The organism is Acinetobacter sp. SwsAc6, from assembly GCF_013391565.1.
Taxonomy (GTDB): domain Bacteria; phylum Pseudomonadota; class Gammaproteobacteria; order Pseudomonadales; family Moraxellaceae; genus Acinetobacter; species Acinetobacter cumulans.
Genome location: NZ_JACAXE010000025.1, coordinates 1 through 53074, shown reverse-complemented (window position 1 = coordinate 53074; position 53074 = coordinate 1). Strand labels below are relative to the sequence as shown.

Annotated in this window: 48 protein-coding genes and 1 pseudogene; 13 read left to right on the top strand and 36 right to left on the bottom strand. The window is 40.4% G+C overall.

Annotated features, from left to right (window positions below):
- Nucleotides 1-434: 434 nt before the first annotated feature.
- A complete protein-coding gene (locus tag HYG93_RS14710; RefSeq protein ID WP_372659091.1) occupies nucleotides 435-1496 on the top strand; it encodes an SDR family oxidoreductase in 1062 nt (353 codons plus the stop codon).
- 47 nt (nucleotides 1497-1543) lie between these two features.
- Here the strand turns inward: HYG93_RS14710 and ligA are convergent, their stop codons facing one another.
- The 5 genes from ligA to HYG93_RS14685 form a co-directional block, all read right to left on the bottom strand.
- On the bottom strand, nucleotides 1544-3580 hold the full coding sequence (gene ligA / locus HYG93_RS14705) for an NAD-dependent DNA ligase LigA (RefSeq protein ID WP_106985977.1): 2037 nt from the start codon (nucleotides 3578-3580) through the stop codon (nucleotides 1544-1546).
- Nucleotides 3581-3672: 92 nt separating this feature from the next.
- Nucleotides 3673-4599 carry a cell division protein ZipA C-terminal FtsZ-binding domain-containing protein gene (locus tag HYG93_RS14700; protein ID WP_106985978.1) on the bottom strand — a complete coding sequence of 309 codons (927 nt, stop codon included), beginning with the start codon at nucleotides 4597-4599 and terminating at the stop codon, nucleotides 3673-3675.
- Nucleotide 4600: 1 nt separating this feature from the next.
- Nucleotides 4601-8053 carry a chromosome segregation protein SMC gene (gene smc / locus HYG93_RS14695; protein ID WP_178962584.1) on the bottom strand — a complete coding sequence of 1151 codons (3453 nt, stop codon included), beginning with the start codon at nucleotides 8051-8053 and terminating at the stop codon, nucleotides 4601-4603.
- Nucleotides 8054-8063: 10 nt separating this feature from the next.
- Complete coding sequence (locus HYG93_RS14690) at nucleotides 8064-8759, bottom strand: GntR family transcriptional regulator (RefSeq protein ID WP_106985980.1); 696 nt, start codon at nucleotides 8757-8759, stop codon at nucleotides 8064-8066.
- Nucleotides 8760-8942: 183 nt separating this feature from the next.
- Nucleotides 8943-9749 carry a sulfite exporter TauE/SafE family protein gene (locus HYG93_RS14685; protein ID WP_106985981.1) on the bottom strand — a complete coding sequence of 269 codons (807 nt, stop codon included), beginning with the start codon at nucleotides 9747-9749 and terminating at the stop codon, nucleotides 8943-8945.
- Between the two features lie 29 nt (nucleotides 9750-9778).
- On the opposite strand from HYG93_RS14685, the gene HYG93_RS14680 reads away from it, so the two are divergent.
- Both HYG93_RS14680 and HYG93_RS14675 read left to right on the top strand, forming a co-directional pair.
- Nucleotides 9779-10534 carry a biotin--[acetyl-CoA-carboxylase] ligase gene (locus HYG93_RS14680; protein WP_106985982.1) on the top strand — a complete coding sequence of 252 codons (756 nt, stop codon included), beginning with the start codon at nucleotides 9779-9781 and terminating at the stop codon, nucleotides 10532-10534.
- A gap of 12 nt (nucleotides 10535-10546) precedes the next feature.
- Nucleotides 10547-11281, top strand: a complete 735-nt coding sequence (locus tag HYG93_RS14675; protein ID WP_106986022.1) for a type III pantothenate kinase — start codon at nucleotides 10547-10549, stop codon at nucleotides 11279-11281.
- Nucleotides 11282-11383: 102 nt separating this feature from the next.
- On the opposite strand, the gene HYG93_RS14670 is transcribed toward HYG93_RS14675, so the two are convergent.
- Together HYG93_RS14670 and ffh are read right to left on the bottom strand one after the other, a co-directional pair.
- Nucleotides 11384-11965, bottom strand: coding sequence for an alpha/beta hydrolase (locus HYG93_RS14670; RefSeq protein ID WP_218646836.1), 582 nt, complete (start codon nucleotides 11963-11965; stop codon nucleotides 11384-11386).
- 199 nt (nucleotides 11966-12164) lie between these two features.
- Nucleotides 12165-13568, bottom strand: coding sequence for a signal recognition particle protein (ffh, locus tag HYG93_RS14665; RefSeq protein ID WP_106985983.1), 1404 nt, complete (start codon nucleotides 13566-13568; stop codon nucleotides 12165-12167).
- A 138-nt stretch (nucleotides 13569-13706) separates the two neighbouring features.
- Between ffh and HYG93_RS14660 the strand changes: the two genes are divergently transcribed.
- From HYG93_RS14660 to HYG93_RS14630, 7 genes are all read left to right on the top strand, one after another.
- Nucleotides 13707-14516 carry an inner membrane protein YpjD gene (locus HYG93_RS14660; protein WP_106985984.1) on the top strand — a complete coding sequence of 270 codons (810 nt, stop codon included), beginning with the start codon at nucleotides 13707-13709 and terminating at the stop codon, nucleotides 14514-14516.
- Between the two features lie 647 nt (nucleotides 14517-15163).
- Nucleotides 15164-15580: a type IV pilin protein gene (locus HYG93_RS14655; RefSeq protein ID WP_106985985.1), complete on the top strand. Its 417-nt coding sequence runs from the start codon at nucleotides 15164-15166 to the stop codon at nucleotides 15578-15580.
- A gap of 1 nt (nucleotide 15581) precedes the next feature.
- Nucleotides 15582-16103, top strand: coding sequence for a Tfp pilus assembly protein FimT/FimU (locus tag HYG93_RS14650; protein WP_106985986.1), 522 nt, complete (start codon nucleotides 15582-15584; stop codon nucleotides 16101-16103).
- Nucleotides 16072-16485, top strand: coding sequence for a type II secretion system protein J (locus tag HYG93_RS14645; protein ID WP_106985987.1), 414 nt, complete (start codon nucleotides 16072-16074; stop codon nucleotides 16483-16485). Before HYG93_RS14650 ends, HYG93_RS14645 begins: the two co-directional genes overlap by 32 nt.
- Nucleotides 16486-16488: 3 nt before the next feature.
- Nucleotides 16489-17121 carry a PilW family protein gene (locus HYG93_RS14640; RefSeq protein WP_120364823.1) on the top strand — a complete coding sequence of 211 codons (633 nt, stop codon included), beginning with the start codon at nucleotides 16489-16491 and terminating at the stop codon, nucleotides 17119-17121.
- 17 nt (nucleotides 17122-17138) lie between these two features.
- On the top strand, nucleotides 17139-19637 hold the full coding sequence (locus HYG93_RS14635; RefSeq protein WP_106985989.1) for a hypothetical protein: 2499 nt from the start codon (nucleotides 17139-17141) through the stop codon (nucleotides 19635-19637).
- Nucleotides 19638-19838: 201 nt separating this feature from the next.
- The gene (locus HYG93_RS14630; protein ID WP_178962583.1) at nucleotides 19839-20771 is read left to right on the top strand and encodes a tRNA-dihydrouridine synthase; all 933 of its coding nucleotides are present in this window, start codon (nucleotides 19839-19841) and stop codon (nucleotides 20769-20771) included.
- A gap of 50 nt (nucleotides 20772-20821) precedes the next feature.
- Here HYG93_RS14630 and HYG93_RS14625 read toward each other — a convergent pair whose 3' ends face one another.
- The 9 genes and pseudogenes from HYG93_RS14625 to rpe all read right to left on the bottom strand — a co-directional run bounded on the left by HYG93_RS14625 (nucleotide 20822) and on the right by rpe (nucleotide 28046).
- Nucleotides 20822-21187 carry an SseB family protein gene (locus HYG93_RS14625; RefSeq protein ID WP_120364824.1) on the bottom strand — a complete coding sequence of 122 codons (366 nt, stop codon included), beginning with the start codon at nucleotides 21185-21187 and terminating at the stop codon, nucleotides 20822-20824.
- Between the two features lie 69 nt (nucleotides 21188-21256).
- Nucleotides 21257-21964 (bottom strand): nuclease-related domain-containing protein, encoded by a 708-nt coding sequence (locus HYG93_RS14620; protein ID WP_178962582.1) that lies wholly within the window; start codon nucleotides 21962-21964, stop codon nucleotides 21257-21259.
- A gap of 137 nt (nucleotides 21965-22101) precedes the next feature.
- Nucleotides 22102-22419, bottom strand: coding sequence for a quaternary ammonium compound efflux SMR transporter SugE (sugE, locus tag HYG93_RS14615; RefSeq protein WP_120366055.1), 318 nt, complete (start codon nucleotides 22417-22419; stop codon nucleotides 22102-22104).
- Nucleotides 22420-22506: 87 nt separating this feature from the next.
- Nucleotides 22507-22832 (bottom strand): annotated as a pseudogene (locus HYG93_RS14610) (multidrug efflux SMR transporter).
- Between the two features lie 236 nt (nucleotides 22833-23068).
- A complete protein-coding gene (locus HYG93_RS14605) occupies nucleotides 23069-24058 on the bottom strand; it encodes a copper resistance protein B (RefSeq protein WP_120366054.1) in 990 nt (329 codons plus the stop codon).
- Entirely contained in the window at nucleotides 24045-24389 is a 345-nt protein-coding gene (locus tag HYG93_RS14600) for a hypothetical protein (RefSeq protein ID WP_106985995.1), read from the bottom strand. Before HYG93_RS14600 ends, HYG93_RS14605 begins: the two co-directional genes overlap by 14 nt.
- A complete protein-coding gene (locus tag HYG93_RS14595; protein WP_178962581.1) occupies nucleotides 24376-26343 on the bottom strand; it encodes a multicopper oxidase domain-containing protein in 1968 nt (655 codons plus the stop codon). The genes HYG93_RS14600 and HYG93_RS14595 overlap by 14 nt, the downstream gene beginning before the upstream one ends.
- Nucleotides 26344-26388: 45 nt before the next feature.
- The gene (locus HYG93_RS14590) at nucleotides 26389-26952 is read right to left on the bottom strand and encodes a hypothetical protein (protein WP_178962580.1); all 564 of its coding nucleotides are present in this window, start codon (nucleotides 26950-26952) and stop codon (nucleotides 26389-26391) included.
- A 407-nt stretch (nucleotides 26953-27359) separates the two neighbouring features.
- Nucleotides 27360-28046, bottom strand: coding sequence for a ribulose-phosphate 3-epimerase (gene rpe / locus HYG93_RS14585; protein WP_106985998.1), 687 nt, complete (start codon nucleotides 28044-28046; stop codon nucleotides 27360-27362).
- A gap of 189 nt (nucleotides 28047-28235) precedes the next feature.
- Between rpe and HYG93_RS14580 the strand changes: the two genes are divergently transcribed.
- Nucleotides 28236-28556: a DUF2218 domain-containing protein gene (locus tag HYG93_RS14580; protein WP_178962579.1), complete on the top strand. Its 321-nt coding sequence runs from the start codon at nucleotides 28236-28238 to the stop codon at nucleotides 28554-28556.
- Between the two features lie 93 nt (nucleotides 28557-28649).
- Here the strand turns inward: HYG93_RS14580 and fghA are convergent, their stop codons facing one another.
- From fghA to HYG93_RS14545, 7 genes are all read right to left on the bottom strand, one after another.
- On the bottom strand, nucleotides 28650-29486 hold the full coding sequence (gene fghA, locus HYG93_RS14575; RefSeq protein ID WP_106986000.1) for an S-formylglutathione hydrolase: 837 nt from the start codon (nucleotides 29484-29486) through the stop codon (nucleotides 28650-28652).
- 30 nt (nucleotides 29487-29516) lie between these two features.
- Nucleotides 29517-30920 (bottom strand): C13 family peptidase, encoded by a 1404-nt coding sequence (locus HYG93_RS14570; protein WP_106986001.1) that lies wholly within the window; start codon nucleotides 30918-30920, stop codon nucleotides 29517-29519.
- A gap of 116 nt (nucleotides 30921-31036) precedes the next feature.
- The gene (locus HYG93_RS14565; protein ID WP_106986002.1) at nucleotides 31037-31864 is read right to left on the bottom strand and encodes a class I SAM-dependent methyltransferase; all 828 of its coding nucleotides are present in this window, start codon (nucleotides 31862-31864) and stop codon (nucleotides 31037-31039) included.
- Entirely contained in the window at nucleotides 31858-32682 is an 825-nt protein-coding gene (locus HYG93_RS14560) for an undecaprenyl-diphosphate phosphatase (RefSeq protein ID WP_106986003.1), read from the bottom strand. Before HYG93_RS14560 ends, HYG93_RS14565 begins: the two co-directional genes overlap by 7 nt.
- A gap of 12 nt (nucleotides 32683-32694) precedes the next feature.
- Complete coding sequence (gene tsaB, locus HYG93_RS14555; RefSeq protein WP_120366053.1) at nucleotides 32695-33360, bottom strand: tRNA (adenosine(37)-N6)-threonylcarbamoyltransferase complex dimerization subunit type 1 TsaB; 666 nt, start codon at nucleotides 33358-33360, stop codon at nucleotides 32695-32697.
- A 144-nt stretch (nucleotides 33361-33504) separates the two neighbouring features.
- Nucleotides 33505-34038, bottom strand: coding sequence for a gamma carbonic anhydrase family protein (locus HYG93_RS14550; protein WP_120366052.1), 534 nt, complete (start codon nucleotides 34036-34038; stop codon nucleotides 33505-33507).
- A gap of 12 nt (nucleotides 34039-34050) precedes the next feature.
- Complete coding sequence (locus HYG93_RS14545; RefSeq protein ID WP_106986006.1) at nucleotides 34051-34650, bottom strand: CoA pyrophosphatase; 600 nt, start codon at nucleotides 34648-34650, stop codon at nucleotides 34051-34053.
- 125 nt (nucleotides 34651-34775) lie between these two features.
- Here HYG93_RS14545 and HYG93_RS14540 point away from each other — a divergent pair, with 125 nt between their 5' ends.
- Nucleotides 34776-35324, top strand: a complete 549-nt coding sequence (locus tag HYG93_RS14540) for an NUDIX hydrolase (protein WP_120366050.1) — start codon at nucleotides 34776-34778, stop codon at nucleotides 35322-35324.
- 105 nt (nucleotides 35325-35429) lie between these two features.
- Here HYG93_RS14540 and HYG93_RS14535 read toward each other — a convergent pair whose 3' ends face one another.
- From HYG93_RS14535 to HYG93_RS14510, 6 genes are all read right to left on the bottom strand, one after another.
- Nucleotides 35430-37445 carry a hypothetical protein gene (locus HYG93_RS14535; RefSeq protein WP_117008062.1) on the bottom strand — a complete coding sequence of 672 codons (2016 nt, stop codon included), beginning with the start codon at nucleotides 37443-37445 and terminating at the stop codon, nucleotides 35430-35432.
- Nucleotides 37446-37466: 21 nt separating this feature from the next.
- Nucleotides 37467-38837: a putative pilus assembly protein FilE gene (gene filE / locus HYG93_RS14530; protein WP_178962578.1), complete on the bottom strand. Its 1371-nt coding sequence runs from the start codon at nucleotides 38835-38837 to the stop codon at nucleotides 37467-37469.
- Nucleotides 38838-38851: 14 nt separating this feature from the next.
- A complete protein-coding gene (locus HYG93_RS14525) occupies nucleotides 38852-40516 on the bottom strand; it encodes an OmpP1/FadL family transporter (protein ID WP_106986010.1) in 1665 nt (554 codons plus the stop codon).
- 12 nt (nucleotides 40517-40528) lie between these two features.
- Entirely contained in the window at nucleotides 40529-41716 is a 1188-nt protein-coding gene (locus HYG93_RS14520; protein WP_117008064.1) for a hypothetical protein, read from the bottom strand.
- Nucleotides 41717-41771: 55 nt separating this feature from the next.
- Complete coding sequence (locus HYG93_RS14515; RefSeq protein ID WP_106986012.1) at nucleotides 41772-42605, bottom strand: C39 family peptidase; 834 nt, start codon at nucleotides 42603-42605, stop codon at nucleotides 41772-41774.
- Between the two features lie 200 nt (nucleotides 42606-42805).
- Complete coding sequence (locus HYG93_RS14510) at nucleotides 42806-43855, bottom strand: DUF6160 family protein (RefSeq protein ID WP_117008065.1); 1050 nt, start codon at nucleotides 43853-43855, stop codon at nucleotides 42806-42808.
- A 252-nt stretch (nucleotides 43856-44107) separates the two neighbouring features.
- Here HYG93_RS14510 and HYG93_RS14505 point away from each other — a divergent pair, with 252 nt between their 5' ends.
- Nucleotides 44108-45448, top strand: a complete 1341-nt coding sequence (locus tag HYG93_RS14505) for an anthranilate synthase component I family protein (RefSeq protein WP_178962577.1) — start codon at nucleotides 44108-44110, stop codon at nucleotides 45446-45448.
- Between the two features lie 80 nt (nucleotides 45449-45528).
- On the opposite strand, the gene hisC is transcribed toward HYG93_RS14505, so the two are convergent.
- The 7 genes from hisC to HYG93_RS14470 form a co-directional block, all read right to left on the bottom strand.
- On the bottom strand, nucleotides 45529-46626 hold the full coding sequence (gene hisC, locus HYG93_RS14500; RefSeq protein WP_178962576.1) for a histidinol-phosphate transaminase: 1098 nt from the start codon (nucleotides 46624-46626) through the stop codon (nucleotides 45529-45531).
- 143 nt (nucleotides 46627-46769) lie between these two features.
- The gene (gene hisD, locus HYG93_RS14495; protein WP_178962575.1) at nucleotides 46770-48071 is read right to left on the bottom strand and encodes a histidinol dehydrogenase; all 1302 of its coding nucleotides are present in this window, start codon (nucleotides 48069-48071) and stop codon (nucleotides 46770-46772) included.
- Nucleotides 48072-48265: 194 nt separating this feature from the next.
- Nucleotides 48266-48967, bottom strand: coding sequence for an ATP phosphoribosyltransferase (hisG, locus tag HYG93_RS14490; RefSeq protein WP_106986017.1), 702 nt, complete (start codon nucleotides 48965-48967; stop codon nucleotides 48266-48268).
- The gene (gene murA / locus HYG93_RS14485) at nucleotides 48967-50223 is read right to left on the bottom strand and encodes a UDP-N-acetylglucosamine 1-carboxyvinyltransferase (protein WP_178962574.1); all 1257 of its coding nucleotides are present in this window, start codon (nucleotides 50221-50223) and stop codon (nucleotides 48967-48969) included. The genes hisG and murA overlap by 1 nt, the downstream gene beginning before the upstream one ends.
- Nucleotides 50224-50230: 7 nt before the next feature.
- Nucleotides 50231-50482: a BolA family iron metabolism protein IbaG gene (gene ibaG, locus HYG93_RS14480; RefSeq protein WP_106986019.1), complete on the bottom strand. Its 252-nt coding sequence runs from the start codon at nucleotides 50480-50482 to the stop codon at nucleotides 50231-50233.
- 135 nt (nucleotides 50483-50617) lie between these two features.
- Complete coding sequence (hpf, locus tag HYG93_RS14475; protein ID WP_106986020.1) at nucleotides 50618-50950, bottom strand: ribosome hibernation-promoting factor, HPF/YfiA family; 333 nt, start codon at nucleotides 50948-50950, stop codon at nucleotides 50618-50620.
- Nucleotides 50951-51116: 166 nt separating this feature from the next.
- Complete coding sequence (locus HYG93_RS14470; protein WP_106986021.1) at nucleotides 51117-52571, bottom strand: RNA polymerase factor sigma-54; 1455 nt, start codon at nucleotides 52569-52571, stop codon at nucleotides 51117-51119.
- Nucleotides 52572-53074 lie beyond the last annotated feature (503 nt).

Sequence of the window (53074 nt, the reverse complement as noted above, 5' to 3'; positions counted from 1 at the left end):
TATGCCGAGTCGTAAAGCTCAGAAAGCTGTTATTGAACAAAGATATTTAAATCCTGTTCTTGACTCTTGCAGTTAAAAACAGGACATTTTAAATGGTTTATCGCATAGACATTTTAATTGGTGAATAGCAGAAGAAGCCCAGACCTAAGATCTAGGCTTTAAGTTAAAGCTCACAAGTTAGATATGACTCTTTGTCCATTTATTTATGAGATTTTGCGCCCACGATACTAAGAATTTGCATCTATCCAACACTCACCCCATTTTCGTGTTTTTAAAATCGATTAATAATCACTTTTACAGCATACACATGCATTTTCCGCTGAATTTAGTGCGCATTAAACCCAATCATCAACATATATTTTTTCAAATCAATCAAAGACAAAACTAAATATTCTCAATATGATAAAAAAATAAGCCCATGAAAGTTGAAGAATGTGAATACCAATACAACATCGATACTCGTTACAGGCGCCACTGGCTATATTGCCAGCTGGGTCATTAAAAATCTGCTTGAACAAGGACATACAGTTCACGCCACCGTACGTGATCTGAATAAGAAAAAAAGCTTTGCTCACTTAGAAAATATCGCAAACCAAAGCGCTGGCACACTCAAACTGTTTCAAGCCAATTTACTTACACCGCATGCCTTTGATGAAGCCATGCAAGGCTGTGAAATTGTGTTGCACATGGCCTCACCTTTTGTGGTGACCAATTATAAAGATGCGGTAAAAGACATTATTGAGCCTGCGGTAATAGGCACAGAAAATGTCCTAAACAGCGTAAACCAAACAGAATCTGTAAAACGTGTGGTGGTAACCTCCAGTATTGCCTCTACTTATGGCGATGCGATCGACATTAAGCAAACGGCAAATAATCAATTTGATGAGTCTCACTGGAATACCACCAGCTCCGAAACCCATCAACCCTATCCATACTCAAAAGTCATGGCGGAGCGCAAAGCGTGGGATATGCAAAAAGCGCAAAACCGCTGGGAACTGGTTTGTGTCAACCCAGCGCTTGTGCTCGGCCCTTCACTGACAGCAATGACCAAGTCTGGCAGCGTTGAAGTGCTAGAGCAATTTGCCAACGGCATGACCCTCGCCGGTGTACCGCCGATGTGGAATGGCATTGTCGATGTTCGTGATGTTGCCGATGCTCACTTGCAGGCAGCTTTTAACCCAAATGCAAAAGGCCGTTATATCATCAGTGGTGGCTCACTCAGCCTGCTGGAAATGGGTAAAATTCTGCGCCAAAACTTCGGCCCTAAATTCCCCTTCCCGCGCAATCAGTTGCCTAAAGCTGCATTTAAATTGTTTGGCCCATTGGCTGGTTTTTCCAAATCTTTTGTTGAACTCAATATGGGTTATCCTATCTACTTTAATGCGTCTAAGAGCCAAGCCGAATTGGGCATTCAATATCGCAATATTGAAAACAGCTTAGTTGAGCATTTCCAGCAGCTGCTGGATGACGGTGTTGTGAAAAAATACATCCCTTAACAGATCATAAAAAAACCGCCCTAGGGCGGTTTTTTCAGCTTTGCAAATTATTCTATTTGCCCATGGCTTTTCATCAACTCAATAAATTCAGCTTCATTGATGACTGGAATACCTAATTTTTCAGCTTTTTCCAGTTTAGAACCAGCTTTTTCACCAGCAACCACACATTTGGTTTTACTCGAAACACTGCCGCTGACACGAGCGCCGAGTGTTTGCAGCAACTGCGTCGCTTCATCACGACCCATCGTGCTCAATGTACCCGTTACTACCCAACTCTCGCCATTTAAAGGTTGACGACTTGGTGCAACTGGCGCATCCCAATGAATGCCTGCAGCCAGCAAACGCTCAACTACTTCAAGGTTATGCGGTGCTTGGAAAAAGTCGACAATCCATTCAGCAGTGATATCACCTACATCCGGTGTTTTTTTCAAAGCATCTAAATCAGCAACTCGAATCGCATCAAAAGTTTGGAAAGTATTCGCCAACATGCGTGCCGTGGTTTCACCTACCCCGCGGATACCCAAGGCATAGATGAATGAACCTAAAGTAGTTTTCTTGCTGTTTTCAATCGAATCAATCAGGTTTTGTACTGACTTCTCACCCATTTTTTCAATGGTCAGCAGCTTGTCACGGTGTTCATGCAGGCTGTAAATATCAGCCACATCTTTCAGTAAATCCAAATGCAGCAATGATTCCGCCCAACGATCGCCTAGGCCTTCAATATCCATGGCTTTACGTGAAACGAAATGACGGATCGCTTCGATACGCTGCGCCGCGCAATATAGACCGCCTGAACAGCGCGCCAAAGCTTCACCTTCAGGCATCACCACTGGCGATGCACACACAGGACAGCTTTCAGGCAGATGCACTTCAACAGCATCCACAGGACGAAACTCAGGCCAAACCTTTTCGACTTTTGGAATCACGTCACCGCTGCGGTAAACACTCACGGTATCACCAATGCGCACATCCAAACGGTGAATTTCACCAATATTATGCAAGGTTACATTTGAAACCGTTACACCGCCAACTGCCACAGGGTTCAACCGTGCCACAGGCGTTAAAGCACCTGTACGCCCCACTTGCCAGTCAATATTATCCACGGTAGTTAACGCTGCAACAGCAGGAAATTTATAGGCTGTTGCCCAGCGCGGTTCACGGCTTAAGAAGCCCAAAGTCTGCTGCTGTTTCAGATCATTGACTTTAATCACCATACCGTCAATTTCAACAGTCAGCTCAGGACGCTCTGCATTAATCTGTTCATAAGCCTGCTGCACAGCCTGTATGCTGTCGCAAACAAAATGACGCTCGCCCACCGCAAAGCCAAACTGTGTCAGCCATTCAAGACTGGCTGACATGGTGCTTTGCCCATGATTCGGCTCGCACTGCGCAATCCCGTAAGCATAGAACGCCAATGGACGTGAAGCTGCAATACTTGGATCAAGCTGACGTAAACTGCCTGCTGCTGCATTACGCGGATTGGCAAAGGTTTTTTCACCCTTGGCTTCATTTTCCGCATTCAGCTTTTCAAAGCCGGCTTTCGGCATCAGCACCTCACCGCGTACTTCTAATAAAGCTGGAATTTCTGCAGAAGCTGATGTCAGCACTTTAGGCAGGTTGCGAATGGTTTTAACATTTTGGGTAATGTCTTCGCCTGTTTCACCGTCACCGCGCGTCACACCACGTACCAGCACGCCATGTTCATACCAAAGCGAAATCGCTAAGCCATCAAATTTCAGCTCGACATCATATTCAATTTTTTGATTCGGCAGACGCTCTTCAATACGGCGCGCAAAAGCAAATAAGTCTTCTTGATTAAACACGTTACCCAGTGACAGCATAGGCACTGCATGGGTCACGCTTTCAAATTTAGACAGCGCTTTGCCACCGACTTTATTGGTTGGCGTGTCTGCTTGAATATATTCAGGGTGCTGGGTTTCTAATGCTTTTAACTGGTGAAAAAGCTGATCGTATTCACTGTCTTCAATGGTCGGCTGATCCATTACATAATAGGCATGATTGTGCTGCGCCAAAATTTGAATCAACTGGCGCATTTGCGCGATGACCGGTTGCGGTTGTGTCATATCTTCACCATAAAAAAGGGCGGTAAATTTCCGCCCTCAAAAAATTCTATCACTGATCTATATTATAAAAATCAGCGTGACCCGTTGCAATCCTAAGCTTCTACCGCTTGCCCTAAGCGATAATCAATGGCTTGATGACGCCAATGTTCACGTAGCTGCGGTGTAAATTCCTGATTGTTTTGATCATAAACCGTACCTGCAATTTCACGTGCAATCAGACGCGAAATACTGTCCATGGTATCAAAGGCGTTTTGCACATCGCTATGTGGTAATGCTAAGAAGAAGGCCAAACCTTTCACTTGCTCAGTCGATAATGTTTCTAAATCAAAACCTGCCGCCGCACCATCATTACCAATTTGCAATACTGAGAACAATAACTTGCTATCGTCTTCACTATAACGATGGAAACATGCCATTTCACCAAAACGTAAACCATATTTCATCAGCACTTTCAGGGTTTTTTCACCTGATAATGCACGACTATCTGAATAGACATTCAAAGCAATATACGTTTCTGCTGTAGCCAAAGCACTTTCTTCATCCACCAACTTTTGCTCATGCAAATGTGCATCAAGAATATTACTTTCATCTTCAAATTCAGAAATTTCAGCTTTTTCAATGTGATTCAAGCTCAGCTCTGAAGGTTTTTCCTCGGCCTTCACCGCTTCAGCAATTACCGCCGTACTCACCGTCACTTCACGTACCGTTTGAACGTCGGCATTTTCAGCTTTTTCAACATTCGCATCATTTGTAGCGCTTTCTGTAACAGGTTCTGGCTGTGCTTCTTTGGCTTCAGTAGGTTCAGCTTCAGCTAAAACTGGCTCTTTACGCACTTCTGCTTCCGTTTGCAATTGCTCACGAACATGACGTGGAATCACAGGTTGCTGCGAGTCAGGATGAATATGTAAATCCGTTTCCAACGAAGGTGATACTTCTGCTGGCTTTTTCAGCAATAATCGAATGCCCAGTAGCATAATAACCACTGCAACAACAATCCCAAGGATTGTGGTAATTTCCATACTATGACTCCGCAACTAAACCGTATTCTTTTGCTTGTTCTAAATCGACAGTGACCAATTTAGACGTTCCCGGTTCTGGCATGGTCACACCGAGCAAATCAGTTGCCATGGTCATCGCCAGTTTATTATGTGTAATGTAAATGAATTGCACTTGTTCAGAAAGTTCTTTTACTAAATTACAAAATCTTCCTACATTGGCATCGTCCAAAGGCGCATCAACTTCATCCAATACGCAAAATGGTGCGGGATTCAAACGGAAGATCGCAAAGACCAGTGCCAAAGCAGTTAACGCCTTTTCACCACCTGAAAGCAAGGCCAATGAACTGTTGCGCTTACCTGGTGGACGAGCCATCAGCTTCACCCCAGATTGCCAACCATCTTCTAAACTTAAGCTAGCTTCACCACCATTAAATACTTTTGGAAATAATTCCTGTAATTCAGCATTTACCCGATCAAAGGTATTCATAAAGAGCTTGCGGGTTTCTTGGTCAATGCTCTTCATGGCCACTTGTAATTGCTCAACGGTTTTTTCCAAGTCTTCAATTTGATGACTCAGTTCTTCATAGCGTTTTGAGACTTCTTCATATTCTTCTGAAGCAGCCAAATTCACTGCACCGAGTTTTTCAAATTGCTTTTGTGCTTTTTCCAACTGCTGTTGATGACTGACAATATCAATATTTAAGCCAGTCAGCATCTCACTGTTCATTTCTTTTAATTGTTCAGTGTAATGTTGCAGATCTGACTGCGCCGATTGCCATGCTAAACGCTTTTGTTCGAGCTCTGTTCTGAGCTTTTCATCTTGCTGTTGATGACTATGACGTTGCTCAGTCAATTCACGTTGTTTATTCTGCACATTATTCAGTTCAAGTTGCCACTCCGTCCAAGTTTTTTGCAGTTTGGCAGTCAATTCAGACTGTTCACTGTATTGCGATTGCAAAGTTGGTAACTCGAGCTGTATTGGATCAACAAATTGTTGTGCATGCTCCATCTGCGTATGAATTTGTAAGCGTTGCGCCTTTAAAAATACGCTGTCTTTTTCCAACAATTCAATTTGCTGTGTGGCCTGTAATACTTGCCGACGAATCAGCTCTAATTCTTGTTGTGCTTGCTGTGTTGACTGCTGACGCGCGTCTAAATTCTGGTTCAACTCGTCCAGCTGGTATTGCAATGTTTTATATTGAGGTAAAGCCTGTTCTAGCTTCATATTCAAGGCATGCAAGTCGATGTCTAAATCATCTTTTTGCATTGCGTCTTCTTCCAGCTGTGCCTCAACCTGAATCAACTGATCAGACAATTGCTGCTTTTGAACTGCAAAAGCTTGTGCTGTACTTTGTACTTTTACAATGGCAACATCGGCTTGTTGCAATGCCTGTTGCAGTTGTTTGAGCTCTGTTTGCGCAGCCTGTAATTGTTGCTGTGCGTGTTGAACTTGCGCTAAAGACTGTGGAAGTGCCTCTTCTGCTTGTGTCAACAATGCGTGTTGCTGTACCAATTGCGCGTCAATTTCTTCCAAACGAATACGATGACTGAGCGCACCTTGGCCTGCTTGACTGTCTTCATCATAGTCCAAGCCAATCACCCAGTCGGGCCCAACATGATAACCATCCAAACTTAGGATGGACTGACCTGTCGTTAATTGGCTTTGATAGCGCAGTGCTGTGTTTAGGTCATCCGCCACCGCCACCTGTTGCCAAAGTGAATAGTGTGGCGTATCAATCCATGTGGCTAAACAAGCCAAATTGTCTAATTGAATCTGCGACAGATCAGCCGTCGCTTTTAACTGACGTGCATGGCCATCTTGAAAAGCGTCAGTTGCTGTTAAAACCTGCGCATGGAGCCATTTGGCCAAAAACTTTTCAATCAAAGCTGCATGTGTTTTACCTAAGGCAGACAATTGCAGTGACTGCATCAATTGCACCGTATCCGCTTGCTGTTTAGGCGTAGCTTTGGTGAGCAACTGATTTAAGTTTTTTTGCTCAGATAACAAAATCTGTATGTCTGACTTTAACTGTTGCACCTGTGCTTTTTGCTGTTGTTGCTGTGTATTGAGCTGTTCTAACTCGTTGCTAAACACCATCACCTGTTGCTCGGTGAGTTGATATTTCTCACGAATATCTTGCTTATTCTGCTCAAGCTGTTCGAGCTCATCTTGCTGTGCTTGATTTAAAATTTGCGATGCTTGATGTTGCAAGGTTGCTTTTTGTTGCTCTAAACGACTGATATTTTTACCTAGTTGTTCTAGCTGTGCCAGCATTTGGAGCTTATTTTGTTGTTGCTTTTCAACTTGCGTTTTAACTTGCTCAAACTGCTGCTGCACCATACTGTGCTGCGCTTTTAAATCACTCAAGCCTTGTGTTCTTTCTTGCCCCTGACTTTCTTGCACTGCGAGCTGAGCATTTAAATCATCTTGTTGCTCATGCAAAGTGTCCAATTGCAGTTCTAACAATTGTAGACGTTCTTTAGTTTGTGCCTTTTGCTGTTCGAGTTGCACCAAGTTGGCAGAGTTTTGTGAGAATAAACTTTGCTTTTGCTCCAAAGTCATTTTCAATTCAGCAGATTTTTTTTCAGCCTGTTGCCACTCTGTTTGTAAAGGCGTGGACTGCTGAATTAATCGCTGGAACAATTCACTGGTCGAACTTAAATCATGCTCAAGGGTGTTCAATTCAGAACGTACCAACTTAAAGTGTTCGCCCAAATCATTCATTTGAACAGTATATTCTTGTTGTAAACGACTGCTTTGCTCACACTGAAAAGACAGTACTTCTATTTTAATGGTACGAATTTGCTTTTCGAGGGTTTTATATTGCACTGCCGTTTCGGACTGGCGTTGCAATGTTTTGAGCTGTGATTTGAGCTCGGTCGCAATATCTTCTAAACGCGATAAATTTTGTGTGGTGTGCTCTAAATGCACATTGGTTTCACGACGGCGTGCTTGGTAACGCGAAACGCCTGCTGCCTCTTCCAAAAACACTCGCATTTCTTCAGGCTTGGCATCGACCATACGGTTAATCATGCCTTGTTCAATAATTGCGTATGAACGTGGCCCTAGACCTGTGCCCAAAAAGATATCGGTAATATCTCGACGGCGACATTTGGTTCCATTGAGGAAGTATTCAGATTTACCATCACGGTTTACCTGACGACGCACAGCCAATTCATTATAGGCATTATACGCACCACCTAATTTGCCATAGGTATTTTCAAAACGTAACTCAACACTGGCCACACCTACAGGTTTGCGCTTAGCTGTACCTGTAAAGATAACATCTTGCATGCTACCGCCACGTAACTGGCGCGCGCTCGACTCCCCCATCACCCAACGAATGGCATCAATCACATTGGATTTACCACAACCGTTTGGCCCAACTACAGCGGTGCGACTATCTTTAAAATGTAAAGTCGTATTATCGGCAAAAGATTTGAAGCCAGAAAGTTTTAAACTGCTTAAACGCATAATGTCCTGATTAACGCCGTGAACGTCTAGCCCACGCGAGTTCGATTTGTTTCATCCGTGTCAGTGATTCCAACACAAGGTTCCGTAAGTGTCGACAAAAATCTTCCATAAATAAAGTGGCTTGTTGTGCCTTTCGAATCAAAATTGCATCCGAAACCATCTTAAACAGCTCAAAAGATTCTTGTAGTTCTCTGCGAGAAATATTCAGGGTTAAAAAATAGCTCCGTCGCAATGATGGGAGCAGTTCCTGATAATAACGCATCAGATATGCATTCCCGACCATTTCATGCTGGCGTGCCATTGCCTGAAAGATCAGATCATAAAACTTTTCTGCATTGCCTTGTCGAGTTTCAATGCTCAATTGCTCTAATAATAGCTGAATGCGCTCTGCTTCGTAACTCCGCCATGTTTCAGAAACACGTTGAACAATCTGCCCGAGCAGGAGTGAAGCCATATCAAATAACGCCCGCACCTGTAAGGCCGACATTTCTGACACAATCGCACCGCGTCTGGGAAAAATTTCAATCAGCTGCGTACGTTCTAAAATAAGCAAAGCTTCGCGTACAGAGCCACGGCTCACATCAAGTTCTGCAGAGATGCGTAATTCTTGGATCCGCTCTCCTTCTACCAACTCACCGCGAATGATCTGCTCACTGATATGCTTGGCAATTTGCTCCGACAAGCTCTCCGCTTCTTGTTGCTGCATACTATTCCTATCTTGTTTTTATTGATGCATGAGATGCGATTTTTTATTGCAATCTGGTCTGATTTAACTGCTTTTTACACGACATTACCATAACATTGTAGGACAATATTTTGTCTATACAGTCAATTGCAGTCTATAACGCCATCCTTGGCGCTTTCAAGCCACTTTGTCTTAGGATTCAGCTTAAAAATGTAAAATTCCCTGGCAAATAAAATAAATGCCTACTGTACTGAGCAGGCTTGCAAAACATTTTTTTAACATGGCTGGAGACAAGCGATGTGCGACTTTTGCCCCGAGCTTTGCGGTCATAAAACTCATCACACTAATGCCAATAAAGGCATAAATATGCACATAGCCAATGGTATGTGGTAAATCTACTTGGGCTTGCTGACCAAACCACATAAACCCGAGCGCACCTGCAATTGCAATCGGCAAGCCACAAGCGGCAGACGTCGCTACAGCTTTTTGCATCACCACGCCACAACGGTTCAAATACGGCACCGTTAAGCTACCACCACCAATACCAAAGATTGCAGAAGCAATACCAATCCCGCCACCTGCAAGCATTTGCATAGGCGTAGACGGTAAATGTTGCGCTGGGTCAATTTTGGCATGTGCACCACGAAACATTTTAAAAGCTACCCAAAGCGCGAAGCCACCAATGAACAATTGCAGGCCTTGACCCGATAAATAATGCGCAATACCCGCCCCCAAAAATGAGCCCAACACCAAACCTGGAGCCAAATTGGCAAATACCTTCCATAACACGGCACCCTTTTTATGATGTGCAGACACCGAGCTCATAGAGGTGACAATGATTGTGGCTAAAGATGTACCGACAGCCATGTGCATTAAAACGGCTGGATCGTAGTTCATTTGACTAAAAACTATGTACAAAATAGGCACAATAATTAAACCGCCACCCACACCAAAAAGCCCTGCAGCAAAACCAGCGATTGCACCAATCAGCAAATATATGATTAACTCCATGAACACTATTCCACATTTCTCAGATTCAAATGGATTTAGAGACGCGACAACTGCAACACATATTGACTGAAGCCAATCAACTGCCAGAAGTCTTATTACTCAAACCCGTGACAACATCAACCAATGATGATGTACGCGAAATTGCCCTCAAAGGCATTCAGCAAGTCTTGGTGACCAGTATTCGGCAAACCCAAGGTCGAGGCCAACGTCAAAACCAATGGGTTTCACCTGAAGGAAATATCTATTTAAGCACATTGCTCAATACGCAAACACCTATTGATGGACGTTTGGCTTTGGAAATTGCCTTAAATATCCTACAAATGCCGAGCCTCGAGCATCTGAATTTACAGATAAAATGGCCCAATGACCTATATAGCACGCAAGGTAAATGGGGCGGCATTTTGGTTGAACCTCTCAATGCACATCAAGCTGTGGTCGGTGTTGGCCTGAATGTTCTACCTCTACCCAAACAAGGCATTGATCAAGCCACCAGTTCACTCACCGAATTAGGCCTAAGCGAATTTAACCGCATCCAACTCACAGCAGAATTATATCTGGCAATTCAGCAAGCTGGTGAATGGTTCAGTCATGGTTGTACCAATTTGGCAGCCCGCTTTAATCATTATGCGGCTTTCAAAAATCAAATGGTTGAATTTGAACACCTACAAGGCCTAACTACTGGTACTTTTTTGGGTATTCGAAATGATGGTGCCATCGAAATCCAACAGCAAGGCGAAGTACAGCACTTTTTCCAAGGCCGTTTGCGCTTAAAGTCTAAAGCCTAAGAGATGTCAAATATGAAAAGTTTATGGCTCGACATTGGTAACACACGCCTAAAATACTGGATCACGCAGAATGATCAAATTATAGAGCATGCAGCAGAGCTCCACCTGCAATCACCAGCAGAGCTCTTACTGGGCTTGATTCAACATTTTAAAAACTTAAACTTGCAACAAGTCGGTATTTCCTCGGTACAGGACAAAAAAAATAATGACCGTATTCAAAAAATTCTGAAGTTTTTAAATGTGCCCGTAACCTTTGCCAAGGTACATGCGGAATTTCAGGGCTTACGCTGTGCTTATGAAGACACCAGCAAATTAGGCATCGACCGCTGGTTGCAAATGCTGGCCGTGATTGACAACCCAGAACAACAGTATTGTGTTATTAGTTGTGGTACTGCGCTCACCATTGATTTATCTCAGGGTTATCAACACTTAGGTGGCTACATTTTACCGAATCTGTATTTACAACGTGATTCACTGATTCAAAATACCAAAGGGATTAAGATTCCAGATGCCTCTTTTGATGAACTTTCCCCAGGTAAAAACACCATTGATGCTGTTCATCATGGCATTTTACTTAGCCTACTCAGCACCATTGAAAAAGTCTTAGAAAAATATCCAAGCCAGCTCATTTTAACGGGTGGCGATGCAGCATTATTTGCCAAATATCTAAGCCCCTATGCCCCACGTATTGAAAATGATTTGCTCCTGAAAGGCCTGCAACACTATTTGCAACACAGCACACCGTAAAACAACTCACTGATCAAAATAAAAGGCGAACAGAAAATAGTTTTCTGTTCGCCTTTTATGTTCAGAGCCATAAAGAAAATACAAAGCAAAACATGGAAAACCTTAAGCTAATAAGGGTTGCAGTGTTTCCCACAATTGCTCGAACTTGATATAGCCATCTTGTGCCATAAAGTGTCCTGCATTTTTGACTTCAATATTCTGAGCTTGAATTAAATTCGACAGTTGTAAGGTTAAAGGCGGTGGCACATAAGGATCATTACTTGAAAGTAAACATACCGATAAAGGCATGCCTTTAACCAGCACCAACCGATTCAGTTTGGCTTTTTGAATAAAATCGTTTAGTTCAGGAATAGCCTTTAAAGGTGACATAAAACCTGCCACAAAAATACCGGCTTTAATCTTGGATTTATGCACTTCAAAATAAGTACTTAAATAATGTAACGTCGTTAAGCACCCAAGGCTATGTGCCACAATAATCGTATTTTCATCTAGCCGCGACATCTGTAAGGACAAAAATTTTTGCCAATACTCAAAATTGGGCTGTTCAGATTCTGCCAACACAACACGTTTTGAGATATGACCTGCGTCATTCAAGCGCTTACTCAACCAAGGAAACCAATGATCATTGGGTGAGGCTTGGTAGCCATGCACAATATAAATATTTTTTTTGGTTGTTTTAATCATCGCTTTTAATTCTTATGTTGAATGAATGATCATCCTGAATATTTCAGACTTTTGTTTATTTCTTAAACACCATTGTGGCGTGATTCCAATCACTTTGACAAGTGTAAACACGCCATTTAGCACAATTATTTTTCAGATCAATAGCATTAAAAAAATCATAAAAAAAAGGCGCATAAAGCGCCTTTTTAAAATTCCAAATTTATTTTGGATCTTTATTACCAAAGAGTGGACCCATACCGCCGCCACCAAATTGTTTTTGCATACCGCTCAATGATTTCAACATTTTTGCCATACCCGATGGATTAGCAAATTTCTTCATCATTTTCGCCATCTGTGCATGTTGTTTAATAAGCTTATTCACTTCAACAACATCCATACCACAACCTGCTGCAATACGCTTTTTACGGCTTGGATTCATCAAGTCAGGATTACGGCGCTCTTTAATCGTCATCGATTGAATAATCGATTCCATTTTTTTCACTTGCTTTTCTGGGTTTGCTTGCGCAATTGCATCTTGAATACCAGCATTACTCATGCCTGGTAATTTATCCAAGAAGCCCATCATGCCGCCCATTTTATTCATTTGCTCAAACTGCATCAGCATATCTTCAAAGTTGAAGCTACCGCCCTTTTGCAATTTTTTCGCCATTTTTTCGGCTTTTTCTTTGTCGATTTTACGTTCAACTTCTTCGACCAAAGAAAGTACGTCACCCATGCCCAAAATACGCTGTGCGATACGTTCAGGATGGAATGGCTCTAAGGCATCAAGTTTTTCACCCATGCCCAAGAATTTAATTGGCTTACCCGTAATTGCACGAACTGAAAGTGCTGCACCACCGCGCGCATCACCGTCAGTTTTGGTTAAGATCACACCTGTTAAAGGCAAAGCATCATTAAAAGCTTTGGCCGTGTTGGCAGCATCTTGACCCGTCATTGCATCGACAACGAATAAAGTTTCAGTTGGCTTAATGGCCGCATGAAGCTCTTTAATTTCGTCCATCATTTCGTTATCTACATGAAGACGACCTGCTGTATCGACAATTAATACATCCGCAAATTGAATTTTCGCTTGTTCAATGGCACGGTTGGCAATAGTAATCGGTTTTTCGTCTGCGCTCGATTCGAAGAAAATCGCGCCAACTTCGCCTGCAACAGTCTGAAGCTGTTTAATCGCAGCTGGACGGTAAACGTCGGCAGACACCATCGCAACTTTTTTCTTTTGGCGTTCTTGTAAAAAGCGCGCTAATTTTGCAGCCGTTGTAGTTTTACCCGCACCTTGTAAACCTGCAAGCAGGACAACAACTGGAGGCTTAGCTGCAAGGTCAAGGCTTTCATTCGCCTCGCCCATCATTTTTGTTAATTCGTCATGTACGATTTTGACGAAAGCTTGGCCTGGCGATAACTGAGTCATCACTTCTTGGCCCAATGCTTCTTCCTTAACTTTCGCGATAAACTCACGAGTTACAGGTAACGCCACATCGGCTTCAAGAAGTGCCATACGCACTTCACGTAACGTATCTTTAATATTGTCTTCGGTTAGCTGCCCAGAGCCAGTAACATTTCTTAAACTCTGCGTGAGTCGTTCTGTTAAGGTATCAAACATTGCAAATTCCGCTTAAAATAGCCATGAGCAAAAAATTGTTTCTTAAAATAGAAAATTTATGCATAGAATGCTATAGGATACTTTAGTTCTTGCAGAATTTATATAAATGAATATTAATCATCCTGAAAAAGGTTTGACATGATCAGTCTCCCCTTGGTTTATACGATCTTAGCATTAATCGCCTATACCACCTCTTTTTGGTATTTGTTCATACACTTAATGTCTAAACGTAGCCCAAACCATTGGTTTATTGGCCTTATTTTAGGTTTAGGTCTTCTTTTACATGCAGGTGTTCTATTCAATGACATGCTGACCCCGGCTGGTATTAACTATAATGTTTTCAACATTTTGTCTTTTACCTCTGGGTTAATGTTACTACTGAGTCTTTTATTTAGTACCTACCGCCCAGTTCTTGCGCTCAGCCTCATTGGAATACCTGTAGCAGCAACAGGACTTATTTTCGGTTTTGCCTTTAGTAAACATGATCTGCTCATTAATCAAAACTCCCTAGGCTTAGACATTCATATCATTTTGTCACTTTCAGCCTATGCAATTTTATTAATGGCAACTATTCATGCCGTATTGCTTTGGTTTCAAGACCGCGAACTCAAAAACAAACAAAAACGCCGTGTATGGGTCAGTCTATTACCGTCATTTCAAGCCATGGAATCTCTGCTTTTTGACATGCTTATTGCTGGCTTTATATTGCTAACCCTCGCTCTTGGTTTTGGCTTTTTTACGATTGATAATTTCTTTGGCCAGCATCTTGCCCATAAAACTGCCTTTAGTATCGTTTCATGGTTTGTCTATGGTTCACTTTTAATTGGCCATTATCAATTTGGCTGGCGTGGACAAAAAGCCATTCGCTTTACAATCATCGGCTTTTTTCTACTTGCTATCGGCTTCATTGGATCTAAAATCGTTTTAGAAATGATTTTAGGCCGTTAATGCGTTACAAACTGTAAAAGATAATTTTCCAGTATTTTAATTGCTGATCTGAGTCTATATTTAATCTATTTAAAAAAGAGTATATGCAAATATGCTCTTTTTTTATCGTTTATAAATTATAATCACACCCTGTAAAATGATAAATAAATCAACAAAAACCCACAAACCGAGACTTACACAATAAATTAATCCCGAAGCCTATTTCTCAGTGAAAAAATTAATCTCAAATTGATTGGCATAATCAACCAAAAAGTAAATTATATTGTTTAATTAAATTTAAAAATAAAATCTATTTAAAATTAAAAGTAAAATATTTATACCCGCACACACAAATACACAGAAAAAATCTATAAATCTAAATATTTAACGACAATATTCACATTCTATGGATTTTAAAAACAATATTTATTGTTATATTTCAAATACAAATAAAATTTAAACCAATACAAATACAACAAAATAAACTTGAATATTACACTAAAATACAAAAACATAGTTACAAATACTTACATAACTTTAAATTACTTTACTTTATCGTTGCATTTTTGAGATGTATTTCTCACTATTGTGCAAATAGTGTTTCATGATTAAACTAAAAACATTCTCAATATAGACAAGTAAAAATTAATTACCGTGATGAGGTAAATATGAATAAGAACGGATTTACTTTAATAGAATTAATTATTGCGGTGGTAATTATTGCAATATTGGCATCCATTGCTATTCCAAGCTATCAAAACTACATCACTCGTTCAAAAATTAAAGAAGCGCAATCAAATCTCATCGCATTATCACTTTCTGCAGAGAATAATTATCAACGTACACTTAATTATCCTACGGCTTCACTAACAACCAGCAGTGCTTTAGTAGCAAACACAGTATTTAAAAGTTGGGCACCATCTTCAAATGCATTTGAATATAAATATGTATCTACAGATGGTTCAACATACACACTCACTGCAACGGGCAATGAAACGAAAGTTTCTGGCTGTACTCTCACTCTAAATAACCAGAGTGTAAAAACAATCTCTGGTTGCGGCTCAGTCACTGAATGGATGAAATGATATGAAAATACAACATCCGACTGCACAAACAGGTTTCACGCTCATTGAGCTGATGATCACAATTGGACTTTTTTCCATTTTGTTAATGCTTGGTTCTTCACTTACGCGTACTTGGGTTGACCGTAGCCAAGTCAATAGTGCACTCACAACCTTTAAAACTGCTGTGACGCAAGCAAAAGCCTCTGCACTACGCAATAGCAATAATCAATTAATGAGTAATTCATCCGTCAGTGTTTGCTTAGATAGCACAACCAATACATTAAATATTATACGTACCGCGTTCAACTCGACTGATGTATGTGATGTTCCTTCCAGCCCATCAGCAAGCAGTAATACCCTTTTACGTACATTTCCACTTTCTAAAGATATTTTTATTAAACAGGGTACATATAACTTTCAGTGTATGTCTTTTAATTCGGCTGGTGTACTCATACTTGTTTCAGGTAGTGGGTGCTCAAGTGACCTAGCAACAGCATTTAAGGTAGGAAAAAATGATGAAACAGCTGACATCTATATCTTATAAAGAGCAAGGCTTTACCTTACTCGAAGCCTTAGTTGGTCTTATGCTTTTTTCTATCGTCATTCTTGGTAGTGGCGCTGCAATCAGCAAAATGCTCACTACTCAAAAAGACCTAAATACTAATTTTATTATTATTAATATGATGCAATCTAAATTGCAAAATGCACTAAACAATACAGACACAGGTAGCGTTTGCAATGCTGTAAACAAAGACAGTTTTGTTTTAGCCAGCAAAACCTACTATACAGCATGTGCAATTGAAAAAATAAATATGGGTACAACAGAGACACAGTGGCCTGTACTTGCTGTAAGCACAACTCTTGCTGAAGCTCAAACATGTGCAAATGGAACGGCAAGTGATAACTGCTATATGGTAGGGAGATAAATCATGCTTAGAAATGGTTTTACGATTATCGAACTACTTGTTGGAATAGTAATTGCCATGCTGTGTATGGTCACCATGCTCATGCTATTTAAACAACTGACTCAAGTGAGTGTAAGTTCAACACAAGATGCTGAATACGATGCACAGTTACAATCTGGTATGTTAACTATTCAAAAATATGTCCAGAATGCTGGCTTCGGCTCTGGTCAACAATCAGATATTGCTTCAGGTACATATTCAGGTAATCCAGCAATTTTCTGGCGTTCAGTAAAAGAACTTAATGCGACACCCCTTTCCTATGAATGTAAAGGAATTGGCGAGGTAGTTACAACAGAAGATGGACAAAAAATCCACCGCCTTGTCCTTTTGAAAAAAACAGCATGTGGCACGACAGAAGCTATTACAGCTGGAACTTGGGAAAAAGACCAACCTATTATCGCCATAAAAAATAGTACAGCTACACCAATATATCAATATGCAATTACATCGGGCAGCGGATGCTCCCCATTTGGTATTGAAAAAGCGTCTGGTTCTGGACTTAAGCAAATTACACTTACTGCAACTCGTCAGTATATGACTGGAGTTGGCCAAAATATTCAAAATGTAATCTGTTTAAACAATATAACTTCAACTTAGAAAGTGAGGGATGAGCAATGCATACTTTTAAAAAACAGCAAGGCATGGCAACCGTACTTCTTGTATTGCTCATCGGCATCACAGTTATGCTGATTACAGCATCTGTTGCTAAAACACTAGTAACCAATCGCGAAGCAGGCGTATCTGCTCACGCACAAACCAATGCGCAATTGATGGGCTGGGCTGGTGTAAGTGCATTTAAAGAATATTTATTAAATCAGGGCAAAATCAACGCAACCAACATTCCAGCATTAAATGGGCGAAGTATTACCTTAAGATCTGATACAAATAAAAAAGAAATTATCGCCAAGAATATTCATGTTTCAGGCTGTACCACTGAAGGCGCTACATGTATAGTCACAGCAAATATCAGCTCCAATAATCTGAGTTCTCAAGCAGCAACGACCATTGAAGTAATCTATAACTTAACACTAACCAATGGTACTGTTTCTGTCACCAGCGAAAATAGTGCTATTAACTTCGGTGGCAACACCGTATTTACAGGTGCAACATTAATAGAGTCTGAATCACCAAATGCAAAAGTGACACTTAATGTTGAAGGAAATCTTGCACTTAATCTATTATTTAAAACTAAAAATATCTCTGAATTAAATATCAATGCAACTGGAGATGTTTACATTGACTGTGGCGCTCAAAACTGCGGTGATGCCATTATTAATGTGACATCTAAAGGTAAAGTAACATTATTAACAGGCGATAATTTTGGCGATATCAAAGCGCTTGGCACTGTAACACTATATACAAGTGCAACAGCTAAAAATATTCAATCAATCGGCAATGTAGAGCTTAGTGGCTGGTCTAAAGCAGATAATATTGAAACCATGGGTAATGTCACAGTCAGTGCATCGACAGTAAAAGATATTAAAGCTAATGGATGGGTGAGCCTAAATACAGGAGCTACAGCTGGAAAAATTGAATCCAACAAAGATGTTTCATTATGGACTGGTAGTCGATCTCAAGATATTTTTGCCAAAGGTGAAGTTGAAGTACATACTGATACTACAGCAGGTAATATTAAAGCCGGTGGTAAAGTTACAGTAACTGGTGTTAATGCTCGTGCTAAAAATATAGCAACATTAGGCGCTGTAGAACTCTGGCTTGGCGGTAAAACTGATGACATTACTGCAAAAGGCAATGTTGAAGTACATACTGGTAGCACAGCTGGTAATATTAAATCTGCAGGAAAAGTTCAAGTGATTGGTATTGGAGCAAGTGCAAAAGATATTTACGTTGTTGGTACAGATATCGATGTCTCTTTGTTTGCTACATCCGACTCTACTTATAAGAGACAGTCCCAACTCTCTGCAGATTTTAATGCAATGACAGCTCCAACGGTGACCATTAATGAACAGGGTATACGACAAGGTATTAGTGACAGCACAGCATTTGAAACTAAAGTTGATGTGACTGCTTATAAGCAAGATGCAAACTATATATTCACCAAAAATGGAAAATTCGATCGTGTTTACCTTAACCAGTTAAAAAACAAAACTAATACACAAACATATATTTATGAAAATAATAGTCAATATGTTTTAAATGCTGATGGAACTAAGAAATCTATTAATTTAGAAGGCTTTTCAATTGGTGATTATACATTTGATGGAAAAACTTATACTGGGGCAATTTGTCTTGATGTAACAAATGGAAAATGTACAAGTGAAATCATTGGTTACCTACCTCGTATTAGTATTGGTAAAACCCTCGGATTTGATGATGATTATGGCTATGGTGTAATTTTAAATAGATGGCGTGTACGTTCGATTATGAACCCATCTTCACTGGATAATGCCACACTCGCACCTGGGATCATGTATTTTGAAGGTACTCTAGAGTTCGCTGGCGCGGCCAACTGGCAAGCTGACAGCTTAAGTAATGCATATACCAACAGTTTCTTAGCAGAAGGTGAAATCTGGTCTATCGCCTTCTCTCCGCGTATCTATGCTCCTTATGAGGTGATACGTGAAGGTGCAGAAAAAGTTGGCTTGATTTGTAATCGCCGTTTAAAAACAGTCAATAATACAGATCTTTCCATTACGGCGACAACACCATCAACATTGTCTGAACGCTATTTAGTGCCGGTTAATCTATGTAAAAATGACAGTGAGTTTTTGCTAAATATGGACAAAAACCCTGATCAGACCAATAAAAAGGTCACTATCGACGGTAAGTCAATTGATAAATTGGACCTAGGCCGCGTAGCACTAATGGCAAATGATCAAATTCATATTGGCGCATGTACCCGTATTTATGGTGATGTTCTTAGCCGTAAAGGTGTAACTACTTCTGCAGCCTGTGGTATTACAAATAATACCAATGCTATTACTGGAAATATTGGAACCCAAGGTGTAGATGGTGGTCTTATTGCAAACCATATATTAGGCGGTACAAAGATTACTGTCCCATCTAAAAATGGTGATGGATCAGGTACGCCAAATACAGGTAATGGCTTAAAAGCATCAAGCTCAAAAGTGCAGTGGTCTAGGTACCTATAAAACTAACATCCAGCCAGCTCAACAGCATTGTTGAGCTGGCTTTTTTATCTTCAAATTCACAACCTCACTCAAAATTTCGGATAAAAAATTTAGCTCAAAGCAAAAAGCTGTATCTTATAATTTTAAAAATTATCACCGCTGGACATCAGACCTAAAAAACCGTATAACAGCCTTCGATTTTCAACACATAGGCAGGTCACATTGAAACTTGTTCTTGCGCCCATGGAAGGCTTAACAGATCCCATTATGCGTGATGTACTCACATCCGTCGGAAGCTTTGACTGGTGTGTAACTGAGTTCATTCGTGTGACGGATTCCGTATTGCCTGACCATGTCTATCACAGCTATTGCCCTGAACTCTTAACCGAAGGTAAAACGGCTGCTGGCACACCCGTGCATGTACAATTTTTAGGTAACAATCCCGACATGCTCGCAGCCAATGCTGTCCGAGCAGTTGAGCTTGGTGCACCAGCGATCGACATGAACTTTGGTTGCCCTGCTAAAACAGTGAATCGACACCGTGGTGGCTCTGTATTACTGGATGAACCAGAAGTCGTGCATGAACTGGTCAAAGCCGTTCGTGATGCTGTGCCAGCCCATATTCCTGTTTCTGCCAAAATGCGTCTTGGTTATCTCGACCGTAACTTTACCTTAGAAAATGCGCATGCTATTGAAGATGCAGGTGCTTCATGGGTCACTGTTCATGCACGTACCAAAGCAGATGGCTATACCCCGCCTGCATTTTGGGATTTACTGCAACCTATTCGTGAAAGCTTAAAAATTAATGTGATTGCCAATGGCGAAATTTGGACCAATGCAGACGCTAAACAGTGTCAGCGAGAGTCTGGCTGTGAAGATTTGATGATTGGACGCGCAGCCGTGACGACACCAGATATTACCCAATGTATCCGTAAAAACACTGACGAAGCACTCATTACATGGGAAGAACTGATTCAGCTCCAAATCCGTTTTTTGAGTGGCCCCTATAAGAAAGAAATCAATATGGTGGGACGCTATAAACAATGGCTTGGCATGATGTCCAAACATTATCCTGAAGCCAAAGTGCTTTGGGATGACGTTAAAAAAGTTAAACCACTTATCGATATTGTGCAAAAGCTACAACAGCACCAATAATCAAAAGCCCTTCAAATGAAGGGCTTTATTGGCGTTGAGCTACCCATCTTTTACAGCGCCACATGCATTGTTTGTAGTAAAAAATCGATTTCCTGAGGTGAAAACTCTTTCGACACGTCTGAAGTCGGATTCAGAACTAAAATTGCTCCCTGTGTCATTTCAAATAATTTTCGTGTCGGCAAATGAATAAAAGGTTCATCCCCTAAATCCGTATAAATGGTGTCTGCGTCTAAAAAGAAAGGGATCGCTTGTTCCCCATGCTCTGTTTCCAACATGCGAAATTGAATGCGTCCATTAGTTTGCTCAGTACCAAGCGCATAAATATCTGCCATTAATAATTGCTGTAAAAATTGTGGCGTTAATTCAGGGTCTTCTGATGCTTGTAAAAATAAATTTGCTAAATGAGATGTGGTCATTTGTTGTATTTTTCTGTGTGTTGTTATTGCCTCGCATCATAACAAAAGAACCTCAGATCACAAAACGTGTTATACGCTGTAATTCCCCCAATAAACATTCACTTGAGCGAACTCTCTATCCATATCCGCTTTGGCCTGTTGTAAATTTTTGACATGTTGACGTTGTGTTTTCCAAGATTTTTCTAAAATTTCCTGTTCTAAGCGTCGCTGAATACGTTTAAGTTTCATGGCTGATATACAGGGTTCTTTAAAGGTTTTTACATAATCTATCCAAGTTGCACCGCGAAATACATTGTCAGGCATGGTGGTTTTAAACTCACAATCCGGCATAAAAACCACAATAGAATGAATCAAATGGGGCTCTAAAATATCGGATAAAATCTGTTCCAAAACCTTTTGATGCTTATAATTCTGGTGCAATGAATTTTGAAATTTATAGCTGTTTTTATAAATCTTTTGTGTCCACATTTTTTGACGTTCGCTACCAAAAAGCCAGCCTTTGTAGTTTTTAGTTTCCACCACAAAAATGCCGTGAGGACTTAATAAAATATGATCTATTTGTGTGGTCTGATTTTGTGCATCTGGCAAGGTACAATCATTTAATAAAGTATATTGCTCTTTGTCCAAATACAGTTTGACATGCGTACTGACTGCAAACTCGCCGAATTTCCCTTTTAAAATAGGCTTAAATACCTTGAATGCAGCTGCAATAAAAATAAGTAGAATCACCCACCACATTTGGGCGAATAGGGGCATCAGCATTTGTGTAATATTCATTTAGATGAATTGAGTATGATTTATTTAAAGACATCATACTCATCTAAAGTATTATTTTATAAATTATTTTTTAAAAAAATTAAAAAAATATGGACACTATGTATTCAAATTTAAGATCATATAGTGAGTTGTTTGCTTTAAGCTGACGAAAGCTTCATTAATACCAAACCTGAAATAATCAGTACCGCTGCCAACATTCGCATGGCTGAGGCTGGCTCACCTAAAAACAGAATGCCCACAGCAAATGAGCCCACCGCACCAATACCTGTCCAAACGGTATAGGCCGTACCTAAGGGCAAAGATTTCATAGAATAAGACAGTAGCGCAAAGCTCGCTATCATAAAAATGATGGTCAATATGCTGGGTGTAAGCTTAGTAAATCCATCGGACACTTTCATACAATAAGCCCAAACCACTTCCAACACGCCCGCTACAATTAATAAAACCCAAGCCATACTACCCTTGCCCTGTTGAAAAATTAAAACTAAAAAATCGACACAAAAAAGTGCCAGCTCGATTTGAGATGACACTTAGAATAAATATTAAGAGGATGAAATCTTCATCAGCACTAAGCCAGAAATAATCAGTACAGCTGCCAACATTCGCATAGCCGTTGCTGGCTCACCTAGTACAAAAATACCTACGGCAAATGAGCCAATGGCACCAATGCCAGTCCAAATGGTATAGGCGGTTCCCAAAGGCAAAGTTCGCATGGCATAGGCCAATAAGCCAATAAGCCAAAACTTAAAACCATGAAAACTAATGTAATAATGCTGGGACTCAGTTTTGTAAAACCTTCGGACATTTTCATTGTATATGCCCAAATAATTTCAAAAACACCTGCAAAAACGAGAACTATCCAAGCCACGATGCCTGCTCCTTCTATAGAGTCAGGTCGTCCTGACGATTTTTCTCATAGTTACATTAGGTAAAAATGAGGGAGGTCGTTCCTCCTTCTAATGGTGCAATCATAACTTTTATTGAATCATTTTAGAGCATTTTTTACATTTTATGACCTAAAATAAACCTACAAAAAGTAGGCCTTTGAATTGATCTCTTCAAAGGCCTATGCAGATTTAAGTCGAGTAGTCGTCGGTCAAATTCTTAAAATTTGAAGCGAATACCGGCTCCATACGACCATGCTTGATCGGTTGGCTCTTTCGACTGCCATAAGTTTTCAGTATGGCCTTGGCTATATTCATAGGCAATGTCGACATAAGGCATCACCTTTTTACTGATTTCATAACGTGCTTCTAAGCCTGCTGTTGCACGACTTAAGCCCGTTTTTTGCGCATATTTAGATTCATCACTCAAGACAATGCTTAAATCTAAATAGGGCTTTAAAATGAGCTTTTGGCTTAAAAGCAAATCACGCTCAGTTTCTAAACTCAATGCGACATATTGGTCTGCGCCCATGTATAAATAAGCATTGGTTTCAAAGAAATACGGCGCCAGCCCATGTAGACCCATAACCGCATCTAGTTGTTCTTCCGTGTCCGCATACTGTGCATTCAGTTGCACCTTTTCAGCGCGGTACTGCACACCGACTTGGGCATCCCAAAAATCTGAGATCATGCGGCTATACAACAGCTTTGCCTCTAAACTTAGCTCTTCCGATTCAGGTCGATCCGCATGAAGTTTAAAAAACACCTTATTTTCATCGGTCCCAATTCGGCTTTCTAGCTCTGTTTTCCATATCCCCTGATCATCATTATTCATGCGCCATTGGCTATCAATGGTTGTTACTGCATAGACTTGAGCACCATGTTCTTTACGGTGATCGTGGCCTTCGTGTGGCACTTGTTCAGCGCTATGTTGCAATGAATCTAACATAGCGTGCTGATGTGACATTTGAGCAGGCTGTTGAGAATGTTCTGGCATTGCCATGTCAGCGCTCGTAGCTGTGTTTGGTTCAGATGCAGATGGAGACTCCATATCCATCATCTCGTGATGCGAATGCGGATGATCCGACATCATTGGCATTGTTACTTGAGCAGACGACTTCGCCTGACTAAACCCACTGGTCAGGACTAAAGTAGTCGCAAGTACTGACTGTGCAAGCACAGAGAAAGAAATATCATTAATGGTGCGCATGCGTTTTTTCTCCCTCTGTTAGATGCTTTGAACTACTTTTAGATTGTGGTTGTTGATCTTTCTGTACCAATTGAGCTTCGCTAGGCTGAGATTGATGTTCAGCAACATCGTGCTGTGCATGTGACATCTGTGGGTGCATCATGTCTGCCTGTGACATTGAATGCATAGCCATGTCCTGATGCATCATGTGACTATGATCCATGGACATTGAAGCCACTTCAGATGGTTCTTTTTTGGACTGTGTTTGTGTCTGAGCCATTGCAACACCACTGCTCAAAGCCATGAGTAATACGCCAGCAAAGTGTAAGAAACGCGAATTAATGGTGTGCATGTGCATCTCCTTGAGCTGGTGTTGTTGTGGTTTGAGTGGCGTGTGGTGAAGTCGATACGTCTGCATCACTGACATTCGCAACGATCAATTTACTCATCATCCCTGCACTCATGTGATATAGCAGATGGCAGTGAATCGCCCACTCTCCCAACTCATCCGCAGTCAGCAATGCTGTGACTGTTTGAGCAGGTGGCACAATAATCGTATGCTTATTCGGCATATCTGAGGCAGATTGGCCATTTTCCAATTGCATAAACATGCCATGTAAATGCATTGGATGCGCCATCATGCTGTCATTGACAAATTTAATGCGAATACGCTCGCCATATTTCACTTTTAAAGGTTCAGCATCACTAAACTTTTTACCGTTAATAGTCCAAATATAGCGCTCCATCATGCCTCCAAGATGGATCACCAATTCACTGCTTGCTTCACGGGTATCCGTCTGCGGATTTAATGCTTTGAGGTCACTGTACTGTAGTGCCTTGTCCCCTTTTGGTGTAGAGGCATTTGCCCATCCATATACAGGTGCTGTGCTTGACGCTGTTTCAGACGAAGCATGCTTCATGTATGAATGATCCATTTCAGACATCGCTTCATGGTTCATTTTGGAATGATCCATTTCAGACATCGCTTCATAGTTCATTTTGGAATGGTCCATTTCAGACATTGCTTCGTGGTTCATTTTGGAATGATCCATTGCAGACATCGCTTCATGGTTCATTTTGGAATGATCCATTGCAGACATCGCATCATGGTTCATTTTTGAATGGTCCATTTCAGACATCGCTTCATGGTTCATTTTGGAATGATCCATTTCAGGCATCGCATCATGGTTCATTTTGGAATGATCCATCGTGTTATGATCTGTAGAAGACCCATGTCCCATGTCGGCCATACTGAGTAAGGCACGTGGGCGCGCTCGCGGTCGTTGTATGCCCTGCATCAGAGGGCTCAACTCATTATGCAATGTTCCTACTGCAAAGCCTGAACGGTCAATCGACTCTGCTTCTATTTGATAATGTGCCGCCTTAGGCTGCACAATCACATCATAAGTTTCTGCCGCCCCAATACGGAATTCGTCTACATTTACTGGTTTCACAGCTTGACCATCAGCACTCACCACGGTCATGCTTAAATTGGGTATACGTACATCAAAAAATGACATGGCTGAAGCATTAATAAAGCGTAACCGAACTTTCTCATTCGGCTTAAACACGCCCGTCCAGTTTTGCTGAGCTGTCTTTCCATTGACCAAAAAGGTATAGCCCGTAACATCAGACAAATCTGTTTTGAGCATACGCATCTGATTCCACATTTTGCGATCAGACCATGTCGCTTTTAGACCATCTCGTTTAACTTGCTTCCAAACGTCGGGCAGTGTTTCACGCTGATTTTGATAATATTCCGCTGAAATTTTTAGGTTTTTTTGTAATTCTGCGCTGGTTTTTTCATGAAAATCAGACAACATGACCACATAATCGCGCTCTGCTTGTTCATGACTAGCCAAAGGCTTTTTGCCTTTTGGATAAATCACCAAAGGTCCATACAAACCATCTTGCTCTTGCCCCTTAGAATGGGCGTGATACCAATAGGTACCACTTTGGCGGACTTTAAATTTGTAGACAAATTCTTGATTGGGACGAATTCCAGCAAAGCCATTAAACCCAGGAACACCATCCATCAGTCCAGGCAGTAAAAGCCCATGCCAATGAATTGAAGAATCCTGTGTTTTTAAATGATTTTTTACCCGAATGACCGCCTCATCACCCTCTTCAAATTCGAGTTGAGGTGCAGGAAACTGGCCATTGACCGTAATGCGTTTGACAGGCTTACCTGTCACATTAATCAACTGTTCATCAATATTGAGTTGATATTCTTTGACCGCAGCGAACGCCCCTGCGGAGATGCTGAGGCAAGACCCAAGCACAAGGTATTTAAATACTGTAGACATAACTTAACCTTTGTTTAAATTGCGAAAATGCGTTTTAAATTCAGATTAAGCTTTGGGAGGACGTAAAATTTCTTGCCAATAGCCCTGTAAATGCTGTGCAGCATAAGGACTAACGAGCGCAGATTTAAATTCCACTGAGCGTGGTTCTATCCATTCATTCGGCGTTAATTCCACTGCAACCAACATCATTTGGCAATGCCACTGCGCACAAACTTGGCAGCCATCTTTATGTTTAAGCGTGGTATTCGATAAATCACAATGCGCCAATGGCATTGCTTTAGTGGTATCAGAATGAGAGGACGGATTCGATTGCTGATGGCAGTCCGACATTAACATGGTCGATGCGCCATGCTCAGGCAAATGCTTCGTAGCCAATTGCACCTCATGTACAGAATGCGAAGAGCTATGATCGACGCTGACTGAAGTTGTTTCAGCGTCAACATGTGCCTGAGTTTTTTCTGCATGAAGCGTACTGGTATTAACACTCAGGTTTTGCATCGACATAAAATATTGCATTGGGATTTGCATTGCAGACACGGCACTGCTCCAGCTGATGACAAAAGCCATCAACATGACAAATACACGATGTCGATACAAAAAATGAAGCACCTTGCTCATCCCCAATGACGAATAAAGCTTATGTCTATACAAAGTTTTATTTCAATTTACATCATTCTATCCCGAATAATGCACATAAAGCAAAATCTGTTCTTTATGAGTTATACACAGTTTTTTAAATTTAATTTAACCATTTCAATTTCGTAAAATTCAGACGCATTAAAACAATAAAGTTATTTTTTAAACAAAAGATTAATAAAAGCCCATATTCTTAAAGACTTCAAGCATATAAAAAGGACTCTATTGAGTCCTTTTTATACATTTTTCGTCTAATTACTAAACTATTGAGCTTAAAATGCTTATTAATTAAACGATTTATCCACCCAGTTATCCACCTAGTTATCTACACAGATATCCATAAAGTTATCCACAGTTTACTGTGTATTAAGTGGAAAAACTTATACTTGTACTGAACCGACTTGTGCCAACTCTGCACGCATTTCATCAATCACAGCTTTATAATCTGGCTTACCAAAAATAGCAGAACCCGCTACAAACATATCCGCACCAGCTTCAGCAATGTCACGAATATTTGCTGGTGTAACTCCACCGTCAACTTCTAAACGAATATCACGGCCAGATGCATCAATAATTTTGCGTGCTTGGCGTAATTTTTCCAAAGTCATTGGAATGAATTTTTGACCACCAAAGCCTGGGTTCACACTCATCAAAAGAACTTGGTCAACTTTGTCCAGCACATAATCTAGATAATGCAATGGTGTTGCAGGGTTAAATACTAAGCCAGCTTTTGCACCACCAGACTTAATTAACTGTAAAGAACGGTCAATATGATCGCTGGCTTCTGGGTGAAAAGTAATAATGTCCGCACCAGCTTCTAAGAAATCACCAATCATACGATCTACTGGCGACACCATTAAATGCACGTCGATTGGTGCTTTAATGCCATAGTTTTTCAGTGCTTTACATACACCAGCACCAAACGTAAGGTTAGGTACATAGTGATTATCCATCACATCAAAATGAACAACATCTGCACCTGCAGCAAGTACATTTTCAACTTCCTCACCTAAGCGAGCAAAGTCTGCAGATAAAATAGAAGGCGCAATTAAAAATGGCTTGGACATGGAAGAACCTGGCTTATATAAATCTCATTGTGCCTATTATAGCAAAAGCTACACCTGCCTGCTTAGCTACGACCATGCACAGATCGTTGCATAAATAAAACGTTCTGTTGCCAAAATATGCGCATGAAAAATCAAAAAACACCTTATTATAAATGATAATTATTCCTATTTATAAATATTGGAAGCATCATGTCGAATCTCTCACAAACTGCGATTGATACCCTGCAAGCACAGCGTATTGGCAAACGCTTATTTAACCATTGGAAACATAAGTTTGAAGTCACTGAATATCCTACTGGCTTTGAGATTTTGATGCCTCAAGCACGTATTCAGTTACTCTGCAAAGAAACCCACTTGCAGGTCGTTATTCAAGAATTAGACACTTCTGTAGACATGGTCAGATTAGAACAGGTCGTGCTAGACCATCTCATTCGAATGGCACAAGAACCACTGCATGCTGAATGGCAACATAGTAAGGTATCCACACCTCTGAAATTACTTAAGCCCTAATCCCATTCTGTTAAGCACAATCAATGGCGCAAAATAAAAAAGGCAAGGTCGAAAACCTTGCCTTTAGCCTCTTGAATTCAATCAAGCTAAAAATTATGCATTCAATTGCTGTGCATGAAAGCTTAAATGATCATCGATAAAACTTTGAATAAAATAATAACCATGATCATAGCCCGCATGTTCGCGCAAAGTTAAGGCTTGCCCTACCTTTGCACATGCCTGATTAAATAAGGCAGGATTTAACTGACTATAAAACTGATCTTGTAGGCCTTGGTCAATTAAAATCTCATTAAATACAGCACCTTTAGCTTCAATCAGTGCAGTTGCATCATGTGCAAGCCAAGTCGCTTTGTCTGTACCCAAGTAAGCCGAAAATGCTTTTTCTCCCCAAGGACACTGACTCGGTGCACAAATTGGTGCAAATGCAGAGACTGATTTAAATTTCTCAGGATATTTAAGGGCCAAAGTCAAAGCACCATGCCCACCCATACTGTGACCAAAGATGCCTATTTGATTGCGCTCAACTGGAAATTCTTGCGTAATCAAAGCATAAAGCTCATCTGCTACAAAGCTTTCCATTTGAAAATGTGCTGCCCACGGTGCTTGAGTTGCATTAATATAAAATCCAGCGCCCTGACCAATATCCCAATGATCACCCTTTGCAACCTCATCGCCACGTGGTGAGGTATCTGGACTAATTAAAATCATGCCTAATTGCGCAGCCACACGCTGTGCATGTGCTTTAATTGCAAAAGTTTCTTCTGTGCAGGTCAAACCTGCCAAATAAAATAATGCAGGACATGCTTGCCCCGCCAAAGCCTGTGCAGGAAGAAAAATACCAAAACGGCTTGTTGTTTTTAGAGCATTGGATGCAATGCTATAAATTCGCTGCTCACCTTGGAAACATTGATTCGATTGTATAAGGTTCATGTTTCGTCCTTTGTGCTTTAGATTGCAGGATTAAAGCTTTGCTTCGATTTGTTCTTGCTGAGCAGGTGCTGTAGTTACGGGTGGAAATAAGCGTTGCTCTAATTGTGGCAACATAAATTGCATATTTTTACCAATTGACCATTGGGGCTCAGAAGGTTCAAAACCTTGCGCATTTTCCCATTTTGCCACAGTCTCTTTGGCTTGATTAAATGCACCCTGAATTGAATTTTGCTCGCGCATTGCTTGATCAAAGAAAGCACGGCCAAAATAGGTATAATCAGATTCACTCGAACAGCCAAACGACTGACGATCGGCTGCTGAAGCCGTAATAATCAATGTGTTTTCATCTTGCAGTGCTGGTACAAAACTGCCTGAGTAGCACGATGAAATCACAATCACACGCCAACGTATACCTGATGCATCCAAAGTTTCACGCAACCATTTTGGATCAACTTGAGCCAAATCTAAGGGTGCATTTTCCATTTCAAATACATTGGGTAAACCATGTGAAGTCATATATAAAAATAACACATCACTTTCACGGTTCATTTGCTGACCAATACGGCGTAATGCAAGTCCCATACTGGTTTTCGAGGCAATCGGAATTTCTGTACGGGTCGCAGGATGGTTAATTAACTCAACCGAACGCCCAAAAGTACCAAATCGTGTATCAAACTGTTCTTTAATCCGTTCGATTTCATACATAAAAACATCTTGATAACTCGCACCCGCCACACCTAAAAAGTACCAATGCGACTGTGCAAATTCACCATATTGAACGGCGTCTAAGGATTTATTCAGTAAGCGACTTTGTGCATAAAAAGCATCTTCGGCAAATGCAGGCGGTAATTCTTCAACCTTCCAAATGGGCTGGTCTTTCACCGACATTTGCCAAACCACCAAGGTAAATAAGGTCGCGAGCATAATCAGCGCACGCTCCCACCACGGCCATTTCAATTCACGTGAAAATACCCATACCACAGCCAAACTTTGCCATACAAACAGGCCTATAAATAAGGTTGGAATGTAGTCATATAAAATATAAGGCAGGTAGTCTTGATCACCTAGAAATTGGATCAGGCACTGGAACATCATAATGTGTGTATCCAGTACCAGCCACAATAATGCAGGCACGAGCATTAAACGCGGATTGTTGATCCGCTGCGATAAGAAGATCCCAACAATTAAAGCAATAAATGGCCAAAGCGCATAACTAATCAGACCTTGCGGGTTAAATACCCCAGCCTGTCCGTTGCTCAACCAACTAAATAAGCTGTTGGCACAGCCTCCCAAAATTCCCCAAAACACCAATTGCATAATTGATGGGCGTACAATCTGCAGGGAGCGTCTCGAACCGAGAAACAGCCACATACCTGCAGTTTGGTTGCTTTTAAAATCATGCCAAAAGTTAATGGAGGGTTTGAAGTCAATCATAGAAATTCAGAGGCAGCTGTGGCTCGCTAATTTGCTTTGTAAGTTTATGCCTGATATGGTTTTAATCAATGCTATTTTTCAAATATATAGCAAATCTTTGGTGTTTTTTACAGCAATTATGAAACTTTAGTCTCATGCTCTAGCTGGAAATAGGCATCAAAACGACAGGCATCGCCTTGCCATTGATGATTCGGGACTTGATTCGCCAAAAATACAGCCAAACGCGGACGCTTCACCACCACGCGCTTTGCAACTTTTTGTGCCAATGCCAAAAGATTATCACCTAAATCCATCTCACCATCTTCAGGCAAAAGCATGTGCAGTAATTGCATTTGCTTTTTGACTTGCGCTTGCTTTTTAACAGCTTGCTGGTTTTGATCGCGCTGTGGGAACATCGGATCTAAATACACCACATCATACAATTGCTGTGCTGAGGCTTGCTGTTGCAGAAAATCAGCCGAATCAGAAAATACCAAACGAATTCTTTCTGCCGTCGTCTTTAAGAATGGATCCAACAACGCACGTTGCTGTGAATCTTCCAACAAGGTAAATAAAATAGGATGGCGCTCAACCAAAGTGATGTGTGCACCCAAGTGCGCCATTAATAAACTGTCATGCCCTAAACCTGCTGTCGCATCAATCAAACGCTGTTTTTCAGACAGATTACATGCTCGCGCAATCATTTCAGACTTGAGTGAAGCGCGTTTCAAACGTCCAGCTTCTGCTTTCCAATCAGGTTGCATTTTCATGCCATTGGCGCATAACCAAAGACCATCAGCATCTACACATAAAGCTAAATCTGGATGCTGTCTAAAGAATCGCGCATTGAGCTTTTCTGTAAGCTCAATATTTACATCTACACCACGTGAAGAAAGCACAGCAGAGAACTGCTGTGCTTTCACTTCAAACTCGGCTTCTGTGTATAAGCGAATAACGCTTACCATAATTTCCAGCCTGTCATTACGAACAATAAAATTAATAAACCAGAGGCAATTCGGTACCATGCAAAGACCATGAAATCACGTTTTGCAACATAAGCCACCAATACGCGAATCAAAACCAAGGCCGAAATAAATGAAACCAATAGACCTGTAGCTAAAACTGCCCAATCTTCTGTAGTAGTAAACACATGATAGCTTTGATACAAATCTAAAAGACCCGCACCAATAATCACTGGAATACCTAAGAAGAAAGAAAACTCAGTGGCTGCTTTACGTGAAACACCTAAGAACATTGCACCAATAATGGTTGCACCTGAACGCGATGTACCTGGGATTAAGGACAACACTTGAATTAAACCAATATAAATGGCTTCTTTAAAACTAATGTTTTCAACTTCTTGTGCATTTACTTTAGGTGGATGTTTTTCAATCCAAATAATAATAAAACCACCAATGATCAAGCCAATTGCCACAGCAATATCATTAAACAGTAGATCTTTAACGGTTTGTCCAAAAGTTAAGCCCACTAACACAATAGGAATCGAGGCTAAAATCAGACTAAAACCTAAATGGCGCCCTTTGGGTTCACCTGTGAACATACCAGTTGCTGCCCCCCAAAGACGCGACCAATATTCATAGATGACTGCAGCAATTGCCCCCATTTGAATCGCAATGACAAAAACATCGCTTTTCTCTTTGGTCCAAAAATCCATTAATTCAGATGCAAGAATTAAGTGGCCAGTACTGGAAATAGGCAAAAATTCTGTAATACCTTCAACAATACCCATGATTGCCGCTTTGAGCAGCAGTAAAAGATCCATACCTATTCCTAATTATGGTTTGCCTTGTTCTGGAATTTTTTTCCAGGCATTATCGCGTAAATATACAGGTAGTGCATATTCCGCACTTACCCAATTTTTTTTCAGTGCTTGTGCATTTGCAATCGTCGCAATATCTTGCGCTGTTGCAGTAACTGCGTTGTACTGTACTTGTTCTGGCTTAACTAAAGCTGAACCCGAGCCAATAACTGTAAATTTTACAGCTTGTTCAGCTTCGCTATAGCTTAATAATTTTTCTTCATCAATGGCTTGCATAATGCCATCAGCATCTAATTCAAAGCTTGCAATATAGACTTCTTGCATACGTGCATCGAGCACTGCAGTCACCGCGGTTAAACCCGCAATACGATAGGCCGCTTGTGCCATCGCTTGTAAAGTCGATACTGGCACGACAGGTAAATCATTGGCCCATGCCAAGGCCTGCGTTACAGCAACATTAATACGAACACCGCTAAAAGAGCCCGGACCACGACTAAACGCAATTGCAGTTAAATCAGTTGCTTGAATACCTAATTCTTTAAAACCTTGCTCAATAAGAGGCAAAATCGTTTGCGTCTGTGCTTTTGCACGCGCATCTAATTGGAAGTAGAGTTCTTGATTATCTTCTGCAATACATACGGAACACTGCTCGTTCGCAGTTTCCAGTGCCAGCACTTTCATGCACAACCTTATTTAAGTCAATCTGAAAAATGACCAATATCATACTCCACTCATGCGTAGTGCGCGAGGAAATCTCTGTGAGTATGATATTTGACCGTAGAAAGATAATGCATTCACCCAAACTGAGTGCAGCCTATGGTTGCCTTAATCCAAATGCACCACTTCTAAATTTTTAAATTTCGAAAAGTGCGATGCATAATGTAAAGCACTCATTTTTAATTTTGCAACTGTCACATCATCTAAAGTTTTTACTACTTTGCCAGGTGAACCCATCACCACAGAATTATCTGGAATCACCTTGCCTTCAGGTATTAAAGCATTAGCACCAATAATACAATTTTTACCAATCACAGCGTGATTGAGCACCACAGCATTAATACCAATTAAGCTGTTATCACCGACCGTACACCCATGCAACATGGCTTGATGTCCAATGGTGACATATTCCCCTATATGCATTTCAATACCAGCATCGGTATGTAGCACCGCATTTTCTTGCACATTGGTAAAATCGCCCAGCTTAATTTTAGCATTGTCGGCACGAATCACTGCACCAAACCAAATACTCACTTGCTGACCCAATTCAACCTGTCCAATGACGGTGGCATTATCTGCGGCCCAACCATTCCAAGGACGAATACTCGCTTGTGGGCAATGCCCTTCAAATTTATAGAACATAGTGCACTCATTTTATTTCATTTTAAATACAGGGGAATTGACAAGAAATGGCCATTCTTTTTGATAATTAAGACCATATTGAAAGAGTGATACCAACATACGTGCTGTTAGCCCCCAAACAATTTCATTTTCCACTCGCATACTTGGAAAATATAAGGACTGATGGGCATAACGCACTTCATAAGGAATGGGCGGTGCGTCCATTAACTTTTGTAAGGAGGCAAAAAAAATACGATCAATTTCTGTGGGTTGTGCAATCAACTCCACTTGAGGCGGAATAAGGCCCACGACCGGCTTCACCAACATGCCATTACGGGCTTTTTGCATAGGCAACTCCCCCAACAATTGCACATCAAATGGATTCAGCGCGGTTTCTTCTTGAGCCTCACGTAAGGCCACCACAATATTACTCGTATCGTTTGGATCGCGCTTACCTCCAGGGAAAGATACTTCCCCAGCATGATTATTTAAATAGGCCGATCGGCGGGTTAATAAAACTTTGGGGCTAGACTCATTGGTAATCGCAATTAACACCGCCGCTTGTGCAGGTTGGGTACGGCGAGAAAAGCGTAAACTTTGCTGCAGCACATGTGTCAATAAACGATCATCCATTCGTCTTTATCCTTATTTTTTCAATATTTTCATCATAGCCGAATTTTAGTGCTTGTGTTTAGAAATGATGCTAAACATTTATTTTTCAGTTATGCTGATCACTCACTTTATCATTGACGATGAATATGAATTTTTGTAGTAACTGTGGACATAAAACAACAGAAAAAATTCCTCTTGGCGATCACCAAGTGCGTCGTGTATGTACACAATGCAATACCATCCATTATGTCAATCCTAAAGTGATTTGCGGCGCACTTGCACTTTGGGAAGATAAAGTCTTATTGTGTCGACGTGCTATTGAGCCACGTTATGGACTTTGGACACTGCCTGCAGGCTATATGGAACTGTTTGAAACCATGGAACAAGGCGCTGCACGTGAAACACGTGAAGAAGCAGAGGCCGAAGTCAACATTCAGCAACTTTACTGCATGTACAATATTCCACGTATTGGACAAATCTATGTCTTATTTAAGGCAGAGCTTGTAAATGGTGAGTTTGGTGCAGGTGAAGAAACCATCGAGTCTCGCTTATTTAGTGAAGATGAAATCCCATGGAATGATCTTGCATTTCCAAGTGTAGAACGCACGCTTAGACATTATTTTGCGGACCGTAAAACGGGACAATTTGAGACCCATTTAGAAACTTTAGGTACACGACTCGACCATACAGGTTAATGCCCTGTGTGATTGCATAGCTTCATTAAAAATGAATACGTGTGTTACCCAAATGCAAAAGCCCATCCGAAGATGGGCTTTTATTTTATTCAAGTCTAGACCTTTTTATTTAGCCTTTACCGTATAACACGGTGCAAGATCGAAAGTAATTTCACCACCGGCAAGTTTGGCAATCTCTTTAGATTCTGTGTCTGCAGGTACACTATTACTGTAGGTGCCGTTAAAACTTGCAAAACTGTTGGCCCATCGTACCTTCTGATTTGCAGAGTCAGTCATTACCACACCACTAGGTTTCACACCTGCAGAAGCAGAAAGTAAATTCGCCATTTGCAATAATGCACCACCCACCACAATATTTGTTGAGCTATCTGTAGACGTTTGAATTGTGGTATTCATCCCAATTAAAGCGCCATTTAATGTGCCCAAGGCTTTATCTGCCAAAATCATACGCAGTGAGATGGTTTCAGGTGTAACTTTTGAACCTCTCGTAAACGTACGAGTGACCGTACCAATACGATATTGCTGCGTATTCTGATCATCAAGCATGGTGTATTTATCTAATACATCTTGACCACTACAACCAACCTTATCATCTGTAGATAAATCTACTGTACCAATAGCTGTATCAAATATATTCGCAGGTACATTCGGTTTAATGTTGGTACGAATATCCCCATTACGGTCAATCACAATGCCAAGTTTGACTGATTTAACCGTTGTATTATTAAATTTAAACGTTAAGTCCGCATATAAAGGGAATACATAGGTTGATTTTGCTGTATTGGCTTGAGTACTAAAAACATTTTTGTCTAAATAAGACAGTGGATACAACTTATATAAATCCAATGTCCCTTTATATAAGCTACCATTCACAGTTTGATTCCATAAACCATAATTAGCGGCGTCTGCACTCGTAATTTCTGATTCTTTTTTATTGGTAAGCGTTTGGTATAAAGTCCCGCCTGAACCCACCACCATTTTATTCGCCAGCAACGTACCTTGCGTAATCACCAACGGTTGAGCACCTGCTTCATCTACATCAAACTTAAAGCCCAGTTTGCGTGCATGGTCAATTTCCTTAGTTAAAGGGTCAATCCATGTCTCTTGTGGTGTGGCTGTCATCTGCTTAGGCTTGACCTTGGTCATGAGCAACGCATTCGTCCCACCAATCGTTGTTAATGACTGATCAACCGTACCACGCCATTGTAACCCGCTACCGAAAGTCACGCCTTGACGGTCAGTCATTAATAAAAAGTGACCAAAAATATTACTCTTCGCCATATCAGATGGTGCGCAAACATCCTTATCACAGCCAACCAAACCATTTGAGCCACTTACCGCACTAATCAAACTTTGCTCTGTTGAAAATAAAGCAAATTCAGGTTGATATACAGCTGCGGTTGAAATATTCATTAAATTTTCAACCACTGAAAATGCTTCAGTTGCACTAATTGGTGTTTGACCTAGCCATTGATTCAACCAAGTTGCAAACTCAGTATCACTAAAGCCAACCAAAGTGGCTGTTGTGACTGTTTTATCTAAACTTTCAATTGCTTGACGATTACTGTCGCTGATATATACAGGCTGAATTTCAGTTGCAGATGCTACTTGATTATTTTTCATACCCAAGGCTTGTATTATCATGGCTAAACGCATCGCCACTTTTACCGTTGCATCAGTTGGGCTAATAGCCTGCGCTTGTTGCTTGGTCATACCATAGGCTAAATCAATTAAGGTTAAGCGTGGAGGTGTGCTCGAGCTTGCCACTTTAGACAAATTATCAAGTTGTATACTCCCCAGCTCTATACGCTTGTCTTTTTCACCTTGTAGATAAAAATTCACCGTATCACCGACACGGCATGCCCCAGAAGACACACCTTCACTGGCATCAAACAAGGTCACAAATTTATTTTTGCTATCACTTGAACAGGTAAAATTAATGCCATCCACAGGATAATCTAATATAAATTCTACACATTTTTCACTGGCACTCTTACAGGCACCATTTACTGTACTGCTATCGTAAGTTTCTGGAATAACTTTTGCACTTTCACCACCACAACCGCTTAATGCAGCAACCAAAGCAGTGACTGCAAATGGTAAAGCATATATTTTTTTCATCCTGATTCTCTTTTTCTATCCTTAACGGATTGCAATTAATTTAAGTTGTCCTTGATTACTTAATACACGCTCATCGACATCAATGGCTGTTGCGAGCGGTGTCAGTAATAAATATGTCGTACCTGAAGGAACTTGAATTACGCCTTCAATTTTTTCTCGGTATAAATGACTTGCATTAGCATCGTTATTTTTATAACCTCCTGCGCCTTCCATTACACAGCCTTTAGCGTCTAAAAATACGGCAAAAGGCCAATAAAATACAGGCTTATTTTGCTTCGATGCATACGAATGTATTTCAATATTTTTAATCGTCGTGTCTAACTTAACAAGTTCAAAATCAAATTGTGCATTGAGTGGCGCACGTGGCCATAAATTGGTATCTTGCTGAGCTTTTAACACTTTGGCTTTTAATAATTGTTTCTGGTCAAAGCATTGTTGCCCAAGACCTTCAACCGTATCTGCTTTTGATACCCGATAGTAACTGGTCGAAAGTACAATTGGCTTATCTTCTGCAGGACGATTTTTCTTAAATAAATTATCAATAACAGACTGTCCTACACCTTTTTCACGCTCAACCATCTGCATTCGTGTTGCACCAGTTTTAGGATCAATTACGCCTTCTGGCATCGCATAAAAACGTTTTTTACCCTCAAGATTAAATTCTTTTTCTTCTAAATACTCATTATTCACATACGTATCACCATCAATGGTCGATAACTCTGTGCGCTTTTGATCCTGTACAATTGCAGGCATTGGCGGGGTTTTTGTCACCTTTTTAGGTTGCTCTACAATCGCTTTGCTTTGTTTCTCACTAGCAACTTTTGGCAATACTTCAGTCGTTTGCTTTGCTACTTGTACAGCAGTATTCTGATTCGGCTTCGCCACTGTGAGGTCTTGATTAACCGGTGTATAAACAACTGTGCTTTGCTGTTTATTTAACGTTTTTTCAACCTGTTTTTCAGTAACATCGTGCTGTGGTTTTGGTGTTGAAATGGCCGGATTTGCTTGATCAATCTGCTTTTCTTCACGCACGACCACCTGCTGAGCATTTTTTTGCGTACTCTTCATCTGTTGTTGATGTTGTTCTTGCGCTACACCTTGCACAATCTGCGAAGGTCGCTTTCCAGCTAAGCCACGAACAACATCCTGAACATGAGCTTCACGTTCAGGATCTAAATAAGAAGGTGATTCAGTTTTTACACTCGCTGTATCTACTGAAGCTGTGCTCTCCTGCACCTTTACCTTCTTCTTTATTGGAATATCTGGGCGCTGTACCACAATTGGACGCCCATCAGGTCCAATAATGGTATGAAATATACCTTCTGCATAGACATTCGATACTGATGCTAACCCTAACATCAGCATCATGTTCAACAAGTGCTTTTTATTCATCCTGAATACTAGTCCTACCATCGTGTTCTATAGTTCAATCCTAAAATAGTAATTTTGGTATCTGTCTTCACGTTTAAACCAGCATAAGGGTTTAATAAAATATTATTTACCCCAGTTTGGTTAGCCAAGCTACTAGTGTTTGCAGGAATACTATCGCGACTGCGTAAGAAACCAATAGACAAGTCCAAGTCTGTATCAGCATCAAAACGGTAGCCCACACCTAAACCGAATAATTGTGCCCCGTTAATTGGAACCATCGTATTACGCTTCCCATCAGGAATCGAACTGGTCCGTGGTTCATAACCTGCACGAAGCTTTAAACGATCTGTTGCTGAGTATTCAAGTCCAATGCCAAAATTCCAAGGCGATTTAAAGACTAGAGGTAAAGCTAAGGACGTATCACCAATATCTGAAGACAATAATTTTGCAATTTTAAGTGCTGAAATTTGACGATCAAACTCAAAAGCAAACTTATCCCAAGCACTATAATCAGTCCACCCAACGTCAAAATTGACTTGTAGATCAGGCATGATTTTGTATTTAATACCCGCTTGCATGTGCGCAGGATATTCAAAATCTATAGACACCAAGCCAGATTCAACAGCTGGGACAGCCGATGGGAAGCCTAAAATCGCCGCTAAAATTTGCCCTGTCGGTGAAGACATTAAACCTTTAATTAACTCTTGCGATGCATTACCATTTTCAATGTAATACTTACCTTTCAAACGCATCTTGGCCGCACTTTGATACACGAGACCAAAACTAAAGTCTTCTCTTGGTTCCCAAAGTACACCCAAGTTATAGCTTGGGCTCAATGACTGCTCAACAGCCAACTGCATCTGACCAAATTTATTAAACGGATTCATGCCCTCTTGAGCATTACACATCCCGAGCAACAAAATATCCGTAATAATGTCTGAATTATTTTTAAAAGGCGTACAAACAACTTCGTCAATCATACGAAGCATACCAATCAATTCATTTGGAAAACGCAAATCCGTTTTCAATGCGATTGCTTGGTAAGACATTCCAATACCACCACCAATCGATAATTCATCATTGACTTGATAAGCCATCGTTGGAGATAAATAGGTAATACGCTCTAGAGCAACCTGCTGCCCCATATAATTACCAGGGTTGCCATTTTCAGCACCAAAACCTGCAATTAAAGGTGCATAAATTGCTGTAGCAAATGTCGCTTTAGAACCTGGTGGGTTATATGCAATACCCGCAGTTGGAGCAGCGACAGGTGTTCCAGGTCCCAAATCCACCATTTTCTTAAGGCCTGGAACATACAAACTTGCATATTCCACATTCCCGTTAACTGTGCCTTTAAAATCTGTACATAGATCGGCAGCTACTTCTGGTCCATCATTACAAACCATTGGGTCATCTGAATAACCAAAAACGTTGTAACCCGCTGGAACTGAAAACTCACGTTGAATATCAAAATTAGCAACAATTCCCTGAAGGTCAGTCTGTAGGCCTTCAATTTTAGTCAGTGCTGCTGGGTTAAAATGTACTGCACTAATTCCTGGTGGATCTGCCGTGACAGCATTACCCAAAGCCAGTGAACGCACATCTACCGATAAGTTTGTTCCAAGCTGTGCAAATGCAGCACTGGAACATCCCGTTAAAATTATCGCGCTAACGAGTGGACGCAGTCGAACATAGTTCATACGGACACCCTCTTAGCGGAGCTTCTTGCCGAAACCTAAAATATCAAGCGGGAATGAAAGACCCAATGAAACATCTGGCGCATCTTCTGTTAAACCCAAACCAACTGTACCATTCACAATCGTATCTGGGGAAACACGCACGCCTAAAGAAAATGCCAGTGTTGAACTGGTTTGATCTGCTGGAGAATATGATTCTCCACTGCTATAAGTGAATTCTGATCCAGTATTAAAGCTTTGTTGATACGACATAGTCAAAGACACATCGTAGTTAAATGAGTACGCAAAACCAAAAGCAAAGCCACCGCTAATACCTGGTTCAAAATCAGTAATGACTCGTGTACCACGACGTTGATTTAAGCCTGTTTCTTTAAAACCATAGTTCGCAGAAACAGAGGCAAACAACACTACTGGATCAATATATTTACGTGTACTTGCACCCACCCCAGCAGAGTAATAGCCCTTACCTGTCGCTAGGTCATTGGTGGCATTTACTTCGTACGGGCTATCACCCGTTTTGGTCGATAAATTACCAAATAGAATCAGTGGTAAACGACCAGCTTTTAAAGGAAATGGTTCCCAACGAGCACCTAAGGCAATATCACCTAAACCAGCTGTTGACGTGTCTTTCAAAAGATCCGTTTTGGTCACTAATGGTAATGAAGCTGTGAAAGTTAAGTTATCACGAATACCATATTGAAAAGTAAAGGTGTTGGTCATTGAGTGCGTTGCATTTTCTTGCACGCGCAGTTGATACAGTTGACCTTCTGCCATTTCCATATCAAGCTGTGTATCACGATAATACGTATAATCAATATCGTAATACGAAGAAATTTCGCCTTTTTTGATTAAGGAGTATTGGCGCTCATTGGACGTAAATACTTCTTGAAGGTTTGCCTCTTGCGTTGCATCACCTTCTTGCTTTTGAAGCGCTGCAGAAGCATCTGAGTTTTTTGCTGGTGCTTGCTCTTGTGCTACTGGGGCTGGCTCTTGTGGTGCTTCGGTTTGCTCAACCGGCTCAGCTGATGCTGTAGATGTTTCATCAACACTATCATACCCTCCCAGTGTTGTATCCTCAGCTGCTACTGCCTGCTCCTCAACAGCATCATACCCACCCAAAGCGGGTTCATTTGCATAAGCAACCCCCATCAACATTTGCACGCTGACTGCCAATAAGGTTTTGTTCATCCATTTACTGTTCATTTTCCATACCACCGCTTTTTATTTTTTTAATCTGTTTATAACTTAAGTTCTGGCCTTACTTATTCTTGTAGTAAAGTCTCAAGAAGTTATAGTTCGACTGCCCATAATTTTCCGACGATTCATTCATATTTTTATCAAGTCGAATTGTCGATGCTTTATCTGCAATTTTATCCATATAAAACTGAGGGTATTGTAAATCTACAAATGCATAGCGATTGACAGTTGCATCATCAACATGTCGCATATCAGCTTCATTTAATGCCAACATACTTTGACGTTTATCAGGTGCAACATTAATTAAAAAAAGTGTGTTGTTTTCCCAAATTTCTTTAAATCGAGTTTCGTCAAAACTAATGTTGCCCAATGCTGGATCAGCCACATACACACGGCCGTTTTTATAGCCCTTAAACACGACAAAGTGCTTAAATCCCGCATAAGAAATAGGCACAATTGCAGGTTCGCCTTGTTTCACCAAATCGGTAAACTCTCCGCGATAACCACCACTTTCTAGGCCTAATGCTCCTACAAAGCGTTTCATATCAAGCAATGAGAAACTACGACGTTCTACAATTTTTTCTGTTTCACCAAATTTCAATAAACCATTCATGGTTTGTTGTTCAGTTAATTTGGCACCAACATAGCCATTTAATAAAGTCGTTAAAGCAGCCGAACCACAGCTATAGTCGTAGGCTTGACGGACAATGCCACGAAATTGGTCTTCAACTGCAGGTTTAATTTTTACCGTTTCACGGTGCATACGGGTAAATGAATCATTTCGTGAATCGAGAGTTTCAGTGTAATACACTGCTCCGGCTGGCTTTTGTTTTATATCAAATGACTCTTTGGCAAAGTAATACATCAATGCCGAGCCTAGTGCTATCTCTAACATATCTTCTAACTTTTTAGTTATCGGCAGTTGATGTGCCTTTTATCATTATTTTAGAGCTAACGCTCTACTTCCTTGTCTAATTGCAAGATACCTTTTTTTGCAAAAAAAAACAGCTATTTTTTTATATTTTTGATGTATTTCATCTTTTATTTGTAAAAAAAAGCGCGTGAATATCACGCGCTTTTCAACACTAAAACAGATTAACGGCCACTAATAGTAATCGTAGAACCTTTTCCGCCTAAAGTATTATATGTTTGTAGTCCTTGAATTTCGACATCACCAATAGAGCCTCCATTACGTGCTCCCAAATGAATTCCTTTTACATAGTTATCAATAGGGCCACTTGCACTATCAATTTGGATAAAGCCTTTATTTTTATCAGTAGAATTACTCGATGTATCAAATACTCGAACACTTGCATTTATTGCTAAATCTTTAGAGTTAGCATCTGCAACTTTGATACTTTCAATAAAAATTTCACCTGGATTATTTGTTTTAACCGGAACAGCAGAACCTGAAGACGTATCATATGCATAAGTAGCACCATTAGTTGAGTTATCAAGAATGCCTAGATTCTTAATCTCCAAACCACCCTGCATAGTTGTACTTAATTTAATCATAGCACCTTGAGGCGCCGAGCCAATCTGAATATTAGCATCCATCTTACCTGTTACAAGTGATAGTCCGCTTAAGATTGCATTATAGTTGCTTGCTGTACCGCCACGACGAATTAATGAAGCACTTGTCTTACCATCATCATTTACCGCACTTCCTTGCGTACCCGATGCTGTAACACCAATTTCGCCAATACTAATATTTAAACCAGAAACAGCAGCACCAATATTTAAGAATGCACCGTCTGTTCCAGCATCACTATCAATTGTAATATCTGCCAAGTTGTGACTAGCTAATAGACTATTATAATTAGCCGTAACTACTACACCGAACTTTTCATTAACATCACCAGACTTACCATTACCCTTAATTACAATTGCACCTGCAGTACTCGTACCACCATAACCTGCAGAGCCTTTAGCAATATCTTGACCTTTAGAATCTTGTGAACTAAGACCATCATTGTCATGAATAAATAGTTTCTCAATTTCAATTTTTGAAATACCAATACCAATATTGATACCGTCTTGACCTGTAGTTGTGCTAAGCGCCGCATCATCCATTGCTTGCATTGCCATAGCATTTGCGCTGATTGCCATTGAAGATACTAAAACAAGTTTAGTGAATTTTTTCATTGTTACTCTCCCAAGAGTATTTTTTTATGATTGTCAACCACTCGATGCTTACTGCTGTTTATTCGTTTTGTGACAGCGATTACATCTTTCCTTGAGTAGTTTGCTCGCTTGATTAAAGTATATCTGTGTCACTTTTTGTTCAACTGTCGTTGGTCGCAATTTAGAGTTCGCCGATAAACGGTATTTACTCATACTTCATAAACACATTGAGATACACTATGGCCACGTTTAGCCTCATGCACATTTAGGTTTATGCAAAATCCGATTGTTTATCAACGACTCATTCTTAAACACAGCTCGTCTGCTACACAGATACTATCTGCTTTGGCTGAATTATCCCATGTTGTTTATCTGAATGATCACGCACAACCGACCATTGGTCTCTTCGCAGAGGAATACTTCATTCATCAAAATAATGAAACATTTCATTACAAGGAAACAAATTTAGATACGTACAGCGCACAGTCAATTCCATCTTTGCCTGAATTCTGTTTTCAAGCCGATCATAGAAACTCAACTTCTGGTTTTCAGGGTGGATTATTAGGCTTTATTGGTTATGATTTTGCGGCTTCAAAACAAGTTAAAACTGCTTCTAAAACACAACCAGCCTTATTTATTGGTCGCTTTAGTAGCTATTTAAAATATAGTGCTGAAGGATGGACTTTCATTAGCCATCATCCTAAGGCAAAGCAACGTTACCAAGTTTTATTAGAGCTATTAAATAAAGAAATTTATCTTCCTAGTTTTAAGTTACAACAGCCACTACAAGCTCGCTGGAGTTTTGAACAATACCAGCAGGCTTTTCATCAAGTACAAAATTATATTAAAGCGGGCGACTGTTATCAGATTAATCTCACTCAAGAATTTACAGCAAAGGCGACTGGCTTACTTTTAGATACAGCCTCGCAGTTATGGAATTTAACTGATGCACCTTATGCAGGCTATTTAAGAGTCGACGAATTTGAGCTTTTAAGTTGCTCGCCAGAATTATTTATTGATTTTGAAGCGGAGCGTAAATTAATAACTAAACCGATTAAAGGCACTATGCCTCGTTATGCAGATCCAATACTGGATGCCGAATCTAAAAACACACTCAAAGCATCTAAAAAGGACATGGCTGAAAACGTCATGATTGTAGATTTACTACGTAATGACCTGAGCGTGTATGCAGAAATAGGAACAGTAAAAACGCCAAAGCTGTTTAATATTGAAAGCTTTAATCAAGTGCATCACATGGTGAGTGAAATTGAAGCCCGCTTAAAAACTGATGTAAATCCATTTGACGTATTAATGTCTGCCCTCCCTGGTGGCTCAATCACTGGCGCACCCAAAATTCGCGCTATGCAAATTATTGAAGAGTTGGAAGGTGCACCGCGTGGTGCCTATTGTGGTTCGATGGGCTATTTTAATGATGATGGTACAGGTTCTTGGAATATCTTAATTCGTTCAATCCAAAAGCATCAACACGATGTTTCAGTATGGGCCGGTGGTGGCATAACCATAGCTTCAAACTGTGAAGCAGAGTATCAGGAATGTTTTGACAAAGTTGATGCCATACTCAAGTTGCTCAACACATGGTTTCAACCTGAATAAATAAAAAAAGCGACTCATTGAGAATCGCTTTTTTCTACCCCTCTTTACCAACGACAGAGGGGTTAAATAACCAAAATCACTTAGGCCAAAATTTGATTTTTCAAAGTATCAACTAGACGTTGGTTTTCAACATCTGTACCAATCGTTATCCGTAGATATTGATTGATTCGAGGCTTATTGAAGTAACGCACAATAATGCCTTGCTCACGCAATGCAGCAGCGAGTTCACCTGCATCTTTCTGTGCTAATGTCGCAAAAATAAAGTTAGCACTAGAAGGCAAAACCTCAAAACCAAGCTCAGTTAAATCTGCAACCAGTTTCTCACGGCTCGCGATGACTTTGGCACATTGCGCTTCAAAATAAGCCTGATCTTCAAATGAAGCTACGGCAGCAGCAATCGCAAAACGGTCAATCGGATACGAGTTAAAACTGTTTTTGACTGCTTCAAGTGCGGCAATCAAATGTGGCTGTGCAATCGTAAAACCTACACGCAAGCCTGCCAATGAACGCGATTTAGAGGTAGTTTGGCACACCACTAAGTTATCGTATTTTGCCACAAGGCTTACCGCAGATTCCGCACCAAAGTCGACGTATGCTTCATCGATGACCACCACTGAATTTGGATTTGCTTGCAATACTTCTTCAATTGCAGATAAGCCCAATGCAATACTGGTTGGTGCATTAGGATTGGTAATGATAATCCCGCCATTCGGCTGTTTATAATCATCAATCTCAATTTCAAATTGATCATTTAACGGCAAAATTTTGGTGTTGCGGGCAATTCCGAAAAATTGGCTATACACAGGATAAAAACTATAGGTAATGTCTGGATAAAGAATTGGGAGTTCTTGCACAAAAAAAGCTTTAAAAATATGTGCCAAAACTTCATCTGAACCATTACCAACAAAGACATTTTCAACAGCAACATTTTGCTGTTTAGCAATCGCTTGTTTCAACGCCAAAGCATCGGGATCTGGATATAAACGAAGTGCATCTGCTGAATTCGCCAATACAGCTTGAACTGCTTCAACCACTTTTGGTGATGGCGGATATGGGTTTTCGTTGGTATTGAGCTTTAATAAATTTTGAATTTTTGGTTGTTCCCCTGGGACATACGGTTCTAATTCACGTACTTCAGGGCTCCAAAAACGCATTTGTTCAGTTGTAATATTCGACATTTTCTTTTCTCTTGATTCCCCTCTCTTTTAGGGACGAGGTAGAGAAGTTTATTACCCTCTCTCCTCAACTCCCTTAAATTTTGCTTTAAAGCACATTTAGGGAGAGGGAAATTATTTCTTAATCATTTTGTGACTTGAATGGCTTACTGATAACGGTAACGTGCAGAACGTGCATGTGCATCCAAATTTTCTTGTTGCGCTAAAACGTCTGCAGTTTTTGCCAAGGTTTTTACGCCAGTTTCAGAACACATGATTAAGCTTGAACGTTTTTGGAAATCATAAACACCCAATGGTGATGAAAAACGAGCGGTACCCGATGTTGGTAAAACGTGGTTCGGACCTGCACAGTAATCACCAATCGCTTCTGGTGTATAACGGCCCATAAAAATTGCACCCGCATGGCGAATACTTTCTGACATTAATTCAGCTTCATCCAAACACAACATTAAGTGTTCAGGTGCAACTTGGTTAATCAGTTCAGCACCTTCAGCACGGTCTTTAACCAAAACCAATGCGCCACGATTTTCAATTGAAGTGCGTGCAATTTCTGCTTTTGGCAAAGCTTCTAAATGCTTTTCAATCCAGTGCGCAACATCATTGAGTAGCTGTTCATCTGGTGTAATAAATACGGCTTGTGCCACAGTGTCATGTTCAGCTTGAGACAATAAGTCCATCGCTAACCATTCAGCATTATTTTCACCTTCTGCATAGACTAAAATTTCAGAAGGGCCTGCAATCATATCAATACCAACTTGACCAAACACTGCACGTTTAGCTGCAGCTACGAAGCGGTTGCCCGGTCCTGTAATTTTGTCGACCATTGGAATGGTTTCTGTGCCATACGCTAAAGCAACAACCGCTTGTGCTCCACCAATGGTAAAGACACGAGATACACCTGCTAAATAAGCCGCCGCCAATACCAATGGATTTAATTCACCATTCGGTGCTGGCACTACCATAATAATTTCAGGCACGCCTGCAACATGTGCGGGTACTGCATTCATTAATACTGAAGATGGATATGAAGCCAAACCACCAGGGACATAAATGCCTACACGGTCAAGCGGTGTCACTTTTTGACCCAAGGTATTGCCCAAGGCATCTACATAAGTCCAACCGTCTTGTTTTTGTGCTTGATGGAACTCACGCACACGATTCGCTGCCATTTCTAAAGCTTCGCGCACCTCTGTGCTTAAACTATCAAATGCCGCTTTGAGCTGTGCTTGGCTGAGCTCTAAGTCTGAAAATTGATGCGCTGGATGTCGATCGAACTGCTGTGTGAGCTTAAGTACATGAGCGTCGCCATGCTGACGAACATCAGCAATAATTTGGTCAACGGTTTTTAAAAGTTCTGGATCATTCACAGTTTCAAAAGCTAACAAGTCAGCAAAAGCTTGCTTGAAGTTCTGATCTTGAGTCGATAAACGTCGCATCAATTTACCCACTAGGTAATGTATTGGAAAACTTTAGTTTACCTGTTTTAGTGAGCTTTGTCGGCAATAAACTGAATTTGCTACCCATGGTTTAATTGAAAATAACTTTTATCAAAATTGGCAAAGCATCCAGCTTTACTTTCATCACCACTAAAAAGCAAAAACCGCCTTATAGGCGGTTTTTGCTTTTTATCGCTACAGATCACTTAAGCATTTTTTGCTTTTTCACGTGCTTCCACGGCTTTTTCAAGCTGTGCAAGAATTGGATTAAGCAATTGTTGCTTACGTTTGAAACTTGCCTTATTCACGATTAAACGTGAAGACACTTTACAAATTTCTTCAAGTGGCTCCAGACCATTTGCACGTAAGGTATTCCCTGTATCCACAACGTCTACAATGTAATGACCCAATCCAACCAATGGTGCAAGTTCCATTGAACCATACAATTTGATGACATCTACTTGCTCACCTAAGCTTGCATAGTATTGACGTGTTAAATTCACGTACTTAGTGGCAATTTTTAAACGACCTTGTGGACGCTCCATGCCAACTTTGCCTGCAGTCATGAGTTTACAAACCGCAATTTTCAAATCGAGGGGTTCATAGACATTTTGTGCACCATGCTCCATGAGCACATCTTTACCCGCCACACCAATATCGGCTGCACCATTTTCTACATAAGTAGGTACATCCGAAGCACGTAAAATTAAAATACGTACATGCTTATGGGTGGTAGGGAAAATTAATTTACGAGACTTGTCAGGATCTTCTAAAAGATTAATCCCTGCCGTTTCAAGCAAAGGTAACGTTTCTTTTAAGATACGCCCCTTACTTAACGCTAAAGTTAAACCATGATCAAAATTGCCCATTACGTCAAAGTTCGGATCATCGTTTCTCATATCGCTCATTAACTTACTCGCTTAATTTGGGCGCCTAAACCTTGTAATTTTGCTTCTACATCTTCATAACCGCGATCAATATGATAAATACGGTCAATTAAGGTTTCTCCATCAGCAGCTAGTGCAGCTAAAACTAAAGAGAAAGAAGCACGTAAATCTGTTGCCATGACTGGTGCAGCAGAAAGTTTTTCTACACCTGTAACAACAGCATCATTACCTTCGACCTGAATATTTGCGCCCATACGTGCTAATTCAGGTACATGCATAAAACGGTTTTCAAAAATCGTTTCAGAAATTGTTGCAAAACCACGACCGATCGCATTGACCGCCATGATTTGTGCTTGCATATCTGTTGGAAATTCTGGATGAGGCAAGGTACGGAAGCTTACAGCTTTTGGACGCTTACCCATCATATCAAGTTCGATCCAGTCGTCACCACGTGTAACTTCTGCACCCATTTCTTCAAACTTGTCTAATACCGCTTCCATTAGATTCGGATCAGTATGTGTCGTTTTAACACGACCGCCCGTAATGGCTGCAGCTGCTAAATATGACCCAGTTTCAATACGGTCTGCAACCACAGAGTACTCACAACCATGCAAGCTTTCAACACCAGTAACCACTAAGGTATCGGTATCTAAACCTTCAATTTTTGCACCCATAGCAATCAACATTTGCGCAAGGTCGGTAATTTCAGGTTCACGCGCTGCATTACGAATCGTTGTTACGCCATCCGCCAATACCGCTGCCATTAAAATATTTTCAGTGCCACCCACAGTCACCATATCAAAGATAACTTCGCCACCTTTTAAGCGACCATCCACTTTGGCATGAACATAACCTGCATCAACCACAATTTCAGCACCTAAAGCTTCTAAGGCTTTTAAGTGTTGATCAACTGGACGGGAGCCAATTGCACAACCACCAGGCAAAGATACTTGTGCACTACCGTAGCGCGCCAATAATGGGCCAAGCACCAAAATAGATGCACGCATGGTTTTTACGAGTTCATATGGTGCAAATTGATTGTTTAATGTAGAGGTATCTGCAACAACAGTATCCCCTTCATAAGTCATAGTAATACCTAGACCTGCAATCAATTTCACTAAAGTGTTTACGTCTTTTAAATTTGGTACATTTTTAAGCGTAATTGGCGTTTCAGCTAAAATCATCGCTGCCAAAAGTGGAAGTGCTGCATTTTTTGCACCAGAAATTCGCACTTTACCTTCGAGCGTAACGCCGCCCTGAATTAAAAATTTATCCATTAATCTATTAAGCTCCGAATAAGCTTGCTTTACGCCATTCTTCTTTGGTCATTGCGCGAATTGTTACTGCATGAACTTCACCACTGGCAATATAAGAGTTCAATGGTGCATAAACAGATTGCTGACGAGCAACGGGGCGCTTACCTTCGAATTGATCATCGACAACACGTAGATCAAATTTACCGCCCTGCCCACTTACTGCAACTTCAGCTTCAGGAAACGCAGCTTTCAAAATATCAGTGAGCTGTTCACTATTCATCACAAGACCTCTTATAGGACTAACGGTGTAAAACCTGCCATTTTACTATAAATAAAAAAAATAATTCATTAGTCTCATACAATATATATATAAAAAAAGAGGCTCTTTCGAACCTCTTTTTGTTGTTTATATAGGCTAAATAGCCAAAGGTAGGTAATCTAACTGCATTTTTCGATGCTTATGTAACTGTCTTTTCAATTTTTCTGTCAATTTTTTAATGGAAGAATACATATCATCCCCACTTGCTTGAGCAAATAACTCAGCCCCAGGTATACGAATTATAGCTTCAGCAATATGATTTGAACTTCCTTTTTTCGAGCGCTTATCAACTTGATGATCTTTGGTTAACTTCACTTGCATACTGTTGACCTGATCTAAATGTTTGGTCATTTCAGCAAATTTCGAACGAATAGCTTGTTCAATGGCTGGTGTAATACTGAGATGATGACCGCGAATTGTAATTTGCATAATTCTATCCCTCGCCTTCTTTACAGGATAAGAAAGTCACAGCAAAGCCATTTGATCAATACCACCAATCTACATTCATTAATCAAATCACATTCACTGCTCCTAAAATAAAAAAAGGTTCATTATTTCGTCATAATGAACCTCTAGAATAGTCAGATTTTAAAAATCAGATCAAGACTTTTCTTTCAGAAGATGAGGGAATATGTAACGACTCGCGATATTTCGCCACAGTACGACGTGCAACATCAATACCTTCTTCCTTTAATAAAATTGCAATCGCATTATCAGACAAAGGCTTACGTATATTTTCTTCAGCAACCATTTTTTTAATTTTAGCCCGAATTGCTGTAGATGATGCCTCACCACCAGACGTTGTTCCCACATGGCTTGAAAAAAAGTATTTCAATTCAAATAACCCACGTGGCGTTAACATATATTTATTGGTAGTCACACGTGAAACGGTCGATTCATGTAACTCAACCTCTTCTGCAATATCACGTAGCACCAACGGTTTCATTCCTTCTGCACCAATTTCAAAGAAAGCCCGCTGATGCTGCACAATACATGTAGCGACTTTCAACAAAGTTTTATGCCGCTCATCTACACTCTTAATAAAGTTTTTAGCTTCCAACATTTGATTACGTAAATATTGATTATCATCGCTTTGATCAGCACGTTTAATCATATTTGCATAAAAAGAATTAACCCTTAACTTTGGCATAACATCGGGGTTCAACTGCACAAACCAGTGATCATTCTTCTTCATAACCACTACATCTGGAATCTGATAGTCTGAATCTTTATTTTCAAACTCTATACCTGGATGGGCTTTAAGTGTTTTTAATAAACATACAGCATCTTTTAATTCCTCTTGATTTAAACCAGTTTGTTTAATGAGTTTTGGTAATTCGTTACTAATCAACAGCTCATAATGCTTCATTAACAGCAAAGCTTCTCTACGATAAAGCGTTGTTTCTGACAAACTTTCTAACTGTATCGTAAGACATTCCGCAAGATTACGTGAACCAATCCCAATCGGATCTAAGCGCTGAATATGTTTTAACACCACAACAACTTCATCATCTTCAATTTCTTCGTCGTAATCCATACTATCGAGTAGATGTTGCACAGACGTCGTAATCTCAGCAATATCACAATCTAAAAAACCTTTGTCATCTAAAGCATCAATAATGCAATGTGCAATTAAGCGATCAACGACCGAGAAATGTAATAAATTCACTTGTTCAAGCATGTGTGCTTGTAAGCCCTGATGCCCTTGTCGATTGTCTTCACGCTCCTCAAACTCAGGCGTGCCTAAACTCGTAGATTGATGGGTATAGACATCATCCCAATCTGTATCTACGGGTAAATCATCAGGTAAGTGATCAGCATTGAGTTCATTGGTTAAATCTTTCCGATCTTGTTCCAATTCCTGCAAAGTGCTTAAACTTTCAACCGTTGATTGCTCTTCTACTTTTTCAAGTAAAGGATTACTATCGAGTTGAACTTGGATCTCTTGTTCTAGTTCTAGACTTGAAAGTTGAAGTAAACGAATGGCTTGCTGCAACTGAGGCGTAAGCGACAGGGAGTTTGCAACTTTTAATCCAACCGATAACTTCATCTTTTTTTTCCTATATAAATACCGCGTGTTATAAGCAATTTTTATGCCGTTTTATTTTTTATAGCATACTTTTATTAAAAAACATACAAAAATAACACAGGATGTACTTTTATATAATTCAGAAAAATTATAATTAAATACATGATATTAAATATTAATTTAAATAAAACATAAATATTAAAACTCAATAATGTCTGCATAATGCCAAATTCTACCAGCTCAACACCTACCACTTGAGACACCAATTATTACTATAACCGTAATCAAAAAAATCATTATTATTTCATAAGCACTGGAATAACCTTATATAGAACCTGGTTTACTTTTAATCGTTATGATTTTATTTCTTGTTTCCATAAATTTTTTGATTTTCACACATAAAAAAACACCCCCTGCACTAGTCAGGGGGTGTTTCGAATAATGAGCTGGCGATGACTTACTCTCACATGGGTAACCCCACACTACCATCAGCGCTAAGAGGTTTCACTTCTGAGTTCGGGAAG

Coding starts and splice junctions, on each gene's coding strand:
- HYG93_RS14650 (WP_106985986.1), top strand. CDS start 15,582: ATGAAAATACAACATCCGACTGCACAAACAGGTTTCACGCTCATTGAG.
- ligA (WP_106985977.1), bottom strand. CDS start 3,580: ATGACACAACCGCAACCGGTCATCGCGCAAATGCGCCAGTTGATTCAA.
- HYG93_RS14470 (WP_106986021.1), bottom strand. CDS start 52,571: ATGAAGTTATCGGTTGGATTAAAAGTTGCAAACTCCCTGTCGCTTACG.
- HYG93_RS14685 (WP_106985981.1), bottom strand. CDS start 9,749: ATGGAGTTAATCATATATTTGCTGATTGGTGCAATCGCTGGTTTTGCT.
- HYG93_RS14605 (WP_120366054.1), bottom strand. CDS start 24,058: ATGCGCACCATTAATGATATTTCTTTCTCTGTGCTTGCACAGTCAGTA.
- HYG93_RS14515 (WP_106986012.1), bottom strand. CDS start 42,605: ATGTTAGAGATAGCACTAGGCTCGGCATTGATGTATTACTTTGCCAAA.
- HYG93_RS14680 (WP_106985982.1), top strand. CDS start 9,779: ATGGATTTAGAGACGCGACAACTGCAACACATATTGACTGAAGCCAAT.
- HYG93_RS14635 (WP_106985989.1), top strand. CDS start 17,139: ATGCATACTTTTAAAAAACAGCAAGGCATGGCAACCGTACTTCTTGTA.
- sugE (WP_120366055.1), bottom strand. CDS start 22,419: ATGGCTTGGGTTTTATTAATTGTAGCGGGCGTGTTGGAAGTGGTTTGG.
- hisC (WP_178962576.1), bottom strand. CDS start 46,626: ATGTCGAATATTACAACTGAACAAATGCGTTTTTGGAGCCCTGAAGTA.
- hpf (WP_106986020.1), bottom strand. CDS start 50,950: ATGCAAATTACAATTCGCGGTCATCATCTCAGTATTACACCAGCCATT.
- HYG93_RS14675 (WP_106986022.1), top strand. CDS start 10,547: ATGAAAAGTTTATGGCTCGACATTGGTAACACACGCCTAAAATACTGG.
- fghA (WP_106986000.1), bottom strand. CDS start 29,486: ATGAACCTTATACAATCGAATCAATGTTTCCAAGGTGAGCAGCGAATT.
- hisG (WP_106986017.1), bottom strand. CDS start 48,967: ATGAGCGATATGAGAAACGATGATCCGAACTTTGACGTAATGGGCAAT.
- smc (WP_178962584.1), bottom strand. CDS start 8,053: ATGCGTTTAAGCAGTTTAAAACTTTCTGGCTTCAAATCTTTTGCCGAT.
- ffh (WP_106985983.1), bottom strand. CDS start 13,568: ATGTTTGATACCTTAACAGAACGACTCACGCAGAGTTTAAGAAATGTT.
- HYG93_RS14640 (WP_120364823.1), top strand. CDS start 16,489: ATGCTTAGAAATGGTTTTACGATTATCGAACTACTTGTTGGAATAGTA.
- HYG93_RS14670 (WP_218646836.1), bottom strand. CDS start 11,965: ATGATTAAAACAACCAAAAAAAATATTTATATTGTGCATGGCTACCAA.
- HYG93_RS14525 (WP_106986010.1), bottom strand. CDS start 40,516: ATGAACTATGTTCGACTGCGTCCACTCGTTAGCGCGATAATTTTAACG.
- HYG93_RS14505 (WP_178962577.1), top strand. CDS start 44,108: ATGCAAAATCCGATTGTTTATCAACGACTCATTCTTAAACACAGCTCG.
- HYG93_RS14535 (WP_117008062.1), bottom strand. CDS start 37,445: ATGAAAAAAATATATGCTTTACCATTTGCAGTCACTGCTTTGGTTGCT.
- murA (WP_178962574.1), bottom strand. CDS start 50,223: ATGGATAAATTTTTAATTCAGGGCGGCGTTACGCTCGAAGGTAAAGTG.
- HYG93_RS14520 (WP_117008064.1), bottom strand. CDS start 41,716: ATGAACAGTAAATGGATGAACAAAACCTTATTGGCAGTCAGCGTGCAA.
- HYG93_RS14565 (WP_106986002.1), bottom strand. CDS start 31,864: ATGGTAAGCGTTATTCGCTTATACACAGAAGCCGAGTTTGAAGTGAAA.
- HYG93_RS14645 (WP_106985987.1), top strand. CDS start 16,072: ATGATGAAACAGCTGACATCTATATCTTATAAAGAGCAAGGCTTTACC.
- HYG93_RS14600 (WP_106985995.1), bottom strand. CDS start 24,389: ATGCACACCATTAATTCGCGTTTCTTACACTTTGCTGGCGTATTACTC.
- rpe (WP_106985998.1), bottom strand. CDS start 28,046: ATGTCCAAGCCATTTTTAATTGCGCCTTCTATTTTATCTGCAGACTTT.
- HYG93_RS14660 (WP_106985984.1), top strand. CDS start 13,707: ATGATCAGTCTCCCCTTGGTTTATACGATCTTAGCATTAATCGCCTAT.
- HYG93_RS14700 (WP_106985978.1), bottom strand. CDS start 4,599: ATGGAAATTACCACAATCCTTGGGATTGTTGTTGCAGTGGTTATTATG.
- HYG93_RS14550 (WP_120366052.1), bottom strand. CDS start 34,038: ATGTTCTATAAATTTGAAGGGCATTGCCCACAAGCGAGTATTCGTCCT.
- HYG93_RS14625 (WP_120364824.1), bottom strand. CDS start 21,187: ATGACCACATCTCATTTAGCAAATTTATTTTTACAAGCATCAGAAGAC.
- HYG93_RS14545 (WP_106986006.1), bottom strand. CDS start 34,650: ATGGATGATCGTTTATTGACACATGTGCTGCAGCAAAGTTTACGCTTT.
- HYG93_RS14690 (WP_106985980.1), bottom strand. CDS start 8,759: ATGCAGCAACAAGAAGCGGAGAGCTTGTCGGAGCAAATTGCCAAGCAT.
- HYG93_RS14560 (WP_106986003.1), bottom strand. CDS start 32,682: ATGGATCTTTTACTGCTGCTCAAAGCGGCAATCATGGGTATTGTTGAA.
- HYG93_RS14620 (WP_178962582.1), bottom strand. CDS start 21,964: ATGAATATTACACAAATGCTGATGCCCCTATTCGCCCAAATGTGGTGG.
- HYG93_RS14655 (WP_106985985.1), top strand. CDS start 15,164: ATGAATAAGAACGGATTTACTTTAATAGAATTAATTATTGCGGTGGTA.
- ibaG (WP_106986019.1), bottom strand. CDS start 50,482: ATGAATAGTGAACAGCTCACTGATATTTTGAAAGCTGCGTTTCCTGAA.
- HYG93_RS14595 (WP_178962581.1), bottom strand. CDS start 26,343: ATGTCTACAGTATTTAAATACCTTGTGCTTGGGTCTTGCCTCAGCATC.
- HYG93_RS14510 (WP_117008065.1), bottom strand. CDS start 43,855: ATGAAAAAATTCACTAAACTTGTTTTAGTATCTTCAATGGCAATCAGC.
- tsaB (WP_120366053.1), bottom strand. CDS start 33,360: ATGAAAGTGCTGGCACTGGAAACTGCGAACGAGCAGTGTTCCGTATGT.
- HYG93_RS14540 (WP_120366050.1), top strand. CDS start 34,776: ATGAATTTTTGTAGTAACTGTGGACATAAAACAACAGAAAAAATTCCT.
- HYG93_RS14580 (WP_178962579.1), top strand. CDS start 28,236: ATGTCGAATCTCTCACAAACTGCGATTGATACCCTGCAAGCACAGCGT.
- HYG93_RS14570 (WP_106986001.1), bottom strand. CDS start 30,920: ATGATTGACTTCAAACCCTCCATTAACTTTTGGCATGATTTTAAAAGC.
- filE (WP_178962578.1), bottom strand. CDS start 38,837: ATGAATAAAAAGCACTTGTTGAACATGATGCTGATGTTAGGGTTAGCA.